This window comes from Rivihabitans pingtungensis (assembly GCF_003201855.1).
Taxonomy (GTDB): Bacteria; Pseudomonadota; Gammaproteobacteria; order Burkholderiales; family Aquaspirillaceae; genus Rivihabitans; species Rivihabitans pingtungensis.
In genome coordinates, this window is the sequence record NZ_QJKI01000016.1 from 1 (window position 1) to 57,447 (window position 57,447).

A 57,447-nucleotide genomic window follows, 5' to 3' on the forward strand; every position below is an offset into this window, starting at 1 on the left:
CGCTTCCGGCGTTTGGCCAGAGCTTACGAGAAGCTGCCGCAGACGCTGGCTGGATTACATTACGTGGCGTTTGCCATGTTGATGCTGCCGCACCTTCCTGATGTTGTTGGGATGGTTCAGAACATGCTCTAGCAAACAAATATTGATGGTGTCATTGCTCACCAGGACATGACAAGATCGTATAACTACTAAATGCTTTTGCTCGCGTGCACAAAAAAACCGCCATCCGAAAAATATCCGGATGGCGGTTTTGCGCTCAGTGCGCCAGCAGGGCATCAGGCCTGATTCAGCACTTGCAGCATCTGGTGCATGATTTTCGGGTTGGCGGCCAGGATGTCGCCGGATTCCAGCCAGTTTTCATTGCCGTCCAGGTCGGTAACGATGCCGCCGGCTTCTTGCACCAGCAGCGCGCCAGCGGCGATGTCCCACGGGTTGAGGTTCATTTCCCAGTAGCCATCGGTGCGGCCGCAGGCCACATAGGCCAAGTCCAGCGCGGCCGAGCCTTCGCGGCGCACGCCAACAGTGCGCTGAATCATGGCTTTCAGTTGCGCCATGTCCAGGTCGAGTTTTTCGGTGTTGACGTGCGGGTGGCCGGTGGCCACCAGGCAATCGGCCAGCATGGTGCGCTTGCCAACGCGGATGCGGCGGTCGTTCAGGAAAGCGCCAGAGCCACGGCAGGCGGTGAACAGGTCATTGCGGCAGGGATCGTAGATCACGCCCAGGGTGAGCGCGCCACGCACGGTCAGCGCAATGCTGACGCAGTACTGCGGATAGCCGTGCAGATAGTTGGTGGTGCCATCCAGCGGATCGATGATCCACTCATATTCAGACTTCCCCATCCGGGAGGCGCCGGACTCCTCTGCTAGAATGGCGTGATCCGGGTAGGCCTCACGCAGGGTGTCGATGATCGTTTGCTCGGACGCGCGGTCAACCTCGCTGACAAAATCGTTCGGGCGTTTTTGCTCGGGACGCAAGATGTCGAGATTGTTGGACGCGCGCTGGATGACGCTGGCGGCGCGACGGGCGGCTTTGACCGCGATGGTGAGCATCGGATGCATGGATGGCCTTTCGATAGTGCGCGCGCCGACGCTGGCGAGTGATGGCCGACCCATTTAAGGCCGGCGCGCGCTGGAAGTCTGTTAATGAACAAAAAAACCCGAAACACTTTTCGGGTTTGGTAATGCTCTGCATTTTAATGTGATTTTTCCAATGATGAAACCCGAAGCAGCCTCTGCGCTGCAAAATATTCGCGTGGTGCTGGCCCGGCCGTCGCATCCTGGCAATATCGGCTCCGCCGCGCGCGCCATGAAAACCATGGGGCTGACCCGGCTGACGCTGGTGGCGCCACGGGAATTCCCCAGCACAGAGGCGGTGACGCTGGCCTCTGGCGCGGCGGATGTGCTGGAGCAGGCCACGCTGTGCGCCAGCCTGCAAGAAGCCTTGGCCGATGTCAGCGTGGCGGCGGCGCTGACCAGCCGCCGACGCGAAATCGCCACGCCGCTGCTCACCCCGCGCCAAGCGTGCCCATCGCTGCTGGCGCGCGCCGCCGCCGGCGAGCAGGTGGCGCTGGTGTTTGGCAACGAAACCTTTGGCTTGTCGATTGAGGAAGTCGAGCTGTGCAATGTGCTGGTGACCATTCCCGGCAATCCGGCGTATTTCTCGCTGAACTTGGCCCAGGCGGTGCAGGTGCTGGCTTATGAGCTGTTCAGCCACACCGGGCAAGATCTGGACGCCCTGCGCCCGGAAGTGGAATCCGCCACGCAACAGCAGGTGGAAGGATTTTACCAGCACCTGGAGCACACGCTGACGCATATCGGCTTTTTTGAGCGTCGCCCATCCGAGCGGCTGATGCGCCGCTTGCGCACGCTGTTTAACCGCAGCCAGCTGCAACGCGAGGAAATCGACATCCTGCGCGGCATGCTCAAGCAAATCGAGCGGCACGCGCCCGACCGCGCACAATGACGGCATCCGCAGATTTTCAGCACGCCGTGGTGCGCGATCTGGCCGAATTGCTGCTTGGCGCGGCGCCTTGGCACACCGGCTGCGAAATCCCGCGCGAGCGGCTGTTGGGAGCGCATGGTCTGGCCTTGCTGCGCCAGCTGGACGCAGACCCTGCGCCCTTGCTGGCGGCGCTGGGTCAAGGCCCGGCCAGCCGTCGGCTGGGGCGCTATGTTGAGGCGCTGTTATTGGCCTGGTGCCAGTTGGCGCCGCATTGCAGCGAGGTGCGCGCCAATCTGCCAGTGCGCGATGGTGGACGCACGCTGGGCGAGTTTGACCTCTTGCTACGGCTGGATGGCGAGCCCTGGCATGTGGAAGTGGCATGCAAATATTATCTGGTGGTCGGCCGTCAGGCGGTAGGGGCTGATCTGCACGACGCCTGGTTGCGCAAGTTTGCCAAGCTGGAGCAGCAGTTACGCCTGAGCCGGCATCCGCTGGCACAGGCTGTATTGCCTGCTGGCTGGCAGAATTGTCGGGTGGGTTCGCTGCTGCGCGGGCGATTTTTTCACCGTGATGCCCCTCTCGCCCCGGCGCCCTTGAATCCTTTGGCGCCAGCGGGCTGGTGGCGACCACTGACAGAGCCCTGGCCGGGTGAGCAAGATGCCTCGGTGCGCTACATGCATTTGCCGCGCCTGCGCTGGCTGGGGTCTGCTTGTGGCGGGCAGACCGGAGGCGATAGTGCGGCGAGTTTGCGTGCACAGCTGGCTGATTATGACAGTCCGCAGCAAATCGCCGTCCTGCAACAGGACGGCGATGGCGTGTGGCAAGAAGCCGGGCGGGGTTTTATTGTGCCGGGCAGCTGGCTGGAATCCGACATGCTGACGCTGGCAGAGGCCTGAGCGGTGCCGCTGCAGGCTCAGGGCTCGGCCTTGGCCTTGATCAGGGTGAGCACCAGTTCCGTGCCATGTTGGTAAAGCATCTGGGTGGCAGCAATAAAGTACGGCATCATGAAGTACAGTACGACAAAGCCAATGGTGATGGTCAGCGGAAAACCAAACGAGAACACATTGAACTGTGGTGCTGCACGGGTCATGACACCCATCGCCACGTTGGCAATCAACAGTGCTGCCATCACTGGCATCGACAGTAGCAGGCCCAAGGAAAATACCTGGATACCCCATTCAGCAAGCAGGCGGTAACTGATCCACGGCAGGCCATCCGCTGTAATTGGAAAGACCTTGAAGCTGTCAATCAGGGTGGACAGCATCAAGTGATGGCCGTTCATCGCCAAAAAGAGCAGGAGCACCAACAGTGACAACAGTCGCGATAAAGTGGGGACTTGACCGGAATGCTGTGGGTCAAAAAACATGGCAAAACCCAGGCCCATCTGTGAGCTGATGAAAAAGCCCGCCATTTCCACGGCAGTGAGCATCAAGCGCATCACATAGCCCATGGCCAGCCCGATCAGGACTTGATGAAGCAGGACCAATAGGCCGGCGCCGGAAATCACCGGGATGACCGGCATCGGCGGCAGCAGGGGCGAGATCATGATGGTCAACATGATGCCCATGATCACTTTGGCACGGCGTGGGATGCTATGTGAACTAAACAGCGGCTCAGCCATAAAAAAGCCGAGAATGCGGAATAATGGCCACAGGTACTGACTTAGCAAGGCAGAGATCTGGGCATCAGACAGATGCAAGGCAGCCGGAAACACGGTGTGTCTTTAACCTACGGCATTGGGAATGCTGGTAAACAGGCGGATGGTGTAATCCATCAGGGTGTTGATCATCCACGGGCCTGCCACCACCAGCACAACAAACATGGCCAGCAGTTTGGGGATGAAAGTCAGTGTCATTTCATTGATCTGTGTGGCAGCTTGCAGCACGCTGACCAGCAAGCCAACCAACAGCGCCACCCCCATGATGGGGGCCGACACGACGATCAACATAAACAAGGCATTCTGCACCAGATTGATCACATATTCCGGAGTCATATCGTCCTCGCTAACTGACGTAGAAACTTTGTACCAGAGACCCAAGCAGCAAGGTCCAGCCATCTACCAGCACGAACAGCATCAATTTGAATGGCAAGGCAATGGTGACGGGCGACACCATCATCATGCCCATGGCCATCAGGATGGAGGCTACCACCAAGTCAATGATCAAAAAGGGAATAAAGATCATAAAACCGATTTGGAAGGCGGTTTTCATCTCGCTGATGATAAAGGCCGGCGCCAAGGTTTTCATGCTGATGTCTTCTGGGCCGCGTGGCTTGGCGCTTTGCGAAACTTCAATGAAAAACTCCAGATCTTTTTCGCGGGTCTGGCGCATCATGAACTGCTTCATCGGCACTGAGCCCTTATCCAGCGCCTGCAGAAAATTGATCTTGTCTTCCGAGAAGGGCACCCAGGCTTCTTTGTATACCTTATCCAGCACCGGTCCCATGATGAACAGGGTAAGGAACAGCGACAGGCCAACAATCACCTGGTTGGGTGGCGACTGCATGGTGCCCAGCGCCTGACGCAACAAGGACAGTACGATCACCACCCGAGTGAACGAGGTCATCATCAGCAGTGCCGTGGGAATGAAGCTGAGCGAAGTGAGGAACAGCAGCATTTGCAGCGACAAGGAGTAATTGTTGCCACCGCCAGGAGCCGGCGTGCTGTTCATCATCGGCAGGCCTTCGGCCATGGCAGGCTCCACCCACAACATGCCGCTGACCAGCATACCCACCGCGGATAGTGCTAACACCAGCCAGAGGCCAGGGCGGCGCAGCCGCGTGTGTAAGCCGGAAATAAATGAGTGCAACTTCATGATGGTTTCTTTGGCAGGCTGATGCCGCGAGATTCTAGAAGAGTGCGCAGCTTGTCGGCAAACGCCCCGCGTGCCACCGGCACATCAGCTGGGACATCCTCTGGCTTGTCCAGTGTACACAGTAAGTTGACCGACTGTGCGGCTACACCGAGCACCAGCCATTTACCTTGCACCTCGACCACCACCACCCGCTCACGTTGGCCTACCATCACGCCAGAGACCACGCGCAGGCTGGCAGGGTTGCCAGTGAGCGCCATGGGATTGACCCGGCGTGCGAGCCAAGCCAGTCCCAGAATGACACCCAGCACCACGGCCATGGCCAGTACGGTTTGCAGCAATGTAGAAACCGGCGACAGTTCGACGCTGGTGGCCGCAGGTGCTACGGCAGCGGCCAAGGCCAGCCCCGGAAAAGCAAGCGCTGCCCAACAGGGCAGCGCGAGGAAGAGGGTGCGACGCACGGAGATCACACGCGTTATTTTTGCAAGCGGCGCAAGCGCTCGGACGGGGTGATGATATCGGTCAGGCGGATACCAAACTTGTCGTTGACCACCACCACTTCGCCCTGGGCAATCAGGCAGCCGTTGACCAGCACGTCCATCGGCTCACCAGCCAAGCCATCCAGTTCCACCACCGAACCCTGTGCCAGTTGCAGCAGATTGCGAATGGCGATCTTGGTGCGTCCCAACTCCACGGTCATGTTGACTGGAATATCCAGAATCATGTCCAGATTCTGGGCTGCGGCGTCACCTCCGGCACTCATGTCCATCGGCGTGCCAGCAAAATCCTGAAACAGATTGATGGCCGGCTGCGGGGTGGAAGATGCTGCCGGAGCGGGGGCGCTGGCAGGCGCTGCGGCTTCGGTGGCCGAAGCCTGTTCGGCCATGGCAGCCGCCCAATCATCCATGCTGACAGAGTTTTCAGTCGTCATTATTATTGCCCACTCAGATTAGGTTTGTTGAGCCGGAAATCACGGGGAATGGCCAGCTCGCTCATTTCTTGCGTCCCGGCCAAGATTTTCTCGACCTTCAATGCATACTGATTGTTGATGGTGCCGTAATGGCACTCTGCCACCGGGATACCGGAGACGGAAGCGTTGATGGTTTCGGGAATCTCCACCGAAATGACATCACCCTTCTTCAGGTTGAGGATCTGCCCCAGGGTGATCTGGGCTTCGGCCAGTGTGGCGACCAGATCCACTTCGGCAACCTGAACCTGCTTGGACAGCAGATTCACCCAGCGGTTATCCACTTCGGTACGGTCTGCTGCCATGGTGGAGGCGAGCAAATCGCGCAGTGGTTCCACCATCGAATACGGCATGCACACGTGGAAATCACCGCCACCAGCACCCAGTTCGATGCGGAATGTCACGGCCACCACCACTTCGGTCGGCGTAGCAATATTGGCAAACTGGGTGTTCATTTCCGAGCGCATGAACACGAACTCAATGGGGTATACCGGCTCCCAGGCTTTCTGGTATTCGGTAAATACCACGTCCAGCATGCGGCGGATGATGCGCTGTTCGGTCGGGGTGAAGTCACGGCCTTCCACACGGACATGGTAGCGGCCATCACTGCCGAACATATTGTCCACGACCAGAAACACCAGATCCGGATCGAAAATCAGCAGGCCGGTACCGCGCAGTGGTTTGACATGCACCAGATTCAGGTTGGTCGGCACCACCAGATTGCGGATGAATTCGCTGTACTTCTGCACGCGCACCGGACCCACCGAGATTTCAGCGTTGCGGCGAATGAAGTTGAACAGGCCGATCCGCAGGTTCCGGGCAAAACGCTCGTTGATGATTTCCAGTGTTGGCATCCGGCCGCGAACGATACGTTCCTGGCGACCGATGTCATAGGGCCGGACGGGGGCGATATGCGCGTCGTCGGCCTCGGATGTACCCGAGACCCCGCGCAGTAGCGCATCAACCTCGTCCTGGGAAAGAATGTCGTCAGCCATGCCTAGCCCCTATTATTGCTGAACAATAAACGAGGTGAACACCACACCAACAACCAGCGGGCGATCCGGGCTGGCACCGATGGTTTCATTGATGATCTTGCGGATCTGATTGCGAAGCTTGGCCTTGCCTTCAGCCGTGGCCAGTTCCTGCGAAGTTTTCGACGACAGCAGCATGATGATGGCGCTGCGCACCTTCGGATTGTAAGCCTTGACGATCTCACGCGAAGATTCTGCAGCCAGTTCGGTCTCCATCTCTACCTGCAGCATGCCGCCTTGCTCGCCGCTGAGGTTGATCACGAACGGTTCCATCTTTTCGAAGACCGGCAGAGTGCCCGGAGCCCCCAGCGTCGGCTCATCGCCGTGTTCCTTGTTTTTGTTCAGGAACAGATAGCCGACTGCGCCAGCGAGCAGGAGCAACAGCGCGACCAAGAGCGCCACGCCAATCATCAGCATGCGCTTGTTGCCAGGGGTTTTCTGGTTGGGTGCCACCGGAGTTGCCTTGCTTTGTGCCATGGTTACGACCTTGATGTTGATGGTGCTGTGCAGACAGCGAATTATTCTTCCAGATTTTCCCGGATAGTGCTGATTAATTTTTCTGGCGCAACATTAACACAATGCCGTGACGAACGCATGTCCTGGCATTTGATTGCGCCATTATGCCCGGTGTCCTGATGACGGAAAATCAGCGTGCAAACAGCCGCTGATCTCCCGTCGCAATCTGCCTCATGCGTAAATGCTGACTTCGTTGTTGGACACGGACTGGCTGGTGATGGCGCTATCGGGCAAGTTCATCAGTACAGCCTGATCCTGGCTGCCTGGAACATGGCCACTTTGCTGGCCGTGGCCAGACTGACCACCACCTTGCTGACCTTGCTGGGCAAACTGGGTATTGTCACGGAAGGCCTGACCTTGACCGGACGAAACCTGGGCATCTGCCAGGCGGATGCCGTTATCGGCCAGCATGGCACTGAGGCGCGGCATGCCTTGTTCCAGCGCCTGACGGGTTTCGGCTACGCCTGCCACAAAAGACACCTGAGCAGCGCCGTCGCTACCGATCTTCAGTGAAATTTCCACCGGGCCCATATCTGGCGGCGTGACTTGCAACTGGGCGGTTTCCAGCTTGGCGTTCATCATCACCACCACCTGCTGGCCCACATCATCGGTCCATTGTGGCTGGCCAACCGGGGTGGGGATGCTGACCACATGCTGTGGCGCGCCACGCTGAGCGCTGGGCACTGCCACCTGAATCTGACGGCCATCTGCGGCAACTGGAGCGGGAGTATCTGCAGCGGCCTGGGCGGCGGCTTCGCGCAAGGTCTGGGTAAAATCTGCCGCTTCCGGACGGGTTTTCTGGCCGGTGGCGGCAACTTCTGCCGGGGCTGCCGTCTGGCTACTGGCCTGCACTTCAGCGGACTTTCCCTCGCCTTGCTTCTGGCCCAAGGCATTGGCCAGCGCTTGCATACCGGGTTGAGCCTGAGGCTTGCCATCGCTGGTGTTCCCCTGCTCTGCGCCGGCCTGTGCGTTCAGGCGGCCATGGGTGGCAATGGCTGCCAGCAAAGCGGGATCTACGCCTGGGGTGCCCGTGCCAGCGCGGCTTTCACCTTCCTGACCGGTAACTGTCTTCTGAGTATTCAGCTGCTGTGCCAAGGCTTGCTGGACTTGTGGCAGCAAGGCTGCGGCGCCCAGCATGGCATTCAGGTCTGACTGACTTTGCTGTGGCTGATCTCCGGCTTTGGCGGCTTTCAGTTTGCGCGCCAGTGGCGACAGCGCAGCATCATCACCTAACAAGCCGGTCTTGGGGTCTGTCAACAAGGTATCGCCCAGTCCAGCCAGCAAGCTGGCGAACAGGTCGGAGGTATCACCCTGTGCGCCGGGCTGGCGAAACAGGGAAGTAGCAGCGTTAGCTGCCGTGGACTGGGAAGTCACTTTTATCGTCATTGCAGGCGCCCCTCTGGACAAGGTTTTGGCGTGATCAAGCAATTTGCATTCCAGAAACCTTTACGCAATTTTACGCACCATGTCACGGTGTAGCGTCAGATGCGGCTTCTGGACTCCCGGAAAATCCGGGCGGCAAATTCGTCGGTTTGTTTCTGCTCTCGCTTGGCTTCGCGCAAGCGAGCGCGTAGTTCTTCCTGTTCTTGCAGTTTTTCCAGTGCCTTGAGCTTCTTGCGCGCCTCTTGCCAGGCTGCAGTGGCTTTGTCATAGGCAATCTGGCTACTGTCCACTTCGCGGCGTTGCAGGTCGATGGCTTCCTGCAGGCGTTCGATGAACTGCTGGTAATCCACCCACTGGCCACTGCTCATGCCCTGTTCGCCACGGGCGATGCGGCGATGAAGATAATCAGCAAGAAACTGGGCCAGTTGTTGCAGGCGCTGTCTGGCGGTTTCCATGCGCTGGCGAGCGGCATTCATGGCATGCGCGGCATCGTCGCATTTTTCCGCCGCCAGGCGGATCAACAATTCATACTTGCTGACGGGCATGCACACATCCTGTGGGGTGATGCAGATGATGGATGGCACAAAGCCCAGCAGACCTTGATGTCATCACATCGTTACGATACTAGCACACTGTCGAGCAGTTGCCGGGTGTCGTCCAGGTCAAAGGATTCGTCCATGGCTTGCATCAGGAAAGCCTCCATGGTGGGGTGCAGACGGATGGCTTCGTCCAGCATGCGGTCAGAGCCGGAAACATAAGCCCCCACATTGATCAGATCACGGTTGCGCTGATAGCGCGAATACAGTTGCTTGAAGTTGCGTGCGGTGGTCAATTGCTCTTTGCTGACCACATCCACCATCACCCGGCTGATTGATTGTTCAATGTCGATGGCGGGGTAGTGGCCGGCTTCCGCCAGATGGCGGGACAACACAAAGTGACCATCCAGAATGGCACGCGCCGAGTCGGCAATCGGGTCTTGCTGATCATCGCCCTCAGATAGTACGGTATAAAAACCCGTGATGGCACCGCCGTTGTCACCACAGCCGGCGCGTTCGATCAACTGCGGCAGTTTGGCAAACACCGATGGCGGATAGCCCTTGGTCACCGGAGGCTCGCCGATGGCCAAGGCAATCTCCCGCTGTGCCATGGCATAGCGAGTGACCGAATCCATCAGCAGCAGCACGGACAGACCCTGGTCGCGGAAATACTCGGCCAGTGCGGTCGCGTATGCCGCGCCGTGCAGACGCATCAGCGGCGGCGAGTCCGCAGGGGCAGCGACCACCACCGAGCGGGCCAAACCATCTTCGCCCAGAATATTTTCGATGAAATCCTTGACTTCTCGGCCCCGTTCGCCAATCAACCCGACCACCACCACATCTGCTTTGGTGAAGCGGGCCATCATACCCAAGAGCACACTCTTACCCACACCAGAGCCGGCAAACAGGCCCAGACGCTGGCCACGGCCAACCGTCAGCAAGCCATTGATGGCCTTGACGCCAACGTCCAGCACATCGCGCACAGGAGTACGGTCCAGCGGGTTGATTGGTTGGGCGTACAGCGGGTAATACGCGTCAGGATGAATCGGGCCCTGTCCATCCAGCGGTCGGCCCAGCGAGTCCAGAATACGGCCCAGCAAGCTGGCGCCTACCGGTACCTGACGGCCAAACGGACCATTGGCGTTCTGCGGTACGCCGTGGTGTTCGTATTGGGGCGGGTGATGCGATATCAGCGCAGACACCGGCGTGCCCGGTACCAGGCCATGGACATTGGTCACAGGCATCAGATACAGGCATTCACCGGAAAAACCGACTACTTCGGCTTCTACATGATGCTGTTCGTCGATTTCAATCACACAGGCGCTGCCCACCGGCAAACGCAGGCCAACAGCCTCCATGACCATGCCCGTGACGCGGGTCAGCCGGCCCTTGGGCTGCCAGAGCGCGGCCTCTTCAAGGGTGTGGCCGCATGCCTGGACATAAGCCAACCAGCGTTCAAGCGCTGACATCGCCATCGGCTCCCAAGGTGGCCATCAGGGCTTTCCAGCGGGTTTGCAGGGTCAGATCCAGACTGGCAGATGGCAATTCGATCAGGCAGCCACCGGACATCAGCGAGGCATCTTCCACAAATTGCCACTGAGTATCCGGGGTATTGGCAGGCAGGAAGGTCTTGAGTGCTTGCAGGTCGTTTGGATGGGCGCGCACGGTTGCGCGGGCCACTTCACCGGGAATGCTGTGCAGCGCCTGGCGAACCACGCTCAGCACGGCATCCGGCTTGCAGGCCAGATGATCATGCAGCAGTTTGCGCATGGCGTTGACGGCCAGATTAAGCAAGGCCGGCGCCATTTCGGCTTCCAGTTCGGTCAGATTGGCCTGAAAGGAGGCTTGCAAGTCGGCAAAAGCCTGAAGCTCTTGGGCAAACTGCTGGCTAGCGTGGGCAAATGCTTGCTGGTGACCGGCATCGGCGCCACGCGCCAAGCCTTCTGCATGACCGGCATCATAGCCGGCCTGATAGGCCTCCTGGTGAATGGCCTCCAGTTCGGCAGCGGTTGGCCATTGTGGTGCAGGCTCTGGTTCGGGTTCCGGCTCGCTGTCTTCCTGAAGGGCAATCTCCTCCCCCGTACCGGATTCGTCGAATCCTTCTACTGGCGCCAGCAGGGCAGAGGCCTCATCTGCATCCAGCTGCATTGAGGGTGGCAGGCTGTCATTGATGGCCTCGACGGGATCGGCAGCAAAACTGGAGTCGACAGCCTGGGCCGTGGGGTCGTCCACACCGGCAGCGGCCAGCAGTGCCCCCAGATCGACACTGGCGGGCAGCGTCACCTTGGGGGTCACGGCCGCAGCTACCCGCGCCAGGCGAGAATTGGGGGTGATCTGGCCAAACGAGGCGAATTGGAGGGTGGGCAGCGCCTGTCCCTGCAATTCACCGGCCGGAATGATCTTACTCGACAACGCCTTCTTCCCCGCTCTTGCCGGTTAGCACGATCTGACCATCGTCGGCGAGCTTGCGCACGATCTTGAGGATTTCCTTCTGTTCGGCTTCCACTTCGGACACCTTGACCGGGCCTTTGGCCTCGAAGTCGTCCTTGAGCATTTCTGCCGCCCGCGAAGACATGTTCTTGAAGATCTTGTCCTTGAGCTCCTGGCTGGTGCCCTTCAATGCAGTAATGAGCGATTCCGGCGAAATTTCGCGCAGGATGACCTGAATGGAACGGTTGTCCAGATCGCACAAATTTTCGAACACGAACATCTTGTCCTGAATGCGTTGCGCCAGCTCCGGGTCATATTCACGGATCGAGCCCAACGCCGAAGCCTCATAGGAACTGCCCATGAAGTTCAGGATTTCGGCAGTCATCTGCACACCACCGATGGCGCTCTTCTTGACACGGTCGGAACCGGACAACAGCTGAGTCAGCACGTCATTCAGTTCGCGGATGGCCTGCGGCTGCACGCCTTCCAGTGTGGCGATCCGCAGCAGCACGTCGTTACGCAGGCGCTCGGAGAAGTGCTGCATGATGGCGCTGGATTGATCCGGCTCCAGGTGCACCAGAATGGTAGAGATGATCTGCGGGTGTTCGTTGCGAATCAGGTCGGCAGCCGAAGAAGGATCCATCCACTTCAGGCTTTCGATGCCCGAGTTGTCATTGCCGGCAAAAATCTTGTCCAGCAAATTGGAGGCCTTGTCTTCGCCCAGTGCTTCCACCAGCACCTGACGCAGGTATTCATCTGCAGCACCAATCGACGCACGCATCTTGGCCTCGTCGCGGAACAGCTGAATCGACGTGGCGATCTCGTCAATGCTCAGATTGGTGATCTGAGTCATGTTGGTACTGATTTTTTGTACTTCTTTCGGGCCCAGGTATTTGAACACCTCGACCGCATCCTGCTGGCCAATGCTGAACAGCAGGACTGCGCTACGGCGCACGCCGGCATCACTCATCGCTGATCCATTCCTTGATAATCTGGGCAGCCATGCGCGGATCGTTGCGGATGATCTCGCGGGCGGCTTCCAGGTTGGCGGCGTATTCGCGACGCTGCATTTCTACTTCGTCCACGACTTCGTCGCCTTCTTCGCCTTCGCCCTCGCCACCTTCGATGGCCGGGCCGTCCGGATATTCTTCCTCCGGTACCGGCGGGTTGATCACTTCACGCACGATCGGGCGGATGATGCCGAAGATCAGGTACAGCAACACCAGCAGCAGCAGGCCCCACTTGGCGATGTCGAAAATATTTTCGGTGATAAAGTCGATGGCGCGCTGTTCCAGGGCCGGACGGGCGGTGTTATCAGCAAAAGCCGCATTGACCACATTCAGCGTATCACCACGGGCAGGGTTATAACCCATGGCCTCACGCACCAGATTATTGATCTGGCCAAGCTCTTGCTGCGTCAGCGGCACAAACTTGCTTTCGCCGTTGTTGTCCACTTTTTTCTTGTAGTTGACGACTACAGCAGCCGACACGCGCTTGATCATGCCGACAGGCATCTTGACGTGCTGAATGGTGCGGTCGACTTCATAGTTGACCGTAGAGTCCTTTTTGGTGCTCTTGTCAGGTGTGGCCTGGCCCGTGGTGCTTACACCAGCCTGGGTACCAGCCGGCAAGGTGATCGGTGCAGCGGCAGCATTAGGCGGCTGATTGGACAATGCGCCCGGTACACCGCCCGGCCCCAGCGGCTCGCGCTCGGTGCTCTCGTGCATCTGCTGGCTGCGAATGGCGGCAGCATTGGGTGGAGAATTGGGCGTGTAGTTTTCCGAGGTTTGCTCGCGTTGCGAGAAATCCAGTTCGGCGGTGACTTCAGCGCGGGCATTGCCCTTGCCAAAAATCGGTTCAAGAATGGTTTCGATGCGCTTGATATAGGTCTGCTCGATTTCCTTGACGTAATTGAGCTGACGCTGATCCAGGCCGTTCTGGTTTTGCTGGTTGAGTTCCCCCATCGTCGACAGCATATTGCCTTCTTGGTCGACGATGGTGATATTGCGCGGCGGCAAGCCGGGGACGGCGGACGCCACCAGATTCATGATGCCATGAATCTGCGTAGGGTCGATCAGCCGGCCGGAATTGAGGTTGAGCACCACCGAGGCGGTGGGTTTTTGCTGCTCGCGCAAGAATACGCTGTTCTTGGGAATGGCCAAATGCACGCGCGCCGACTCCACTGCACTCAGAGCCTGAATGGTGCGGGCAAGTTCGCCTTCGATTGAGCGCTGATAGTTGACCTGTTCGGCGAACTGGCTGATGCCGAACTTCTGGTTGTCCATCAGCTCAAAACCCACACCACTGGCTTTGGGCAGACCTTGCGTAGCCAGCTTGAGCCGGGTTTCGTAGACCTTTTCTGCAGGCACGGCGATGGTGCCCCCTGACGACAACTCGTAGGGAACGTTCATCTGCTGCAAGGCAGTGGTGATTTGCCCGCCGTCCTTGTCAGACACATTGCTGAACAGGACTTTCCAGGTGGGCTCACGCATCCACAGAGCGGTGCCGATGACCAGTGCCGCGACCGCCGCAATGCCAACATAGAGCAGGCTCTTCTTGTTGGTCGGAAGATCCCGGAAACGCTCCATGCTCTCGCGGACACGATTCTGTTTCAGGTTATTGCCTTGTTCTGCAATCTCTGCCATAAAAATCTACATGTAGTTGCCACCCGCAGTGGGTGGAAAAGCCACTGTGCGCTTGCACTGACTTGGAAACAGCCTGCCCATCCGGGCGGGCAGCCGGTGCTTACACTTGCGTGTTCATGATTTCCTGGTATGCAGTCACCAGCTTGTTACGTACCTGGACCATGGTCTGGAACGACAGGCTGGCTTTTTGCAAGGAAATCATCACATCGTGCAGATTCACGCTTTCGTCACCCAGCTCGAAGCGCTTTTGCAGATCCTGTGAGGTTTGCTGAACGGTGTTGACTTGCTCAATCGACGAGCGCAGCACTTCCGCAAAGTCCACGCTGGGCGGCGTGCTGACCACGGGTTCCGGCGCACGGCCACCAGCCAGGGCCGAGACGCCGCGCATTTCACCCAAAACCTGATCAATGCCTTGTACAGACATGCTGTTCTCCTGACATTTGATGAGTCGGCAGAACTTCTGCCGTATGTTGTTCTTGCGCTCCGGCCGGAGCGGTTTCTTCTTCGCGATAACGCTGCAACTTGTAGCGCAGGGTACGTTCGCTGATGCCCAGTTTTTCGGCAGCCAGCTTGCGTACCCCGTTGACGGCAGCGAGCGTATCCAGGATGTGCCGTTTTTCCAGCACATACATACTGGCGTCGTCGTCCGCTGCGGCATGGGCCGCATGGTCTTGCCGGGGCGGCGGTGTAATCACCGGCTCGGCAGGCTGGCTATCGGATGGCAGCATCAGATCCTGAGGCAGGATGCTGTCTCCGGACGACAGAATCAGCGCCCGCTGTATGACATTTTCCAGCTCACGGATGTTACCGTCCCACCGATAGGCCGTCAAATCCTCAATAGCCGCCGGGGATAAGCCTGGTGCGGATTGCCGCTTGTGCGTCGGGGCATATTTTTCCAGGAAATGACGTGCCAGCGGCACGATATCACCCTTGCGCTGACGTAAGGCAGGAATAGCCAGCGGAAATACATTCACCCGGAAGAATAAATCCTCGCGGAATGCGCCTTTTTTGACTTCTTCTGCCAAGTTGCGGTTGGTGGTGCAAATCACCCGTACGTCCAGTTTTACCGTACGCGAACCGCCTACCCGCTCCAGCTCGCGCTCCTGCAGCACACGCAGCAGTTTGGCTTGCAGGGTCAATGGCATTTCTGAAACTTCGTCCAGTAACAGCGTACCACCCTGCGCTTGTTCAAATTTGCCGGCAAATGCGCTGCTGGCCCCGGTGAATGCCCCTTTTTCGTGACCGAACAAGGTGGATTCCAGCAGGTTTTCCGGGATGGCTGCACAGTTCACCGCCACAAATGGCGCGTCGGCCCGCATCGAGTGACGATGCAGAAAACGTGCCACCACTTCTTTGCCGACTCCACTTTCGCCATTGAGCAGTACGGTGGCGTCGGTGACGGCGACCCGTGATGCCAGGCGCAGCACGTCCTGCATCGATGGGTCGTGAGCTATCAGCTCATGGCTATCGTTACAGCGCGGCTTGAGAATGTGTTTTTCCACTTCAGCAGTCAACACGTCCGGTTCGAACGGTTTGAGCAGATAGTGCGAGGCGCCATTGCGCAGTAATTCAATAGCGCGCTCAATCACACCATAGGCGGTCATCAGAATGAAGGGAATGCCTGGGTAGCGCTGGCGGATTTCTGCAAATAGCTGATAACCATCCATCGGCTGCATCTGCGCATCGGACAGCACCAGCCCGACCAGCTCCTGCTTCAGGCAGGCCAGGGCCGACTGGCCATCACGGGCTTCCAGTGTAGAAAAGCCGGCCAGATTAAGAGTGTCCACAATCGCTTCGCGCAGGTCGGCATCATCCTCGACCACCAGCACAGGAAGCGCGTTGTGCGCCAAATTGCGCATGCCAGAATTCTCCATCCGCGTCAGTTGGCTTTTCAGCCAGAAATTCACATAAGTTTACTTAATGTTGCCGCTCATGAATACGCTTTTCACATAGCGAGGTCAAGCGCGCCGCAATCTGGTTCAGCGGTAATACTTCGTGCGCACCACCCAAGGCAATAGCTTCTTTGGGCATGCCAAATACCACACAACTGGCTTCGTCCTGGGCCAAATTATAGGCGCCGCATTGTTTCATTTCGGCCATGCCACGCGCGCCATCGCGGCCCATACCGGTCAGGATCACCCCAATTGCTGAGCGGCCCAGCACATTGGCGGCCGAGCGGAACAGCACATCCACCGATGGCCGATGGCGGTTGACTTCAGGGGCATCAGACAGTCTCAGCGTCAGCGTATTGCCGGATGGGGACAGCAGCACATGAGAGTGCCCAGGGGCAATATAGGCACAGCCGGGCTTGAGTACATCGCCCTGCTCGGCTTCCTTGACGTGCAGGCGGGCCAGGCTGTCGAGCCGGTTGGCAAATGAACGAGTGAACATTTCCGGCATGTGCTGCACCACCACAATCGGCGGCATGTTGTCCGGCAACTGGCACAGCACTGTCTTGAGCGCCTCGGTGCCGCCAGTCGATGCGCCGATCACCACCACGGGCGAGCTACCAAAGCGGCGCTCGCCAGGCGTGAACGGCAGCACCACATCTGCCGTATGGCTGGGGGTCAGGGTAAAGCTGGCTGGCAGGCGCGGCGCGCTGGCGGTCATGACGACAACCCTCCTTGCCAGGAGCGCAGAAATTCCAGCAGGGCTTCGCTGTCCAGCGGCTTGCTGATCCAGTAGCCTTGCGCCTGATCGCATCCCTGTTCGCGCAGGAAATCCCATTGCTGCCGGGTTTCCACTCCTTCGGCCACCACATGCAGACGCAGGTTGTGGCCCAGATGAATGATGGCGGTGGTGATGGCCGCGTCATCCGGATTGGTGGTGATATCGCAGACAAAAGAGCGGTCGATCTTCAACCGGTCAATCGGAAAGCGTTTCAGATAAGACAGGCTGGAATAGCCGGTGCCAAAGTCGTCAATTGACAAGATCAACCCCATTTCTTTGAGTTCGCGCAGGCTGGCAATCACCTGGTCGGCAGCCCCCATCACCAGGCTTTCGGTGACTTCCAGCTCCAGCCGGTTGGCTGGCAGACCACTGTACGCCAGGGCCCGCGCCACACAATCCCGCACACCGGCACGGAACTGGTTGGCGGACAGATTTACCGCTACCGGCACATCCGCCAGCCCAAGTTCACGCCAGCGCTGGGCTTCCCGGCAGGCTTCCAGCATGACCCACTCACCAATCGCAACAATCATGCCGGTATCTTCTGCCACCGGGATGAATTTGCTGGGGGCGACCAGGCCCAACGAAGGGTGCTGCCAGCGCACCAAGGCTTCCATGCCCACCAGTTGACCAGTGCGCATGTCGATTTGCGGCTGGTAGTGCAGACGGAACTCGTGACGCCCCAGTGCTCGGCGCAGGCTATGTTCTAATTGTAGGAACTCCGCCGCACGAGCATTAAGCGATTCAGTAAAAAATTGCACATTGTCACGCCCTTCGGCCTTGGCGTGATGCAAGGCAGCGTCGGCGCGACGCAACAGTTCGTCGGCATTGTCACCATCTTGTGGAAACACGCTGATGCCGATCGAGGCCGTCAGCACCAGCTCGGTGCCATCCAGCCACATCGGTCGCGCCAGCGCCTCGCGCACCAGGCTGGCGCGGCGCGCCAGTTCAGTAGCGTGATCCACATTGGCCAGCACCAGCACGAATTCATCGCCGCCGTGGCGGCAAAGCAAATCTTCGCGGCCGATGCAGCCTTGCAGGCGGGTGGCCACCTGGCGCAGAATTTCATCGCTGGCCCGATGGCCAAAGGTATCGGCAATGTTCTTGAAGCGGTCCAGGTCGATGAACAGCACACCCAGAATCGAGTCTGCATAGCGATGGCCGGCCAGCATGTCAGGCAGGCGTTGTTGCAGCAGTGCGCGGCTGGGCAGGTCGGTCAGACTGTCAAAATTGACCAGTTGCTGCACGCGTGCCTCGGCGCTCTTGCGCGCACTGATATCAGCAAACATGCCGATGTAATGACTGATGGCGCCATCGTTTTCGCGCACGGCGGTCAGCGAAGCCCATTGCGGATAATCCTCACCCTCGGCATTCACGCCCCAGGCCTCGCCATGCCAGCCGCCTTCACGCGCCGCTGTGCGCCAGATGTCGCGATAAAACATGGCATCATGACGTGGGGAGCTTAAGCAACGCACGGATTGGCCCACGACCGCCACAGCGTCCAGGCCGGTCAGTGTGCAAAAGGCCGGATTGACCGTCAGCATGCGTCGCTCGGCATCGGTAATGAACACGGCTTCGCGGCTGGATTCAAACACTGAGGCGGCCAGACGCAACTGTGCCTGAGCCTGCCGGCGGGCGGTGACATCCTGTAGCGAGCCAAATACCCGAATGACTTCACCCCGGCTATTGCGCTCACCGCGCGCCTGCAAAGCCAGGGCTTGTGTGCGGCCATCCCGGCCGCCTACTTCAACCACCAGGGCAAATTCAGCCCGTACACCAGCGGTGACGTCAGCCAGGCCTGCCGACAGCTGGGCCCATTGCGCTGCCGGCATGCGTGATGACCACTGCTGGAAAGTTTGCGCGGGCAAATCGGCCGGCACCCCCAGCAGACAGAACATTTCCTCAGTCCAGAACACTTCCTGGCGCTGGCAGTCGATTTCCCAGCCGCCGATATGCGCCGCACGCTGGGTCTGAGCCAACAGCAATGCCTGGCGGGCGGAATCGGTCAGATCGCGCACTGTGACCACCACGCCATGCGCGGGAGAGCCGGCCTGGCCGCAAGGGTCGTAGTGAACATCAACAAAACGCCGGCCCAGCGCCGGATAATGCATCCAGCGCTGAAAATGCATGGCTTCACCGGCCAGCGCACGCGCCAGGTCGTGGCTGAGCTCATCAAAGACCACCAGCCCGAACACCGTGGCCATGGGGCGACCGACCACCTGTTCCGGGGTCAGGCCAAAGCGGGTGGTCATGGCCGGATTGGCCAGCACGATGCGACAGTCGGCATCGACAAAGTACATGGCGTCCGAACTGGTGGCGACAATATGCTCATAGCGGCGCAGCATGGCTTCGTCGGCCTTGCGGGCGCTGATGTCGCTGAGTACCCCGCGCACATGTCGTGGTGCGCCCAGACCATCACGCTCCAGCAATTGGCCGCGGATCAGCATCCAGCGCTCCTGGCCATCGCCGCCACGTACGCGGCATTCATGGCGCAGCCAACCATCTGCTGAATGCCAGCAGGCATTCAGTGCCAGTTGCAATGCCGACAGGTCATCGGGGTGAATACGCTGATTCAGCTCTGCCAGCGGGTCTGCGGGCATGCGCGACAGGCCAAGCAATGTGCACAGCTGGGTGGAGCATTCCAGCCGACGGGCCGCCACCCACCAGTCAAATACCACGTCGCCGACCGCTTGCTGCCAGTCAGGCAGGTCGGTGGCGTGTGCAAGCTCGCGTGGTGTCATGGCTTGCCTCCGGCTGCGGGGGGATACCAGGCATCCAGTGCGGCGGCCAGTGCGGTTTCCAGCATGGCAACCATCTCGGTAAACCCCTGGGCGCCGCCGTAGTAAGGATCAGGCACATCACCGCCCCCTGCCCAGTCACGCATCAGGCGCAATTTGTCCTGCCACTGGACAGGACAGCAGCGGCGCAGTTCGGCCAGGTTTTGTGCGTCAGCGGCCAGAATCCAGTCAAAGCGGGCAAAATCATCCGCCAATACCTGACGTGCACGCATGCCGTCCAAGGTATAGCCCGCAGCCTGTGCCGCCTGGCGTGCGCGTGCGTCGGGGGCTTCGCCCGTGTGATAAGCATGGGTGCCGGCAGAGTCAACCTGCACATCGTGTTCCAGCCCGCGGGCGCGCAGTTGCGCGCGCAAAATCGCTTCGGCGGTCGGTGAGCGGCAAATATTGCCCATGCACACCAGCAGAATGCCTTGATTCGCTGTGCTCATGTGTCCTCCTTTACAACGCATTGGCCGACCGCCTCAGCACAAATGCGTATTCATTGTAATATCATTGCCAGAATATAGCATAGTCATAATCCGCGCCCTGGCTTGACTGTCTTTATCTGCCTACCTGCCAGTAGGTGTCATCCGCCAGACAAGCAGCCACACTATGGCTGTCTGGCTGACGCCTGACGCTTTCCAGCAGCGGGCGCGCGGCCGGAAACGCCTGCGCCACCAGCGCCAGCCATTGCTTGAGCCGGGCCTGTGGGTAGGCGCCATCGGCGTATGCTTGCAACAGGCCCCAGAACTGTGTCACCACCAAGCGCATGCCCGGCCAGTCCAGCACTACCTCGGGGCGGCCGCTTGCCCAGCTGGCAATCTGTCCGGCCAGATCGGGGCGGGCCACCAGACCACGGCCCAGCATCAGGTCCTGGCTGCCACTGATCTCCAGGCAGCGCTGGGCATCCTGAAGTGTCCAGATTTCACCATTGGCCACTACATTCACCGTCACGGCCTCACGGATACGGGCAATCCAGTCCCAATGAGCGGGCGGGCGATAGCCTTCGGTTTTGGTGCGGGCGTGCACCACAATCTCGGCGGCACCCGCTGTGGCCAGGGCCTGGGCACAATCCAGTGCAAGGGCGGTGTCATCGTAGCCCAGCCGCATCTTGGCCGTCACCGGCACCTGGGCTGGCGTGGCAGCGCGCACTGCCCGCACAATGGCATGCAAGAGCTCTGGCTCGCGCAACAAGACGGCGCCGCCACGATGACGGTTGACGGTGGGCGCCGGGCAGCCAAAATTCAGATCTACCGCCGGGGCGCCCAGCTCTGCCGCCCGGGCCGCGTTGTCGGCCAGGCAAGCAGAGTCTGAGCCCAGCAATTGCACGCTGACCGGCACGCCGGACGGCGTGTATCCACCGTGATGCAGCTCCGGGCACAGGCGGTAAAAAGTACGGGCAGGCAACAAGGCGTGGGTGACGCGGACAAACTCGGTGACACAGGCATCCACGCCGCCCATGCTGGTCAGCAGGGCGCGCATGGGGGCATCAACCAGTCCCTGCATTGGAGCAAGCAAGATTCTCATGACACACATGCTGGCGCCGCCGTCGCAAGACGGACATGCGCACAAGAAAAGAAGCGGATTGTACTCGCCAGCCAGACAAAATACCGACCACCATCATGCAGATTTTTCATATTGACCAGTTTGTGCTGCCCTTGCCTGCCGGGCACCGTTTTCCGATGGAAAAGTACGCCATGTTGCGCCATGCCGTGGCGGCATTTGCGGGCGAGCTATTGTGCGTGCCAGATGCCGCGCATGCCGATGAACTGGTGCTGGCCCATGATCCCGACTATATTACTCAAGTATTCAGCGGCGAGTTGCCGGCAGCAGCCCAGCGCGAAATCGGTTTTCCCTGGTCACCTGGGCTGGTGGAGCGCAGCCGACGTTCGGTGGGCGCCACCATTGCAGCATGTCGCAGCGCGCTGTGGTCGGGCTGCGGCGTTAACCTGGCGGGCGGCACCCATCATGCAGCTTACGCGCGCGGCAGTGGGTTTTGCGTATTCAACGACATCGTGACTGCGGTGCGGGTCATGCAGCGTGAAGGCCGCATCCGTCGTGCTCTGGTGGTGGATCTGGACGTGCACCAGGGCAATGGCACGGCGGCACTGTGTGAGGGGGATGCCAGTATTTACACATTCTCCATGCATGGGGCTGGAAATTTTCCGTTTCGCAAACATCCGAGCGACTGGGATATCGAATTTCCCGATGGAACCGGCGACGAGCCTTATCTGGCCGCTTTGGCCTGTGCCCTGCCAGCATTATTTACCCGTGCCCGCCCGGATTTGCTGGTGTATCTGGCCGGGGCGGATCCATTAGCCAGCGATCGTCTGGGCAAGTTGAATCTTAGCCAGGCTGGTCTGGCTGCCCGTGACGCCATGGTGCTGGATGCGTGTGACGCGCAGGGCATGCCGGTGGCGTTATGCATGGGGGGCGGGTATGCCCAGCCAATTTCCGACACGGTGGCTGTACAAACAGAAACAGTGCGGGAAACTGTCCGCCGCTATGCTGGCGCAAGGTAATTGGAATTTTTTTAAAAAAAAGCTGGAAATTTTCCGCTAAACCCCATATACCGTACTCAGTAGCTGCACTAAGTATTTCTACGTACAGGATGTGATGATGACTGCACTCGAACAGACCCCACTGGCAACGGCCACCCTGGCGGGTGGGTGTTTCTGGTGTCTGGAAGCGGTATTTACCCGCTTGCGTGGGGTGCATGACGTTCGCTCGGGGTATACCGGTGGGTACACACCCAATCCGACTTATGCCGAGGTGTGCGAGGGCCATAGCGGACATGCTGAAGCCGTGCGCATTACGTTTGACGAAAATCTCATTGCATTCAGTACATTGCTGGAAGTGTTCTTTGCCGTGCATGATCCGACCACGTTAAATCGGCAAGGGCACGACATTGGCACGCAGTATCGCTCGGCGATTTTCTGCCATGACGCGCGGCAGCGCGCCCAAGCAGAAAGCCTCATGGCCGAGCTGGCACACGCCGGCCACTGGCCAGACCCGATCGTCACGCAAGTGGTGGATGCGGGGGTGTTTTATCCGGCAGAGATGGCGCACTACCGCTACTTTGACCAGCATCCGGGGCAGCCGTATTGCCGCGCGGTGGTTGGGCCAAAAGTTGCGAAATTACAACAGTATTTTATTCACCTGGTAAAGGAAACATCCGGCACATGATTGTGGCCCTTACTGGCCTGCGGTTCCGATACCGTGCGCAGGCTTGGTAACAGGCAATACACGCAGGCTTGCCTTGTGTGATGATATTGGGTAAGATGTGAAGTTCTATGGCGGGTCTCCCCGCATTGCAAGGTGGTGAACCTGGTCAGGTCCGGAAGGAAGCAGCCACAGCCGCTTATTGCAAGTGCCGGGGGTCAGGCTCGCCACCCCTTCCCCTCTGATTTACCCTCCCCTCTCATCATCACTGCGATGGCCCAGATTGGCGCGTTGTGGTTTTTACCCAACTTTATTTCGCCATTCCGTTGTCGTCCGCACAAGGCACGGTAAAATACTACGTGGAAGTACGTAGAACTTTTGCCTCAATGCATGGTCAATCACACACTATGTGTTTGGAATTTTTCCAGATTTGACTTATAACCTTAGTGCGGGGCGTACGCTGCCATTACGACGAGAGGAAACGTTATGAAACTGTTTGAAAAAATCCCTAACCCACGGGAAATCCGCCGCAAGCTCGGCCTGAACCAACAAGAATTCTGGAGCAAGATTGGCGTCACCCAATCCGGCGGCTCCCGCTATGAATCCGGTCGCAACATGCCCAAACCGGTGCGTGAATTGCTGCGTCTGGTGCATATCGAGCAAGTGGATCTGTCCAAGGTGAAGCGCGAAGATTTTGAAATCATCGAGTACCTCAAGGACACCCACCCGGATTTGTACAAGAGCCTGCGCAAAGCTGTCAAAGCCCAGGCTGAAATGCAAACCGACCCGGTTGCCCAGGCCTGAGCCTGAAAAATCCTCACTGCAAGCGGCACGCTTGCGCGCCACGCAGGGGCAAGCGGCATGATTCTCATGCCGAGCTGCGTCGCCGTGAACCACCGCTTGTTGCGACTGTCTTCACGGCGCTGGATGGTTTGTCATGGTTGGCCCCATGACAAACCATCCCGTTGCCCGACAGCTGCACCCATCACGCCATCCCCCGCCTGGCAGCGAACGGATGGCGTGATGCTTTTGGCGCCAGCCAAAAAAACACCCCCGTTGCGCATCGGCCAGCAGCCTGATGCGCAACGGGGGGGTTTATCTTCGCCCTTACATCACCGCCGGCGGCGCGTCTGCATCCGGCGTCTCATCCGAGCGCACCAGCAACACCGGCACATTGGCGCGGCGCATGATACCTTCGGCCACACTGCCCATCAGCAGGTGCATCAAGCCCGAAAAGCCATGGGTGCCCATCACGATCAGTTCGGCCTGTTCTTTTTCTGCTTCACCGACCAATACCTCGGCCATTTTGTCGCCCCAACTTTCCAGCAGCACGGCGCTGCATGGCAAGCCAGCGGCCTCAACGGCTTCGCGCGCCTGATTCAGCACCGCCTCGCCGGTAGCCTTGATATTCTTCTGCAACTCGGAAGCATCCAGAAACTCCGTGCCACCCCAGCCAAACTGGGCCAGATCAACCACATGGGCCAGCAGCAGCGTTGCCCCGGTGTGCTGGGCCAGCTTGATGGCCTCATCCAGCGCGCGGCGCGAAGTACTGCTATCGTCCACCGGGACAAAAATCCGTTGATACATGACATGCTCCTTGAAATTGGCAAATGCCGCGCGCCAGACCAAGCGATATTCCCGCCCGTCTGCGCCGGCCTGCGCCGCCAGCGGGCGCCAGAATCGGACCCAAAGCCGCACAGTTGAGTTCAGTCTAGCAAAGCCGGCCTGCGTGCTGTTGATTTAGCACAAGCCCACGCATACACTCGATGCTGTTTTGATTCTGTATATAGAAATGGAGCGCGCCTTGGCCCGCGTCAAACTGACCCTGCCGGACGCCTGGCAATTCGACACCACCGTCACCGTGCGTATCGGCGACATCAACTACGGCGGCCATCTTGGCAACGACGCCGTGTTGTCGCTGGTGCACGAAGCCCGTCTGCAATATTTCAAATCGCTGGGTTACAGCGAAATCGACATCGAAGGCATCGGCATTGTGCTGGCCGACGCCGTGGTGGTGTACCGCGCCGAGGCCTTTCATGGCGACGCCCTGCGCGTGCGCGTGGGCCTGGGCGACTTCAACGCCTACGGCTTTGACATGTTTTACCACCTGGAAAACCCCGCTGCCGACAAAGAAATCGCCCGCGTCAAAACCGGCATCGTGTTTTTTGATTATCAAACCCGCAAGATCGCCCCGATTCCGGCGGCGTTCATCCAACGCGCCGGGCTCGCCGAGCTTGTCGCCGCAGCTGCAAAGGAGTCCGCATGAAACGTTACGCCCCCAATAGCCCGCAGGCGATTGCCCGCATCCTGTGCATGTTCATGATGGGCGACGGTGTGATGGACCCGCGCGAGCTCGACAGCTTTGACCGCCTGGATCTGCTCTCCCTGCTGGGTCTGGAGCGCAAGGCCTTTCTGGCCCTGTTCCACGACTACTGCAACGACATCAGCGACGAAGCCGAGCCGGACGGCAGCATCCACCTGGTGGACCGCGCCCGCGCCGACCTGGTGCTGGATGAAGTCACCGACCACCAAAAGCGCCTGCTCACCTGCGCGATTGCGCTGGACCTGTGCAAGGCCGACGACACCATCAGCGAGCCGGAAATGGCCCTGCTGCAATACATGATGGCCAAATGGCACATCACGCTGGACACCCTGGAAGAACAGTTCATCCGCCAATGAGCCACACCCTGTTTGAAGGCAGCGACCACTACGTCGCCACCGCCGACCTGATGATGGCGGTGAACGCCGCCATCACCCTGCAACGCCCGCTACTGGTCAAGGGCGAGCCTGGCACCGGCAAAACCATGCTGGCCGAGGAAATCGCCCGTGCGCTTGGCCGTGAGCTGATTGTCTGGCCGATCAAGTCCACCACCAAGGCGCAGCAAGGCCTGTATGAGTACGACGCCGTCTCGCGGCTGCGCGACGCCCAACTGGGCGAGGCGCGCAGCCAGGAGGTAGGCCACTACATCATCAAGGGCAAGCTGTGGGAGGCGTTTGACGCCGAACAGGCGCCGGTGCTGCTGATCGACGAAATCGACAAGGCGGACATTGAGTTTCCCAACGACCTGTTGCGCGAACTCGACCAGATGGAATTTTACGTCTACGAAACCCGCCAGCAGGTGCGCGCCCGTCAGCGGCCGATCATCCTGATCACCAGCAACAACGAAAAAGAACTGCCCGACGCGTTTTTGCGCCGCTGTTTCTTTCATTACATCCGCTTTCCCGACGCCGACACCCTGCGCCAGATCGTGCAGGTGCACTACCCCGACCTGCGCGAGCAGCTGATTGGCGAGGCGCTGGAGGTGTTTCTGGCCGTGCGCGAGCTGCCCGGCCTGAAGAAAAAACCTTCCACCTCCGAGCTGCTGGACTGGCTGCGCCTGCTGGCCGACGAACGGCTGACGCCAGGCGAAGCGCCGCTGGCCGCCAGTCTGAGGGGCGCCAGCGCGCCGCCGCATGCCGGCGCGCTGCTGAAAAACGAGCAAGACCAGCATTTGCTGGAGCGCTTGATTGGCCTGGTGAAAAACCGCCGCTGATCGGTTGGCTCAATTTCGCCAGCAAAATGGCCCACCAGACAGCCGTCGGTGGGCCATTTTGCTGGCCGGCGACCCCACGAGAGCCTGCTACACTATTGCCTGCCGAATATCAGGAGAGCCGCCATGATCATCCGTTCCGCCTTGCTTGCCGTCTGCTGTTTGCCGCTGCTGGCGCACGCCGCCGCGCCGGCAGATGGCGTGTATGTCACCGAACGCGGCTGGGGCGTACTCAGCGTCAAGGCCGGCGCGTTCAAACTGGATACGATGGGCAGCAATGCACATACCTGCCAGGTGGAAGGCAAGCTGAACGCCCAGGGCGTGTCACGGCCAGATACGGCCGGCAGTGACGAGCGCTGCGAGCTGCGCCTGAGCCGTGAGGGCGCAGGGGTGAACGTGGCCAGCACGCCTGGCTGCCGCTATTTTTGCGGCATGCGCGCCGGACTGGATGGGCTGTACCTGAAGCCGGCCGCTGGCTGCGAGCCGGCACAGCTGCGCCGCCAGCGCGCGCTGTTCAAGCAGCAATACGACCGCAAGGACTACACCGGCGCAGTGGCCACCCTGGCCCCGCTGCTCAGCCAATGCCAGCGCACGCTGGACTGGCTGGGTGAGCCCTGGCTGCGCAATGATCTGGCGCTGGCGCAGCTGCGCGCAGGCGACGCCGCCGCCTGCCGCGCCACCCTGGCGCCGCTGGCCGCCGACGCCGCGCGCAGCGATGAGGCCATCCGCAACGACTACCCGCCCAGCGACGCCGACGCCTACTTAAGCGTGCTGAAAGCCACGCGCACCAACCTCAAGCTGTGCCGTTGAGTCCTGCGCCGTCTGCTAGAGCCGTGCACAAAACCCCGCACAACGCGTGGCTGCGCGGGATTTTGTGAGCAACGCTCAGCTCAGCACATACTTGAGCACAAACACCGAGGCAATCAGCGCCACCGGCCAGCCAATCTGCTGGCGACGGCCAGCGGCCAGGTTGAGGGTGACAAAGGCAATGGCGCCAAAGGCGATGCCGTCGGCAATCGAGAAAGTAAACGCCATGGTCAGCGCGCACAGCAGCGCGGGCGCGGCTTCGGTGATGTCGTCCCAATTGAGCAAGGCAAAGCCCTTGAGCATCAACATGGCCACATACACCAAGGCCGGCGCGGTGGCCCACGGCGGCACGGCGGCGGCCAGCGGGGCAAAAAACAGACTGGCCAGAAACAAACCAGCCACGGTCACCGCTGTCAGCCCGGTGCGCCCGCCCGCGGCGATGCCGGCGCTGCTTTCCAGATAAGAAGTGGTGCTGGACGTGCCCAGCAAGGCGCCCACGCTGATGGCAGCGCTGTCCGCCAGCAAGGCGCGATTCAGGCGCGGCAGCTTGCCCTCGGCGTCCAGAAACGGCCCGCGCTGGGCCACAGCGATCAAGGTGCCCGAGGTTTCGGTGAGGCTCATCAAAAAGAAGCCCAGCACCACGCTCAACACCCCCGGCGCCAGCGCGCCGGCCACGTCCAGTTGTAGCCAGGTGGGCGCCAGCGACGGCGGCGCGGCAAACACACCGTTGAATTCACTCAGCCCCAGCGCCGCCGACAGCGCGGTGATGGCCAAAATCCCCAGCAAAATCGCCCCCGGCACACGCCAGCGCTCCAAGGTGACAATCAGGGCAAAGCCGGCCAGCGCCAGCAGCGCTTGCGGCTTGTGCAAATCCCCCAGGCCCACCAGCGTATCCGGGTTGGCCACCACCACCCCCGCCTGTTGCAGGGCAATCAGGGCGATAAACAGCCCCACCCCGGCCGAGATGGCCTGTTTCAGCGACAGCGGAATGCCGTTGACAAAGCCTTCGCGCAGCCGGGTGATGCTGACCAGCATAAACAACACGCCCGACACAAACACCGCGCCCAGCGCCGTTTGCCACGGCAGCCCCAGCCCCTTGACCAGCCCAAAGGTAAAAAACGCATTGATGCCCATGCCTGGCGCCTGGGCAATCGGATAATTGGCCAGCAGGCCCATCACCGCCGAGCCGATGGCGGCGGCCAGGCAGGTGGCGACAAACACCGCGCCATGATCCATGCCGGCTTGGGCCAGAATGTCCGGGTTGACGAACAGAATCGACGCCATGGTCAGAAAAGTGGTGAGACCAGCCAGCACTTCACCGCGCGCGCTCACCCCGGCTGCGCGCAGCTTGAACAAGGATTCAACCATACAAATCAGTCATATCTTTCAAAATGCCGGGCGATGCCCCGGCCAACCAGCAGGCCGGTAAACAGCCGGCCGCCACGGCAAGCCCGGCGCAACTAAGCTCCACTCACAAAACCTTCCTGGCGTTGTTGCCCGACCTTGCCGTACTACCCGTACTGTCTGCGGTCGTGCGCCTAGCCAGGATCGCTGCGCTGGGTTTTGTGAGCGACGCTGTAAGAGCGCGCAGGCAAGCGCGGCGATTATCGCGGCGCGCGGGCGTGGGGTCAACGCCAACGGCATTGCTTTCAGGATGGTTGGCGCTGAGTGGCGCCAGGCGGGCAATTGGCACGGCAATCGAGAGGGTGTGATGCTGATGGCAGGCCGCGTGAATGGGAATACTCTAAGAGCGGCTAACAAAACCCTCCTGGCGTCGTTGCCCGACCTTGCCGTACTGCTTGTACTGTCTGCGGTCGTGCGCCTAGCCAGGATCGCTGCGCTGGGTTTTGTTAGCCACTCTAAATTGGTGTGTTTCTTGCTTGATTTTTCCGCCCCTGTGTAGGGCATCAGACAGCATTTGTGGAGCCAGCCCATGCTACAAGACCGTTTTGGCCGACGCATCGACTATGTGCGCCTGTCGGTGACCGACCGTTGCGATCTGCGTTGCAATTATTGCATCCCCAAAGGATTCAAAGGCTTCGAAGAGCCCAGCCACTGGCTGACCTTCGACGAAATCGAGCGGGTGATCGGCGCTTTTGCCCGGCTGGGGACACGACGTGTGCGTCTGACTGGCGGCGAGCCCTTGCTGCGTCGGGGCGTCACCGAGCTGGCGGCGCGACTTTCTGCCCTGCCCGGCCTGGACGATTTGTCCCTGTCCACCAACGCCACCCAGCTGGCGCGCCACGCCCAGGCGCTGAAAGCCGCAGGGGTGAGCCGGCTAAATGTCAGCCTGGATTCGCTGCGCCGCGACTGCATGACCGAAGTCACCGGCCGCGACAGCCTGCCGCAGATTCTGGATGGGCTGATGGCGGCCAAAGCGGCGGGGCTGGCGCCCATCAAGATCAATATGGTGGCCATGCAAGGCGTCAATGAGCACGATATTGAAGCCATGGTGGGCTTTTGCATTGAGCACGGCTTCATCCTGCGGCTGATTGAGGCGATGCCGATGGGCGACACTGGCCGCAACGCCCAGTATCTGGATGTGCAGCCAGTGCTGGCGCGCCTGCGCGACACCTTTGGCCTGACGCCACAAACCGCCACCCTGGGCGGCGGGCCGGCGCGCTATTGGGCCACGGCGGATGGCCGCTTTACCCTGGGGGTGATTTCGCCGATTTCCCAGCACTTTTGCGCCACCTGCAACCGCGTGCGCCTGTCGGTGGATGGCACCTTGTATATGTGTTTGGGTCAAGAAGAAAGCGTGGCGCTGCGCCCGCTCTTGCGCGCCGGCATCAGCGACACCGAGCTGGAAAACGTGATTCGCGACGCCATCGAACTCAAACCCGAGCGCCATGAGTTTCGCGAGCAACCCGGCAAGGTGGTGCGCATCATGGCCAAGACGGGGGGCTAACCCGAATGAGAGCGGCTAACAACCCCCTCCTGGCGTTGTTGCCCGACCTTACCGTACTGATTCGTGCGCTTGGCCAGGAACATTGTGCTGAGTGTAGCGAACAACACTTAGCCACGAAAAAGCCGCCCGGCTCGGGCGGCTTTGTTCTGGGTGGACAATACGGCCAGCCATACGTTAGCGTCCTGGTTCTGGCCAGGTAGGCGAGCGCAGACAGTGCAAAAAGTGGCAAGATCGGGCTACTACGCCAGAAGGGTTTTGTGAGTGACTTTTAGACACACGTCACCGTGAGACGCTTACCCGCTCAATACATGCCTGCCGCCACATTCCGCGCAAGGCCGAGGTAAAATCCAGGCAAAAACGCGCCTCATCCATCAGCGGGCTCGCCTCCACCTGAGTACGCAGCCCCAAGCGCAAAGCATTAAGGCTATGCAGATCGCGGGCCAACTCCACGACGATCTTGACATATTCGTCCTCGGAAGTGGCCACCCATTCAGGGTGACCCACAGCATGCAGCAGGCTGCAGCCCATGCGGGAAGCAAACCGCTGGCCGGCAAGGGTAACCAATGGCACACCCATCCATAATGTGTCACAGCTGGACGCCCCACCATTGGCAGGAAAAGGATCCAATGCAATATCAATATCGTGATAAGTCAGATATTGACGGGTACTGTCACGTGGCAAGAGACATACCCGATCCGGGTTTACACCATGACTGGAAAATGCATTCAAGAGCGCATGGCACAAGAGCTCATGTTGAGCACCAGCCAGCTCCAGTAACAGACGGCTGCCTGGAATAGCCAATAGCACACGGGCCCACACACGAATGACTCCGGGCGTCAGTTTGGTTAAATTATTACAGCAGCCCAATGTAATTTGGCCTGTTGTTAATGCCGGGGTCTGGCGTACTGCATACTCTGCAGCCAGCCGCTGCGCGGGGTGGCGTAACATCGGGCGGTAGCAGCAAAAGACATCTGGCAAATACCACAAGCGCTCGCTGTATTTGGCCTGTGCTCCTTCTGGGTCTCCTCGTGCATCGGTGATTCGCCAATGCATATTGTGCAAGCCCGTGGTATCAGGATATCCCAGCCATGTTACTTGCACAGGCGCCGCACCACGCGCAAATGTCAGTAAACGATTACGGGCAGTATGACCAGAAAGATCAATCAGGATATCAATCTGATCCGTGCCGATCTGGGTGGCCAGCGCATGGTCGCTCCAGCCTGCGACATCACGCCACACTGTACAAGCATGCTGGTGGCGGACTTGAATGGGATCATGATCATGGCTGTTGTAGTACACATACTGCTCAAATTTGCCGACCAACCCCTCAATGACAGGCAGCGAGAAATAGGCCACAGAATGATTGCGCAAATCAGCAGACACCCACCCCAAGCGCAAAGGCCTTTCCGGATCATTCAACTGTGGCCAAGCCTCCCAAGATTTCACCTCCGGCTCATACTGCCGTGCAAACGCCCGACTCAGAGAAATCCGTTCGGCATCACTGATATGCTCGACATACTGGGCAAGCACTAACAGATTATGCAGCGCGGTCGGCCGCGAGACATCGACTTGCCAAGCCTGCCAGAAAGCCTCACTCGCTGTTTCTGTACGCCCCAGCTCTTTGAGTAAATCGCCTAAATTGTTCAGCGCCTCATAATCTGAGGGGGCCAACTGCAGGGCATGGCTGAGTGCCTGTTCAGCCTCGGTAAAACGTTGCAATGACTTGAGAGTACATGCCAGGTTGTTATATGCCATGACATTATCTGGATCCAGAGAGAGACAGCGCTGAAATGCCTGCAAGGCAGCCTCATGACGTCCCTGCTCATCCAACACACATCCCAGATGATTCCAGGCTGGGGCATAGTCCGGATCATGTTCCAGCACATCACGCAAACAGGATTCTGCCTCGTCCAGCCGCCCCTGTTCTTCCAATACAATACCCAGGTTATTCCCAGCCTCAATCTGGCAAGCAGGCGTACGCATGGCTTGGCGATAATAGCGCTCAGCTTCTTCCAAGCACGCCATTCCTCGCAAGGCATTACCTAGATTGACCAAGGCCTGTGGGTAATCAGCCTGCAGGGCAAGCGCACGTCTCCCTGCCACCTCCGCCTCTTCATGACGCCCCAGACTGTTGAGCACATTGGTCAAGCTATTAAATACAGAGGCATCATCTGGCAACCTGCGTTGCGCCATATCCAGTGCTTGCATCGCCTCGGAGAACTGCCCCAAACGAATCAGCGCCACACCCAGAGCTTTCCAGGCAAAACCGTGTCCAGGGCACTGTGCCAGGACGGCACGGGCACATTCGGCCAATTGCAGATCATCTCCTTGTTGAAAGCAGGCAACAATCGCCGCATCATGTCGTGGTAAGTCACGGGCAAAATCCAGCGCCTGAGCCAACTGCTCCACCACCTCCCCCGCCAACCCTTGCGCCCGGCCGCGCGCCAGCAATTCGCTCGCTTCGGGATAGCGCTCATCATGCAACAAGGCTTCCAGGCAACTCACCCAGAACAAGCCATCTTCTGGCACAAGCTCCAGCGCCCGGCGCAGATACGACAGCGCACGGGCAGGTTCACCACGTCCCAGCCATAACTGCCCGAGGTTGTGCAACGCATGTGGATGGGTTGGTGATTCAGCCAGCACGGCCAGATACAAAGGTTCAGCATCGTTGCCACGACCAGCTTCATGATGAGCCAGTGCTTGGGCAAACAGAGAGTCAGTCTGTGTCATGATATGCCTGCGTCCGCCAGCTTGCCGACAACAGCCCCGACCGACGCGTGTGATATGTGAGGAAAAAACAGCAAGGAAAACACATATGCCATCAAACCGATGGCGTGCTGCCAGACTGAATATGACCACAAGCGCATCAAGACGTCCATGGTGGCAAGGCCAATGCTACGGCCGCAGCTTGCGCAAGGCCCGCAAACACCCCGGCGACGCCGCCAGATCCAGCGCAGTCCAGTCGTCAAAATTCTTCAGCGTCGGGTCCGCGCCCAGTTCCAGCAACACCTCCACCAGCTCGGCCTTGCCATTGGACGACACATACATCAAACAGCTGGCGCCGTTGCCGTTTTGCTGGTCAATCGGCGCGCCCACCGCCACCAGCTTGCGCACCAGCGCCGGGTCGCCGTGGTAGCAGGCCAGCCACAGCGCATTGCAGCCATCCTGATTGAGCACCTCCACCCGCGCGCCATGCGCCAGCAAGGGGTCGATCAGCTCGATGCGCCCCAGCTTGGCGGCGCGCATCAGCGGCGTCAGGCCATTGGCGCCGGGGGCGTCCGGGTCGTCCAGCGGAAAACCATGCTCCAATAAAAACTCACGCAATTCGGGGGTCATCACGGCCTTTCGGTAAGGTCAGCGTCCGGGTAGGGCGGCGTGGTTTCCACTCGCGCATCCACCACCGGCAGGCCGACGGTAAAGTGATACAAGGTTTGCAGACGCGCGTCGTTCAGGCCCAGCGCGCCGTGCAAGGTGTTGTCAAAAAAACAGCCAATGCCGGTGCCGCGCAGGCCGGCGGCTTCGGCCTCCAGATAGAGCGCCTGGCCAATCTGCCCGGCTTCGCGCAGCAGCAGCCGGTAGCCGTGGCCGCCGTGTGCGTCCAGGGTGGCGTCGAATTCGCCGAGCATGGCCACGGTGAATGCGCCGGTCGAGGCGATGTCCTGATGACAGCACAGCGCGCGCATAAAGCGCTGCGCCTCGGGCAACTCCAGCGTGCGCAGCCGCAGCAGGCCCAGGCCGCGCGGGCAATCCGGGTGCAGCGCGCTGACCGGCGCACGCTCAGGAAAATGCAGCGCCAGCTCTGGCCACTGCGTCACCCGGCCGGGCTGGCGCGGCAGCAAATACAAACCCGGGCTGAGCCCGTCCACCCGCAGCACGCACAGCAGCAAATGCACCGCTGGCGCCATGGCCGGCACATGCCAGGGCGCGCCCTCGTGGGGCAGCAGCGCCTGCAACAGCCGGTAAAAATCCGCCGCCGGCATGGCGTGGCGCGGCTGATAACGCTGGCCGCTGCGCCGCTGCTGGATCAGCGTCTGCGCGCTGGCCGGGCTGGCGTGCGGCGACGGGGTGGGCGACAGCTGGCCCGGCGTGGGCGTCCAGCCTGCTGGCGGCGCCTCATGGACGCGGGTGGCCACCGCCACGCGGTCGATCACTGGCCAGCGGTAGCCGGGCTGGGGATCGATCACGCTGGGCTGGCCCTGCCAAACCGCCGCGCTCAGCCAATCCGCCAGCGCGGAGGCGCCCGGTGGCGGCGTCACCCCCGGCGCGCCCAGCCACAGCAGGACTTCCGGTTCTTCGTCTTCGGTGTAGGCGTAGCGGCCGCTGGGGTAGTCGCTTTCCCGATCCAGCCCCAGCAGCGCCGCCAGCTCGCCGCTGGCCAAGGGCTGCGCCGCCACCGTCCAACCCAGGCTGGCGGCGGCGTAGCCAAACGCCGCCATGGCGTGGCCAATATCCAGCTGACAATACCGAAACGCCCGCTCGCCGTATTTCCACGCCTCGCGCCACATCACCGAACTCAGCCCCACCGCCAGCCAGCACGGCGCGGCGCTGGGCGCGATCAGCGCGCGGCCTTCCAGCGCGTGCGCCAGCGGGTCGTAATGGTGCACGCCATCGGCCAGGCCGGGCACGCCGCGCGCCAACAGATAACCTTCCACCGGGTGCAGATTGCCGGACGAAGGATTGTTGCGCAGCGCCCAGCGGCTGCCCTGCCAGCTTTTCCAGGCCGACAAGCCCAGGCTCAGCTGCAAGAGCGCGGCGACATTGGCCAGCGTCACCGGCAGCGGCGCCGGGTGCGGCTGCGCCAGCTCGGCAAACGGGCGGTCTTGGTCCGCTGCGCAAAACGGCAGCTTGAGGGTGGGCGCGCCGGCAAACTGGCGAAACGGCGCCGGCTGGGCGTCCCAGTCCAGCTGGCCGGGGCCTTCGGCGTAGCGCTGCATATGGTGTTTGCTGCGCAGGTGGTAGTTGCGCGCTTCGGCGGCGGACAAATTCACGTCAGTGCTGCTCATGGCGGGCTCCAGACCAGATGAAAAACAGGGAAACAAGCCGCGATCGGCTTAGCCGGCCGACTCGGGCAGCGGCTCCGGCGAGGCCAAGGCCTCAGCCAACCACTGGGCAATATGCCGGGGCGCGCGGCCACAGCCTTCTTCGATCTGATGACGGCAGGAAAAGCCATTGGCCAGCACTGGCGCGTCGGGCGCGGCGCGCAGCGCCGGCAGCAAATCCAGCTCGGCCATGGCGCGCGAAATATCGGCGTGCTCGGCGTCCAGGCCAAAGCTGCCGGCCATGCCGCAACAGCTGGCGTCGATAAATTCAAACTGGCAGCCCGGAATCAAACGCAGCACCTTACGCAGGGATTTCATCGCCCCCACGGCTTTCTGGTGGCAATGGCCATGCACCAGCATCGGCGGCTGCGTCCAGGGTTTGAGCTGCCAGCGCAACCGCTTGCGGTCGTGCTCGCGGGCGATGAATTCTTCAAACAGAAACACCTGGCGCGCCACCTGACGGGCGTCCTCGCCCAGGCCCAGCTTGAGGTGATCATCGCGCAAAGACAGGATGCACGACGGCTCCAGCCCGACAATCGGCGCGCCGCTGGCCAGCGCTGGCGCCAGCGCGGCGTGCAGCCGGCGGGCTTCTTCGCGCGCGGCATCCACCTGGCCCAAGGACAGATAGGTGCGGCCACAGCACAGCGGCCGCGCCGGCTCGGCGTCGTCGGCCAGCGGGCGCAGCACATGCACCTGATAGCCGGCGGCGTGCAGCACCGCCTGCGCCGCCATGGCGATGTGCGGCTGAAACAGCCCGGCAAAGGTGTCCACCAACAAAAACACGCTGCGCTCGCCCAGGACCGGCGCAATCGCTGGCGGCAAATACGGCCGCGCCGCAGGCTGCGGCAGCTGGCGCGAGGCGGCCACCCCCAGCCAGCGCTCGCCCAGCTGCGCCAGCAGCGGGCTGCGGTTGCGCCAGCCAATCAGTGCGCCCAGCCACGGCCGCCGATGCAAGAGGCGGGGCAGGCCGGCAAACAGCTGGTCGCGGCGGCTGACGCCCAGGGCGGCGTTGCGCTGCGCCTGCCATTCGATTTTGATCGCCGCCATGTCCACCTGATTGGCGCATTCGCGCTTGCAGCCCTTGCAACCCACGCACAGCTCCATGGCCTCGGCCAGCCGCGCGTCGGCAAACGGCGCGGCGCCCAGCTCGCCATTCAGCGCCGCCTTCAGCGCCAGCACCCGCGCCCCCGGCGAGTGGGCGATCTCGCCGCTGACGCGAAAGCTGGGGCACATCACCCCCTTGGGCGTGCGCTGGCACAGCCGGTCGCCAATGCACACCGCCACGGCGCGGGCAAAATCGCCGCCAGTGGCGGGGATGCCGGCGTAGGCGTCGCCCTGGCCGGCGGTTTCGTAGCTGGACCAATCCAGATGGTGTTTCATCACGGCCTCTTGTTTACACAGCGTCGCGCTTTACCGTGTCTGCAAGCAAGGACAAGGCCATGAAAAATTCATCACAAAATCAAAATATTGAGAATTTTTGTTCATCCGCCCCGCGCAACATTGTCCGACACGCGCCCAGCTTGGCGACGCGCCGCCAGATCGCCCTGCCCCAGGCTGCTGCACGGCGCTGCGCACGGCCCACCGTTTGCCGCGCCCACCCGATGCACCAATAAAACACATGCATAAACAAGAATGGTGCACGCCCACGGCGCACCCTGCGGCTCCAGACGGCCAAGCCGCGCCAAAACAGCGCCCAGGATGGTGCATGGCGCGCAAAAGCCGTGCATTCACCCCGCCCAGCGCCATTTTGCCGGGGACGTGCGAGCTGGTTCACATCTTGCTAAATCAATAAGCACTCACCTTCCGTTCCCAAGATTCCAGCATAAACAAGGAGCCGATGAATGCCCGTACTCTTCGATGAAATGTTCACGGCCGATCAGCAAGTGCGCGCGCACTACCAGCCGTTTCACGACTGGCTCAAGCAGCAGCCGGACAATTTCATGGCCAGCAAGCGCGAGGAAGCCGACCTGATCTTCCGCCGGGTGGGCATCACCTTTGCGGTGTACGGCGACGACGCCGGCACCGAGCGGCTGATTCCGTTTGACCAAATCCCGCGCATCATCCCCGCTCACGAGTGGAAAACCCTGCAAGCCGGGCTCAAGCAGCGCGTGCGCGCGCTGAATATGTTCATCCACGACGTCTACCACGAGCAGGCCATCATCAAGGCCGGCGTGGTGCCGCCGGAATATATTCTGGGCAATAGCCAGTACCGGCCGGAAATGCGCGGGCTGAACGTGCCCAACGATGTTTACGCCCACGTGGCCGGGGTGGACGTGGTGCGCGCCGGCAAAGCAGACGGCAGCGGCGACTACTATGTGCTGGAAGACAATCTGCGCGTGCCCTCCGGCGTCAGCTACATGCTGGAAAACCGCAAGATGATGATGCGCTTGTTCCCTGATCTGTTCGTCAATAACCGTATCGCCCCGATCGCCCACTACCCGGATGTGCTGCTGGATTCGCTGCGCGCGGTGGCCCCGGTGGGGGTGGACGACCCCACCGTGGTGGTGCTCACCCCTGGTATTTACAACTCGGCCTATTTCGAGCACGCCTTCCTCGCCCAGCAAATGGGCGTCGAGCTGGTCGAGGGCAAGGATTTGTTTGTTGACGACCACACCGTCTACATGAAAACCACTCAGGGCCCGCGCCGGGTGGATGTGATTTACCGCCGGCTGGACGATGATTTTCTCGACCCGCTGGCCTTCCGCCCGGATTCGGCGCTGGGCGTGCCGGGGCTGATGTCGGTGTACCGCGAAGGCCGGGTGACGCTGACCAACGCCATCGGCACCGGCGTGGCCGACGACAAGGCCATCTACACCTTTGTGCCGGACATGGTGCGCTTCTACCTGAGCGAAGAACCGATTCTGAATAATGTGCCCACCTGGCAGTGCCGCAAACCGGAAGACCTGTCTTATGTGCTGGCCAATCTGCCCGACTTGGTGGTCAAGGAAGTCCACGGCGCGGGCGGCTACGGCATGCTGGTGGGCCCGGCCGCCACGCAGGCCGAAATCGAGCACTTCCGCCAACTGCTGAAAGCCTCGCCGGGCAATTACATCGCCCAGCCGACGCTGGCGCTGTCGGCCTGCCCGACCTTTGTCGAATCCGGCATTGCCCCGCGCCATATCGACCTGCGCCCGTTTGTGCTGTCTGGCAAGGGCATCTCGGTGGTGCCGGGCGGGCTGACCCGCGTGGCGCTGAAAGAAGGCTCGCTGGTGGTGAATTCCTCACAAGGCGGCGGCACCAAGGACACCTGGGTGCTGGAGGGCTAAGCCCCGCGCCGCGTGTTTCATCACACTGAATTGATCACCCCGCCGCCCTGATAAGGCGCGGCGAACAAAACCCAGCGCAGCGCGCGGCAAGGGCCGCGCCACCCGCCAGGACGGTTTTGTTCGACGCGCGAAACAGGGGCGGCGACCCCCAAGGGAAAACACACCATGTTGAGCAGCACTGCTGACCACCTGTTCTGGATGGCCCGTTACGTGGAGCGGGCCGAAAACACCGCGCGGATGCTGGACGCCAATCTGCAAAGCTCGCTGCTGCCGCAAGCCGGCTCGACGCCGGGCGAAGTCTGGCACACCATGCTGAGCCTGTCTGAGCTGAAAGACGCCTACCTGGCCCGCCATGACCAGGTCAGCTCCGACCGCATGCTGGATTTTATGGTCAGCGACACCAGTAATCTGTCCAGCATTTATTGCAGTTTTCGCGCCGCCCGCGAAAACGCCCGCGCCGTGCGCGGCGCACTGACCACCGAGCTGTGGGAAACCTTTAACACCACCTGGCTGGAAATGAACCAGCAGCTGAAAAACGGCGTGCACCAAAAAACCCCCGGCGAGTTTTTTGAGTGGGTGAAGTTTCGCTCGCACCTGTCGCGCGGCGTGCTGATTGGCACCATGCTCAACGACGAGGCGTTCCACTTTGCCCGGCTGGGCACTTTTCTGGAGCGCGCCGACAACACCGCGCGCATTCTGGACGTCAACTTCCGCCGCCAGGCCGAGCAGGACGCGCTGCAAGTGGACGGCGACGAGCAAAACGACAGCCTGCAACGCGATTACTATCACTGGGCTTCGCTGCTGCGTTCGCTGTCGGCGTTTGAGAACTACCGCAAGGTGTACCGCCACGCCATCACCCCGGCGCGGGTGGCGGAATTGCTGATTTTGCGCGGCGACATGCCGCGCTCGCTGCTGGCCTGCCTGGCCGAAGTGGAGCGCAACCTCAAGGCGGTGGCCAATAAGCAATCCGGCGAAACCGAGCGCCGCGCCGGCATGATGCACGCCGAGCTGCGCTACGGCCGCATCGACGACATCCTGCACACCGGCATGCATGCTTACCTGACAGATTTTCTGGAGCGCATCAACGACCTGGGCGCGCGCATCAGCCAGGATTTTCTGGTGGGCTGAACGCCCGCGCCGCCACACCCTGAGTGACCATCCCGTCCCCCGCCGCCGGCGGGGGCGCTAGCCCTGCGGAGAGCCCCATGTCCATTCACGTCGCCCTGCGTCACGTGACCCACTATCGCTATGACCGGCTGGTCAATCTGTCGCCGCATGTGGTGCGCCTGCGGCCCGCGCCGCACTGCCGCACGCCGATTTTGTCCTATTCGCTGAACATCGAACCGGCCGGCCACTTCATCAACTGGCAGCAAGACCCGTTCTCCAATTATCTGGCCCGGCTGGTGTTCCCGGAAAAAACCAGCGAATTCAAGATCACCGTCGATCTGGTGGCCGAGATGTCGGTGTTCAACCCCTTTGATTTTTTTCTGGAGCCCAGCGCCGAGCAGTTTCCGTTTGCCTACTCGCCCGAGCTTAGCCACGAGCTGCAACCCTATCTGGCCAAGGGCGAGCTGACCCCGGCGCTGAAAGCCTTTATCGACGGGCTGGACCTCACCCCGGTGGGCACGGTGAACTTTCTGGTGGCGCTCAACCAGAAAATCCACCACGCCATCCGCTACCTGATCCGCCTGGAGCCGGGCGTGCAAACCCCGGAAGAAACCCTCACCCTGGCCAGCGGCTCCTGCCGCGATTCTGGCTGGCTGCTGGCGCAGGTGCTGCGCCACCTGGGCCTGGCCACCCGCTTTGTGTCCGGCTATCTGATCCAGCTCAAGCCCGACGTCAAATCGCTGGACGGCCCCAGCGGCGCCGAAGCCGACTTCACCGACCTGCACGCCTGGTGCGAGGTCTACCTGCCCGGCGCCGGCTGGATTGGCCTGGACCCGACCTCGGGTCTGTTTGCCGGCGAGGGCCATATTCCGCTGGCCTGCTCGCCCGAACCGGGCAGCGCCGCGCCAGTGAGCGGCGCGGTGGACAAGTGCGAAGTGGCGTTCGAGCACCAGATGGAAGTCAGCCGCGTGCTGGAATCCCCGCGCGTCACCCTGCCGTATAGCGAGGCGCAATGGGCGGCCATCGACGCCCTGGGCCGCCAGGTGGACGCCGACCTGGTGGCGCACGATGTGCGGCTGACCATGGGCGGCGAGCCCACGTTTGTCGCCGACCACGACCGCGACGCCGAAGAATGGAACACCAGCGCGCAAGGCCCGACCAAGCGCGGCTACGCCACCGAGCTGGTGCAAAAGCTGTGCGCCCGCTACGGCGCTGGCGGCTTTTTGCACTTTGGCCAGGGCAAATGGTATCCGGGCGAGCAATTGCCGCGCTGGGCGCTGTCGGTGTACTGGCGCAAGGACGGCCAGCCGTGCTGGCGCAACCCGGCCTTGTTTGCCGACGAACGCCTGCCCTCGCACTACACCCCGGAAGACGCCAGCCGCTTTATCGACACGCTGACCCGCGTGCTGGGCCTGGACACCGATTGCATCCTGCCCGGCTACGAAGACGTGTGGTATTACCTGTGGCGCGAGCGCCAGTTGCCGGTGAACGTTGATCCCTTCGACTCGCGGCTGGACGACGAACTCGAGCGCGAGCGCCTGCGCCGGGTGTTCAAGCACGGCCTGGACAACGCCGTGGGCTACACCCTGCCGATTGCCCGCGATGGCGCGCGCTGGCGCACTGGCCGCTGGTTCCTGCGCGACGAGCGGCTGTACCTGCTGCCCGGCGACTCGCCGATGGGCTTTCGCCTGCCGATGGATTCGCTGCCGTGGGTGGACAAGGCCGACTACCCGTATCTGATCGAAACCGACCCGTTCGCCGAGCGCCACGCGCTGCCTGGCGCCGCCGAGCTGCGCGGGCAGTTTCCGTTTGCCCTGCACGGCGCCAGCGGCGCCGCCGCCCACGGCCAGGGCGTGGCGGCCAGCAGCGCCGGCCATCTGGGCGACGCGCCGCAGGGCAGCGCCGCCTACAACACCAGCGAAGCGCCCGCGCGCTTTGCCTCCGCCCACGAGGTGGTGCGCACCGCGCTGTGCGTGGAAGCGCGGCTGGGCGTGCTGTATGTGTTCATGCCGCCGCTGGCCCAGGTGGAAGATTACCTGGCGCTGCTGGCGGCGGTGGAAACCACCGCCGAATCGCTGAAGGTCAAACTGGTGCTGGAAGGCTACCCGCCGCCGCGCGACCCACGGCTGACCTTGCTGCAAGTCACCCCCGACCCCGGCGTGATCGAGGTCAACATCCACCCGGCCAGCCACTGGGAAGAACTGGTCGAGCGCACCGAATATTTGTATCAGGCCGCGCACGAAACCCGGCTGTCCACCGAGAAATTCATGCTCGACGGCCGCCACACCGGCACCGGCGGCGGCAACCACTTTGTGCTGGGCGGCGCCACCCCGGCCGACAGCCCCTTCCTGCGCCGCCCGGATGTGCTGGCCAGCCTGATTGCCTACTGGCACAACCACCCCTCGCTGAGCTATCTGTTCTCTGGCCTGTTTATCGGCCCGACCAGCCAGGCGCCGCGACTGGACGAGGCGCGCAATGATCAGGTGTACGAGATGGACATCGCCTTGCAGGAAATCCGCAAGGCGGTGGCTCGCCAGGGCGCCGACGTGCCGCCGTGGCTGATTGACCGCATCTTGCGCAATCTGCTGGTGGACGTCACCGGCAACACCCACCGCGCCGAATTCTGCATCGACAAGCTGTATTCGCCGGATTCCACCACTGGCCGGCTGGGCCTGCTGGAGCTGCGCGCCTTTGAAATGCCGCCGCACGCGCGCATGAGCCTGGCGCAACAGCTGCTGATCCGCGCGCTGGTGGCGCGCTTCTGGCGCACGCCGTATCAAGCCGGGCTGACCCGCTGGGGCACCGGCCTGCACGACCGCTTTATGTTGTCCACCTTTGTGCAGATGGACTTCGAAGACGTGCTGGACGAGCTGAATCAAGCCGGCTACGCCTTTGAGCTGGCCTGGTTTGCCCCGCACTTTGCCTTCCGCTTCCCGCGCATGGGCGAACTGAATGTGCGCGGCATCCATCTGGAGCTGCGCCACGCGCTGGAGCCCTGGCATGTGATGGGCGAGGAAGGCATGGCCGGCACCACGGTGCGCTATGTGGATTCGTCGCTGGAGCGCGTCGAGGTCAAGGTCAGCGGGCTGAATGACAACCGCTATGTCATCACCGTCAACGGCCAGCCGCTGCCGCTGCAACCCACCGGCCGGGTGGGCGAATACGTGGCCGGCGTGCGCTACCGGGCGTGGAACCCACCCTCGGCGCTGCACCCGACCGTCGGCGTACACGCGCCGCTGGTGTTTGACGTGATCGACACCTGGAGCGAACGCTCGCTGGGCGGCTGCCAATACCATGTCGCCCATCCGGGCGGGCGCAACTACGCCAGCTTCCCGGTGAACGCCTACGAGGCGGAAAGCCGCCGCCTGGCGCGCTTTTTCACCACTGGCCACACCGCCGGCTCGGTGACGGTCAGCGCGCGCGCGCCCAGCCGCGAGCATCCCTTCACCCTCGATTTACGCCGCCAGCCGGGGTAGACTTTCGCCCTGACCTATCCTGACCGAACCACGCCCGGCTGACCGCCGGGCGTTTTTTCCCTAGACAATATGGCATGAACAGCGATTACGCCGCAGACGCCGCCCGCGCCTGCGACCACTTCGACGAATGGCAGGATGCCCACGGCGTGCGCATGCACTGGCGGCGATTCTTTGAGCTGGAGTCCGCCGTCGAGCTGGCCGGCAAGCAAGGCGATGCCGACCGGCAAATCCGCGACAACGGCATCACCTACAATGTCTACGCCGACACCCGGCTAGGCCCGGCGCGGCCGTGGTCGCTGGACATCCTGCCCTTTATCCTCGACGACGCCGACTGGCGGCACATCGCCAGCGGGGTCAGCCAGCGCGCGCGCCTGCTCAACCAGATGCTGGCCGACCTGTACGGTGAACAAACCCTGCTGCAACAAGGCGTGCTGCCCACCGCGCTGGTGCTGGGCCACCCGGGCTATGTGCGCGCGCTCAAGGGCCATCGCCCGGCCGGCGGGGTGTTTTTGCATATTGTGGCGTTTGATCTGGCCCGCCATCCGAATGGCCGCTGGTGCGTGGTGTCGCAGCGCACCCAAGCGCCGTCCGGGCTGGGCTATGCGCTGGAAAACCGGCTGATTGTCTCGCGGCTGTTTCCCGAGGCGTTTCGCCAGCTGCGCGTGCAGCATCTGGCCAGCAGCTACCGGCAATTGCTGGCCACCCTGTCGCAGCTGAGCCCGCCCACCCCGCGCCAGAGCGCGCCGCGCATGGTGCTGCTCACCCCCGGCCCGTATAACGAAACCTATTTTGAGCACGCTTATCTGGCGCGCTATCTGGGCATCCCGCTGGTGGAAGGCAGCGACCTCACCGTGCGCGGCGACGAGCTGTTCCTGAAAACCCTCACCGGCCTGACTCCGGTGCAAGTGGTGCTGCGCCGGCTGGACGACAATTATTGCGACCCGCTGGAACTGCGCAGCGACTCCACCCTGGGCGTGCCCGGCCTGTTGCAGGCGGTGCGCGCCGGCAAGGTGCTGGTGGCCAATGCGCTGGGCAGCAGCTTTCTGGAAAGCCCCGGCCTGCACGCCTTTTTGCCCGGCGTCAGCCAGGCGCTGCTGGGCGAGCCCTTGCAACTGCCCTCGCTATTGTCCTGGTGGTGCGGCGAAGACGCCGCGCTGGTCGAGGCGCTGGAATGCCTGCCGCAACGGGTGATCAAGCCCACCTACCCTGCCGCCTCGCCGCGCGAGCATATGGAGCCGGTGCTGGCCAGCCAGCTGGACGCCGCCAGCCTGCACGCCTGGCGCGAGCGCATCCTGCGCCAGCCGGGGGATTTCACCCTGCAAGAAAACGTGCCGCTGTCGCAAGCGCCGATCTGGCGGCACGGCCACATCGCCGCCCACCCGGCCATGCTGCGGGTGTTCGCCATCGCCGATGGCCAGGGCGGCTGGCAGGTGATGCCCGGCGGCCTCACCCGCGTGGCCGACGAGCCCGACCAGCCGGTGGTGTCGATGCAGCGCGGCGGCAGCAGCCTGGACACCTGGGTGCTAACGCAAGGCGAGGTGGACACGTTTTCTTTATTGCCCGGCCAGCTGCGCCCCACCGACCTGGCGCACAAGCGCCGGCTGGTGACCAGCCGCGCCGCCGAAAACCTGTTCTGGATGGGCCGCTACGCCGAACGCGCCGAGCAGCGCGTGCGGCTGGTGTACTGGGCGCTGGAATGGCTGGCGGTGCGCCAGACCGACAGCGCCGGCAACGACGCCTGCCTGCCGCTGCTGGAAAACCTATGCCGCTATATGGGGCTGTTGCCGGTGGGCACGCCGGCCGGCATCGGGCCGGAAGCGCTGGCCCGCGCGCTGCGCATTGGCCTGGTGGACGGCCAGGCGGCCTGGAGCGTCGCCCACACCCTGAGCGCGCTGGCCGGCGCCGCCGCGCCAGTGCGCGACCGGCTGTCGTCCACGTATTCACGACTGGTGCTGGCCACCAGCCGGCGGTTTTCTGGCCAGCAGGCGCAGCGCGCCCACCAGGGCGACTACAGCAATGCCGAGGCGCTGGCCGACCTGGAGCAACTGGCGGTCGAGCTGGTGGCGATTGCCGGCGAACAAGCCGACCACATGACCCGCGACGACGGCTGGCGCTTTTTGGCGATTGGCCGCCATCTGGAGCGGCTGAACCTGCTGGCCGCCCAGCTGGGCCTGGGCATTGCCGGCTGCACGCCGCCGCAGGGGCCGGCGTTTGAGCTGCTGTTGGCGCTGTTCGACAGCACGCTGACCTACCGCAGCTATTACCAATGCCGCCAGGAACTGCCGGCGCTGCTGGACTTGCTGGTGTGCGACGCCAACAACCCGCGCGCCATCCGCAGCGTGCAGGCGGCGCTGCGCAACGAGCTGGAAGCGCTGCCCAAGCTGCCCGGCGCGCCGGCGCTGGCCGAATGGCTGCCCAGCTCGGCGCCGGGGCTGGACGCGCTATGCCAGCGCGCGCCCAATCAGCAACTGGAAACCCTGCGCTGTTTTCTGCAACACCTGGACAACGCCAGCGCGCGGCTGTCCGACGAAATCGGCCTGCATTACTTCAACCACAACCCGTCCTGGCATCCTGACAACCCGCCGGCAAGGAGCAGCCCATGCTGAACACCGCCGACACCGTGCTGCATATTTCCCACGTCACCCACTACGACTACGCCAGCCGCGTCGATCTGGCCATGCACCTGTTGCACCTGCAACCGCTCAGCCGCGCCGACCAGCAGCTGGAGGACTTCCGGCTGGACATCGACCCGCCAGCCACCCGCAACCAAGCCTCGCTGGATTATTTTGGCAACCCGCAGCACCACCTGACGCTGACCACCCCGCACCACGCGCTGACCGTGCGTGCAGAAAGCCGCGTGCGCCGGCTGGCCGCTGCCACGCCCAAGCCCAGCGCCAGCCCGGCCTGGGAAAGCGTGCGCGCCGCCATGCGCTACCGCGCCGGCCAACCCTGGCTGCCGGCGGCGGAGTTCTGTTTTCCGTCGGCCTTTGTGCCGCTGCACCCGGCGTTTCAGGCGTACGCCCAACTGGAATTCACCCCCGGCCGGCCGCTGCTGGAAGCCGCCATCGGCCTGATGGCGCGCATCCACCACGAATTCACCTACGCCACCGCCAGCACCGACCTCACCACCCCGGCGCTGGAAGCCTTCAGCCGCCGCCAGGGCGTCTGCCAGGACTTCGCCCACATCATGATCGCCTGCCTGCGCAGCCTGGGCCTGCCCGCCCGCTACGTCAGCGGCTACCTGCTCACCCAACCGCCCCCCGGCCAACCGCGCCTATTGGGCGTGGACGCCAGCCACGCCTGGCTGGCGGTGTGGTGCCCACAACACGACTGGGTGGAGCTCGACCCCACCAATAACCTGATCGCCGCGCAAAGCCACGCCGTCATCGCCTGCGGCCGCGACTACGCCGACGTCGCCCCGCTGCGCGGGGTGATACAAGGCGGCGGCAGCCATACCTTGTCGGTGGCGGTGAGTGTGGTGCCGGAAGGGGAGGCCGTTTTTACCCCCTCAGTGGCAGATCAGGACTGAAGCAGCCCAGCGGTAATGGTGTCGCAGACGGCGACGGCAAGGTGGGCCACGCCACCGGCGCCAGCTGCGCGTGTGGCTGTGGCCGGCCGAAGAAATAGCCTTGCAGTTCATCCACGCCCAGTTGTGCCAGTTGGCTGGCGCTGGCGGCAGATTCCACCCCTTCGGCAATCACCCGCAGGCCAAAGCGATGGGCAATATGCACGGCGCCCTCGATCACCGCCTGGACGCGGGGGTCGGTGGACAGCACAAAATGCTTGTCGATCTTGATGGCATGCAGGGGGAGTTCGCACAACCTGGACAAAGAGGAATAGCCGGTGCCAAAGTCATCCAGATGAATTTCCACGCCCAGTGGATGCAGTGTAGCCAGCGTGTCGCGGATGCGATGCAGATTATTGTCGTCAAACACGGTTTCAGTCACTTCCAGCACCAGCCGTGCCGGCGGAAGGCCACTGTCGGCCAGGGCGGCGGCCACGCTGTCGGCAAAATCGGCACGCACCAGTTGGCGGATGGAGGTATTTACTGCCACACGCGGCGCCTGGCCGGAGCTGTCGGCCGGCCAGTTGACGGCGGTCAGGCAGGCCTGGCGCAAGGCCCAGTCGCCAAGGCGCAGGATATGGTCGGATTCTTCCGCCAACGGGATAAATTCATCCGGCGACACCGGGCCAAAACCGGATGACTGCCAGCGCAGTAATGCCTCGAAAGCAGCCGGCTGGCCATCGCTTGCGCGCACCACCGGCTGAAAATTCAGGCGCAGCGAATCATCACGGTGAGCGGTATTCAGCGCCACCCCCAGCGCCAGCTTGCGCTGTTGTTGGTCATACAATTGCGGCTGATAGACCACCACCCGGCCACGCCCCAACCGCTTGGCTTCGGAAGCCGCCAGATCGGCACGACTGATGGCGGCCGGCAGCGACAAATCAGCGTCGATGCGGGTGAGATCCACCCCCAGGCTGGCGCCCAGGCGCAGGGTACGGCCACGGATCACGCAAGGGGCCGTCAGCCGGGCATGCAAGGCGTGTGCGGCCCTCTGGGCATCCTCCGGTGTGGCCGATGGCCAGACCTGGCACAGCACAAACTCATCGCCCCCCCAGCGGCTGACCAGCGTCGGACAGGAGAGTGCTTGTTCGGGCAGCAATGGCGTGGTCAGGCGCTGGCCGACTTCACACAAGACCCAGTCTCCCCAGTCGTGGCCCAGGCCGTCGTTGATTTGCTTGAAGTGATCCAGGTCAATGAACACCATCAGCAGCCAGGCACCGCTGTGGATGCGCAGAGTGGGCTCGGCCGCCAGCATGCCACGCCGGTTGAGCAGGTCGGTCAGGGCATCATGACGGGCCAGATGTTCCAGCTCGCGAGTGCGCGCGGCCACCCGACCTTCCAGCTCGCTGTTGATTTTCAGCACTTGCTCGGTTTTGGCCGATAGCGCATCGGCCAATTCGGCCTTGTCGCGCGCCAGGGTAATGGTGCGGATCAGCAACGTGTGATTGGTCTGGTGACTGCTGATCATCACCCAGGCAAACATGACGCCCATCAGCGACAGCAGCATGTGGGTGTCATTACCGAGCGCCAGGATACGCACACAGGCCGGCACCACCAGCAACAGCACATACAGCTTGCCAGACACGCGCAAGGCAGCCAGCGTGCCGGTGGCCCCGCCAGCCAGCGAGGACAGCATCACCAGAATGGCAAACTGCTGGGCGCCAGAAAACGCCGGCATGCCCCACCAGCCCAGCGCGCCCCACAAGCTGCCGGCACACAGCACCAGCGCAGCGTGAGCAATCACCAAACCACGGGCCGGCGCCTGCATAGGCGCGCGGCGCAGGGCCTGCTTGCACAGCAGATACAACAGCACGCGCAGAACAGTCACCCCCAGAGACAACGCCACCCAGCCGGTAAACCAGGCCGGCGCATTGGCGCGCAGGATCAACGCGGCCCCGGAAATGGCCACGACATTGACCACCAGCCCTTTCAGGTGATGGTGCAGGGCTTCCCGCCAGAGCTCGACACTGCATGACAACATGGGATGGCACGCCTTATTCAGCCAGACACACACCGTCTACCCAGCTGCCACGGCCTGACAGGAGGCGGCAGGGCACTAAGAGTGGCTAACACAACCCTCCTGGCGTTGTGACACGACCTTGCCGTACTACCCGTACTGTCTGCGGTCGTGCGCCTAGCCAGGAACGCTGCGCTGAGTTTTGTTAGCCACTCTAAAGCGCCGCTCACAAAACCCCCTGGCGTTGTGATGTGACCTTGCCGTACTTGTTGCACTGTCTGCGGTCACACGCCTAGCCAGGATCGCTTCGCTGAATTTTATGAGCGACTCTAAGTAGATTTACGGATTCACAGCAAAAATTATAGCCGAGCCAATGCGCGCTGGATGAGTAGGCTATTGATTTGCGACAAATCTGCAGCAAGCCAGGTATGACGGGCAAAAAATGGCGAAAAGCTCAGGAAAATAGCGGATCAGGCAAGCGTCATCCGGCCATGCGCCTGAGCGCATATCCGCTCAGGCAATGTGCACGCGGTTTTTACCGGCCAGTTTGGCGCGATACATCGCCTGGTCGGCGCGTTCGATGGTGTCCACTTCGTCTTCGCCCAGCTTCCACACGGTGACGCCAGCGCTGAAGGTGATGACTAATCGGTCCTGGTCGGCCATGAAATAGGCGCGGGTGAGCTGGCGTTGCAGGCGCTCGGTCAGTTGGGCAGCGGCTTCGGCGGCGGTGGCCGGCAGCAAGAGCACAAACTCTTCACCGCCCAGACGGGCGACGATGTCGTTGGGGCGCAAGTTGGCGCTGATGGTGTCCACCAGATGCTTGAGCACCTGATCACCAGTCAGGTGGCCATAGTGGTCGTTGAGCTGCTTGAAGTTGTCCACGTCCAGCAGCACCATGGACAAAGGCTGGCCGCTTTGCGCCGAGCGGTCTTTCTCTCGGGCAAACATTTCGTCCAGACCACGGCGGTTGTAGGCGCCTGTGAGCTGGTCTTCCTTGACCTGCATGCTGGCTTCATCCAGCGCGGCTTCCAGCTCGCGGATGCGCTGGGTGGCAGCGTCCACTTCGACGCGGGCGGCTTCCAGCTCGCCCCGACTGTTGGCCAGGCTGGTTTGCACCGACTTGGTGTCGGCCATCAGCGTGTCGATCACTTCCGACAGGGCAATGACATTGTCGGCCGCCTGGATTTTCTGCGCGTAATCACCGATTTTCTGCTGGAACTGGCTGGTATCGTCGGTCATCACCGACAGGCGCGCGACAAAGGTGTTGACCATCTCGCGCATGGCCTGGGTGGCAGCATCCAAGCTGTGCTTGATCACGCCTTGCTTGTAGATCACGTCCTTGAGGCTGGCTTCCACGGCGTAGATGTCGCGCACATTCAAGGGTTGCTGGGCCAACACGGTTTCGATGGCGCTGATCTGGCCGATCAGCGATTGATCCTGACCAGAAAGCTCACGCAGATTGTGCAGCAGCAGGCTGAGCAGCGAAGCCAGGCCATTGACGATGCGGCCGTCGTGCTGCAATTGCAGATCGGTCTTGATCCAGACTTTTTTCAGCTGGCGCGAGAACACCTCCAGCGCCTGCTCGTTGTCGATGCCCGGCAAGGCCAGCAAGGGTTCTTCAATGCTTTCACGCAGTTCCGGATAAGGGGTCAGCCAAGGCACCACACCGTAGCGCAGCGCTTCGTCCAGCACCACTTTCCAGGCGCGGCTGAGCGGCTCGTCCATCTTGCTGACCGGCTGGCCGTGGATCTGATTGATCTGGGTCATCTGCGGTGCAGCAGAGGCAGACGCCGCAGTGCCCGGCGCTGCCGGCGGCGGCAGCGCTTCGTCAAACTGAAAACCGGCCAGGCTCAGCGCCGACGGCGGTGATGCCTGGCTGGCGGCCAGCGGCAAGGCCCAGTTGGTCAGCAGATTGCTGAGCTTTTCGTAAAACAGGGTGGGCTGGTAGCCATAATTGGCCACCACGCGCTCCAGCGCTTCTTTTTTCATGGCGCTGGACAAGCCCGGTTGGCGCAAATCCCATTGCTTGATCAGGTTGAGCACCAGTTCGCCCCAACGTTGGCCAACGGTTTGTTGCTCCACCTGCAGGGTGAGGTGTTGTTGCAGCATGGCCGGAATGCCCGACCAATCCTGTTCGAAGATAGCCTGTTTGAGGCGGTTGATGCGAATCTGCCCGGCCGCATCGCTGCCAGGCTGCAATTCATCCAGAAACTGCCCCAATGCCGCCACCAGCGGGTGCACTGGCCGGCTGGATGCGGGCAACAGCTGTCCGGCTACTTCAGCGTAAGCACGCTCGTAGTTCTCCGGAGTCGGCAGCTGCCTGCGCGCGGTTAACCGCTTGAGCGCCTGGCGAGCAATTTCAATGGAAGGATCAGGCGACGACATCGCGCGCTCGAGAGTCACACATGCGGGCAGTGTAATCCTGTCCGCCAGTCTTGTTAAGGCACCATACACCGACGCGCTGGCACATCATGGCGTTTTCACGGTGCGGAAGGCTTGGCCGCAGCCGGGGCGGCGGCGGGGCGAGGCTCCAGCAACTGGAAAAACACCTCGCCGCGCTTGATCATGCCCAGTTCGCTGCGCGCGCGCTCCTCGATGGCCGAGGAGCCCTGCTTGAGGTCGCTGACTTCCGCCGCCAGCGCCAGATTGCGGTCAACCAGCTTTTCATTGCTGGTGCGCAGAGTGGTGAGCTGGCTGTCCAGCTGCCACACGCGCAACCAGCTGCCCTTGCCCAGCCACAATGACCATTGCAGCAGCAAGAGCAGCACCAGCAGAAAAAGCGTCAACGCGCGCATGCGACCCGGATTACTTCAGGTGGTAAAACGCAGCGCGGCCGGGGTACACGGCAGCTTCGCCGAGTTCTTCCTCGATGCGCAGCAGCTGGTTGTACTTGGCCATGCGGTCAGAACGCGACAGCGAGCCGGTCTTGATCTGCATGCAGTTGGTGGCCACCGCCAGGTCGGCGATGGTGCTGTCTTCGGTTTCGCCCGAGCGGTGGCTCATCACGCTGGTGTAGCCCGAGCGCTTGGCCAGTTCCACGGCTTGCAGGGTTTCGGTCAGCGAGCCGATCTGGTTGATTTTCACCAAGAGGCTGTTGCAGATGCCGGCCTTGATGCCTTCGGACAGGATTTTCGGGTTGGTGACGAACACATCGTCGCCCACCAGCTGCACGCGGTCGCCCAGCTTGTCGGTCAGGATCTTCCAGCCGGCCCAGTCGTGCTCGCTCATGCCGTCTTCGATCGAGATGATCGGGTAGTTGTCGCACAGGGTGGCCAGGTAGTTGGCGAATTCTTCGCTGGACAGCGCCAGGCCTTCGCCCTTCAGGTGGTACTTGCCGTCTTTGTAGAATTCGCTGGAGGCGCAGTCCAGGGCGATCAGCACATCGTCGCCAGCCACATAGCCGGCCTTGTCGATGGCTTGCAGAATCAGCTTGATGGCGTCTTCGTTCTTGGCCAGGTTCGGGGCAAAGCCGCCTTCGTCGCCCACGGCGGTGGAGTGGCCTTGCTCGGCGCAGATTTTTTTCAGGGTGTGGAAGATTTCCGCCCCGCAGCGCAGCGCTTCGCGGAAGGTTTTGGCGCCCACAGGGATGATCATGAATTCCTGGATGTCCAGGCTGTTGTTGGCGTGCGCGCCGCCGTTGATCACGTTCATCATCGGCACCGGCATCGACATCTGGCCAGCGCCGCCCAGGTAGCGGTACAGCGGCAGGCCGGCGTCTTCGGCGGCGGCGCGGGCCACGGCCATGGACACGGCCAGGATGGCGTTGGCGCCCAGGCGGCTCTTGCTGTCGGTGCCGTCCAGTTGCAGCAGGGTCTTGTCGATGAAGGTCTGATCGGTGGCGTCCAGGCCGATGATCGCTTCGCAGATTTCGGTGTTGATGTTTTCAACGGCCTTGAGCACGCCCTTGCCCAGGTAGCGGCCCTTGTCGCCATCGCGCAGTTCCAGGGCTTCTTTTTCGCCGGTGGAGGCGCCGGACGGCACGGCGGCGCGGCCCATCACGCCGGATTCCAGCAGCACGTCGGCTTCCACCGTCGGGTTGCCACGCGAATCCAGAATCTCGCGCGCGACGACATCAATAATCGAACTCATGGTTTTCCCCAATGCAGCAATGCAAGTACGTGATCAAAAACAATGCCCGGGCGCAGCGTCAGGCCGGCCCGCAGGCAAACGGATAGCGCCGCGCCCGCAAGTGGACGCGGCGGATTATAACGATTGTTCCGCCAAAGGCGAGGATTTTACCAAGTCGTCCAGCGACTTGAGCGTGGCCAAGAGCTCGCGCATGCGCGGCAGCGGCCAGGCGTTGGGGCCGTCAGACAGCGCCTGGGCCGGGTCTGGATGGGTTTCCATAAACAGCCCGGCCACGCCTGCGGCCACGGCCGCACGCGCCAGCACCGGCACAAACTCGCGCTGACCGCCCGAAGCCGTGCCCTGGCCGCCAGGCAGTTGCACCGAGTGGGTGGCGTCAAACACCACCGGGCAGCCGGTGTCGCGCATGATGGCCAGGCTGCGCATGTCCGACACCAGGTTGTTGTAGCCAAACGAAACGCCGCGCTCGCACACCATGATGTGCTGGCCATCGCTGCCGGCTTCAATCGCCGCTTCGCGCGCCTTGTCCACCACGTTTTTCATGTCGCCGGGGGCCAGAAACTGGCCCTTTTTGATGTTCACCGGGATGCCAGCGGTGGCCACGGCGCGGATGAAATCGGTTTGCCGACACAAGAACGCTGGCGTTTGCAGCACGTCCACCACGCTGGCGACGGTGGGGATTTCTTCCGTGGTGTGCACGTCGGTGAGCACCGGCACGCCAATCTGGCGCTTGACCTCGGCCAGAATGCGCAGGCCTTCGTCCATGCCCAGGCCACGGAAGGACTTGCCGGAACTGCGGTTGGCCTTGTCATAGCTGGATTTGTAGATAAACGGCATGCCCACGGCCTGGGCAATTTCTTTGAGCTGGCCGGCGGTGTCCAGCGCCATTTGCTCGCTTTCGATGACACAGGGGCCGGCAATCAGAAACAGCGGGCGATGCAGCCCGACTTCAAACCCGCACAGATGCATGAACGGCTTCTCCAGAAAACAGCCGACGGGGCATATGCCCCGTCGTCAGGTCGAACAGCTTAGCCGCGGGCGGCTTGATGGGCGATGGCGGCCTCGATATAGGCCTTGAACAGCGGATGGCCATCACGCGGGGTGGAGGTGAATTCCGGGTGGAACTGGCAGGCGAAGAACCACGGATGGTTCGGCAGCTCGATGGTTTCCACCAGCTGCTCATGGCCGCTGGAGCGGCCGCTGATCTTCAGCCCGGCGGCTTCCAGACGCGGTACGTAGTAGTTGTTGACTTCGTAACGGTGACGATGACGCTCGACGATCTGGGTGGCGCCGTACACGCGCGCCGCCAGCGAACCCGGCTCCAGGTCGCACTGCTGGCCGCCCAGGCGCATGGTGCCGCCCAGGTTGGAGTTTTCGTCGCGCTTTTCGATCTTGCCGTCGTGGTTCACCCATTCGTCGATCAGCGCCACCACCGGGAAGTCGGTTTCCAGGTCGAATTCGGTGGAGTTGGCGCCTGCCATGCCGGCCACGTCGCGGGCGTATTCGATCAGCGCGATCTGCATGCCCAGGCAAATGCCCATGTAGGGGATGTTGCGCTCGCGGGCAAATTTCACCGCCAGAATCTTGCCTTCCACGCCGCGTTTGCCAAAGCCGCCCGGCACCAGGATGGCGTCCATGCCAGCCAGCGAGGCGGCGCCGTCGCGCTCGATCTCTTCCGAGTCGATGTAGTGGATATTGACCTTGCTGCGGGTGTGGATGCCGGCGTGGTTCAGCGCTTCGGACAAGGATTTGTACGATTCGGTGAGGTCCACATACTTGCCGACCATGGCGATGTTCACTTCGCGCTGCGGATGCTCGATGGCGTCGACAATGCCGTCCCACACCGACAGATCAGCCGGCGGCAGGGTGAGGTGCAGGTGTTCGGCGATGATGTCGTCGATGCCTTGCTCGTGCAGCTGGGCCGGAATCTTGTAGATGCTGCTGGCGTCGTAACAGCCGATCACGGCGTTTTCTTCGACATTGCAGAACAGGGCAATCTTGCGGCGCTCGTCGTCCGGCAGCGGGCGATCCATGCGGCACAGCAGAATGTCCGGCTGGATGCCGATTTCGCGCAGTTCCTTCACCGAGTGCTGGGTCGGCTTGGTCTTGATTTCGCCAGCGGTGTGGATGAACGGCACGTAGGACAGATGCACGTACAGGGTGTTCTTGCGGCCCAGGTTGGAGCGCACCTGGCGGATGGCTTCCAGGAAGGGCAGCGATTCGATGTCGCCCACCGTGCCGCCGATTTCGACAATCGCCACGTCAGCATCACCCGCGCCGGCATACAGCTTGGCCTTGATTTCGTCGGTGATGTGCGGAATCACCTGCACGGTGCCGCCCAGGTAGTCGCCACGGCGCTCTTTGGTGATCACCGATTCGTATACCTGGCCGGTGGTGAAGTTGTTGCTTTTCTTCATCTTGGCCTTGATGAAGCGCTCATAGTGGCCAAGGTCGAGGTCGGTTTCGGCGCCGTCTTCGGTGACGAACACCTCGCCATGCTGGAACGGGCTCATGGTGCCCGGATCGACGTTGATGTACGGATCGAGCTTGAGCATGGTCACGGTAAGACCGCGAGATTCCAGAATTGCTGCGATGGATGCAGCAGCAATGCCTTTACCCAGCGAGGACACAACCCCGCCGGTCACGAAAATGTATTGAGTCATGGGAATGCTGGCCTGAACGAATCCGGAATTTTATCGTGAAATCCCTCGCGCGCCAAATGCTTGGCGGTATCGAGCCCTCGGCGACCCCATCAGATGACCTCTGGCGGCCACACGCACGCAACACTTGAGCAGCCGCCTGATTTTATGATATAAAGCGTGTTTTTACTGGTTTCTGGGAGTAACTCAAATGGCGCGAGTTTGCAAAGTCACCGGCAAGCGTCCGATGACCGGGAACAATGTTTCCCACGCCAACAACAAGACCAAACGTCGTTTCTTGCCGAATCTGCAATATCGCCGTTTCTGGGTCGAAAGTGAAAACCGCTGGGTGCGCCTGCGCGTGTCCAACGCTGCCCTGCGCACCATTGACAAGGTTGGCATCGACGTTGTGCTCGCCGATCTGCGTGCACGCGGCGAACTGTAATCTGTCCACCGCGACCGTCACTGAATTAAAGGCTAATCACCATGCGCGACAAGATCAAACTGGAATCGACCGCCGGCACCGGTCACTTCTACACCACCACCAAGAACAAGCGGACCATGCCCGGCAAGATGGAAATCAAAAAGTTCGACCCGGTTGCCCGCAAGCACGTGATCTACAAGGAAACCAAGCTGAAGTAATTCAGCCCCGGTTGCCCGTGCTGCTAAAAAGCCCTGATGCATTGCGTCAGGGCTTTTGTTTTTTGCCGCCAGCATTTGCCTGCGGCGGCGCAATGCCGCTACAATGCCGCCACTCACTGGGGGAGTAGCCGGCCTGTCGCCAGACAGGCGCCCGCGTCAACACACTTGCCGAACCCGGCATGGCGCGCGACATCCACGGATGCGGCAAGACCCATGACCTGCGCTCGCTGCCTTAAGGGGGCCGCGGCGACACAGGTCATGGCGCGTCTGGCCCCCTGGATATTTTCATCATGGAAGCTTTCCTGTTCTCCACCGGCTTTGTCGCCCTGGCCGAAATCGGCGACAAGACCCAACTGCTTGCCCTCTTGCTCGCCGCCCGCTTCAAACGCCCGATCCCCATCATTGCCGGCATTTTTGTCGCCACCGTGCTCAACCACGCCCTCGCGGGCAGCCTGGGCAGCTGGCTGACCGCGCTCGTGCCGGCAGACATCATGCGCTGGGTGCTGGGCGGCTCGTTTCTTGCCATGGCGGTGTGGTTGCTGATCCCGGATTCCATCGACGACGAAGACACCCGACTGCAAGACAAATTGGGCGTGTTCGCCGCCACGACCATTGCCTTCTTTTTGGCAGAAATGGGCGACAAGACGCAAATCGCCACCGTGGCGCTGGCCGCACGCTTTGACAGCCTCGTTGGCGTGGTGATGGGCACCACAGCAGGCATGATGCTGGCCAATGTGCCGGCCGTGCTGCTGGGCGAAGCCGCTGCCAAACGCATTCCGGTGAAATGGGTGCACGGCTGTGCGGCCCTGCTGTTTGCCGTGTTGGGCGTGGTCGTGCTGAGCGGGGTGCAACTGGGTTTTATGGGCTAAGAAGCACTCACACAATGTGCCTGGCGTTGTGGCATGACCTTGCCGCACGACTTGTACCGTCTGCGGTCACACGCCAGGCCAGGATGACTTCGCTGCATTTTGTGGGCGACGCGGGGTCAGGCGCCCGCGCGCATCAAGCCAGCCGGGCACCAGACTGCAGCGCCCGGATCAATTCAGGCAGCCTTGACCAAGGGATCCTGCCCATCTGGCAGGGCCGCGCACACCTGGTTACGACCATGCTGCTTGGCGTAATACATACGGTGATCGGCCAGCTCAACCAGCATGCGCCAGTCGTCCAGCGCATCACCCAAACGCTCGGCAACACCAATGCTGGCAGTCACCGGAGCGCCTTCCGGCCGCGCACCCAGCCCATGTTCGCGCAGCCGCGCCAGTGCTTGCACGGCTTGCTCCAGATCGGTATTGGGCATGATCAGCAAAAATTCTTCGCCCCCCCAACGGGTAAGCATATCGCCACGGCGCAAACACGCCTGAATATTGCGGGTCATGGCAATCAGCACCTTGTCCCCAGCCTCATGGCCATAGTGGTCGTTGATGCTCTTGAAGTGGTCCAGATCGACAAACGCCACCGCCAGCGGCGCACCACTGCGGCTGGCCAGAATGAATTGCAGCTCCAGCATTTCTTCACCGCTGCTACGTGAAAACACCCCGGTCAGCGGGTCGCGGGTGGCCT

Annotated in this window: 51 protein-coding genes, 1 other RNA gene and 1 riboswitch (1 of these 53 only partly in view); of the genes, 19 read left to right on the top strand and 33 right to left on the bottom strand. The window is 61.7% G+C overall.

The annotated features are described in order from the left end of the window. Positions 1 to 275 precede the first annotated feature (275 nt). Positions 276 to 1,058: an inositol monophosphatase family protein gene (locus DFR34_RS11450; RefSeq protein WP_110391298.1), complete on the bottom strand. Its 783-nt coding sequence runs from the start codon at positions 1,056 to 1,058 to the stop codon at positions 276 to 278. A gap of 151 nt (positions 1,059 to 1,209) precedes the next feature. Between DFR34_RS11450 and DFR34_RS11455 the strand changes: the two genes are divergently transcribed. Next, positions 1,210 to 1,962 carry an RNA methyltransferase gene (locus tag DFR34_RS11455; RefSeq protein WP_110391299.1) on the top strand — a complete coding sequence of 251 codons (753 nt, stop codon included), beginning with the start codon at positions 1,210 to 1,212 and terminating at the stop codon, positions 1,960 to 1,962. Further along, on the top strand, positions 1,959 to 2,837 hold the full coding sequence (locus DFR34_RS11460) for a DUF1853 family protein (RefSeq protein ID WP_110391300.1): 879 nt from the start codon (positions 1,959 to 1,961) through the stop codon (positions 2,835 to 2,837). The genes DFR34_RS11455 and DFR34_RS11460 overlap by 4 nt, the downstream gene beginning before the upstream one ends. 17 nt (positions 2,838 to 2,854) lie before the next feature. Here the strand turns inward: DFR34_RS11460 and fliR are convergent, their stop codons facing one another. The 19 genes from fliR to DFR34_RS11555 all read right to left on the bottom strand — a co-directional run bounded on the left by fliR (position 2,855) and on the right by DFR34_RS11555 (position 21,239). After that, complete coding sequence (gene fliR / locus DFR34_RS11465) at positions 2,855 to 3,655, bottom strand: flagellar biosynthetic protein FliR (RefSeq protein WP_245906879.1); 801 nt, start codon at positions 3,653 to 3,655, stop codon at positions 2,855 to 2,857. A 9-nt stretch (positions 3,656 to 3,664) separates the two neighbouring features. Next, positions 3,665 to 3,934 (bottom strand): flagellar biosynthesis protein FliQ, encoded by a 270-nt coding sequence (gene fliQ, locus DFR34_RS11470; protein WP_110391302.1) that lies wholly within the window; start codon positions 3,932 to 3,934, stop codon positions 3,665 to 3,667. A gap of 10 nt (positions 3,935 to 3,944) precedes the next feature. Then, a complete protein-coding gene (gene fliP / locus DFR34_RS11475) occupies positions 3,945 to 4,631 on the bottom strand; it encodes a flagellar type III secretion system pore protein FliP (protein WP_276329691.1) in 687 nt (228 codons plus the stop codon). A 119-nt stretch (positions 4,632 to 4,750) separates the two neighbouring features. Next, positions 4,751 to 5,212: a flagellar biosynthetic protein FliO gene (gene fliO / locus DFR34_RS11480; protein ID WP_211309385.1), complete on the bottom strand. Its 462-nt coding sequence runs from the start codon at positions 5,210 to 5,212 to the stop codon at positions 4,751 to 4,753. A 14-nt stretch (positions 5,213 to 5,226) separates the two neighbouring features. Next, a complete protein-coding gene (fliN, locus tag DFR34_RS11485) occupies positions 5,227 to 5,658 on the bottom strand; it encodes a flagellar motor switch protein FliN (RefSeq protein WP_245906880.1) in 432 nt (143 codons plus the stop codon). A 26-nt stretch (positions 5,659 to 5,684) separates the two neighbouring features. Next, positions 5,685 to 6,713, bottom strand: a complete 1,029-nt coding sequence (gene fliM, locus DFR34_RS11490; protein WP_110391305.1) for a flagellar motor switch protein FliM — start codon at positions 6,711 to 6,713, stop codon at positions 5,685 to 5,687. Between the two features lie 12 nt (positions 6,714 to 6,725). Continuing rightward, positions 6,726 to 7,226, bottom strand: coding sequence for a flagellar basal body-associated FliL family protein (locus DFR34_RS11495; protein WP_110391306.1), 501 nt, complete (start codon positions 7,224 to 7,226; stop codon positions 6,726 to 6,728). Positions 7,227 to 7,436: 210 nt separating this feature from the next. After that, entirely contained in the window at positions 7,437 to 8,651 is a 1,215-nt protein-coding gene (locus DFR34_RS11500; RefSeq protein WP_110391307.1) for a flagellar hook-length control protein FliK, read from the bottom strand. Between the two features lie 95 nt (positions 8,652 to 8,746). Continuing rightward, a complete protein-coding gene (fliJ, locus tag DFR34_RS11505; protein WP_110391308.1) occupies positions 8,747 to 9,193 on the bottom strand; it encodes a flagellar export protein FliJ in 447 nt (148 codons plus the stop codon). A 71-nt stretch (positions 9,194 to 9,264) separates the two neighbouring features. Continuing rightward, positions 9,265 to 10,659, bottom strand: coding sequence for a flagellar protein export ATPase FliI (gene fliI / locus DFR34_RS11510; protein WP_110391309.1), 1,395 nt, complete (start codon positions 10,657 to 10,659; stop codon positions 9,265 to 9,267). Beyond that, positions 10,640 to 11,596, bottom strand: coding sequence for a FliH/SctL family protein (locus DFR34_RS11515; protein WP_146215132.1), 957 nt, complete (start codon positions 11,594 to 11,596; stop codon positions 10,640 to 10,642). Before DFR34_RS11515 ends, fliI begins: the two co-directional genes overlap by 20 nt. Next, the gene (fliG, locus tag DFR34_RS11520; protein WP_110391311.1) at positions 11,586 to 12,584 is read right to left on the bottom strand and encodes a flagellar motor switch protein FliG; all 999 of its coding nucleotides are present in this window, start codon (positions 12,582 to 12,584) and stop codon (positions 11,586 to 11,588) included. Before fliG ends, DFR34_RS11515 begins: the two co-directional genes overlap by 11 nt. After that, complete coding sequence (fliF, locus tag DFR34_RS11525; RefSeq protein WP_110391312.1) at positions 12,577 to 14,259, bottom strand: flagellar basal-body MS-ring/collar protein FliF; 1,683 nt, start codon at positions 14,257 to 14,259, stop codon at positions 12,577 to 12,579. The genes fliG and fliF overlap by 8 nt, the downstream gene beginning before the upstream one ends. A 100-nt stretch (positions 14,260 to 14,359) precedes the next feature. Further along, positions 14,360 to 14,683, bottom strand: coding sequence for a flagellar hook-basal body complex protein FliE (gene fliE / locus DFR34_RS11530; RefSeq protein WP_110391313.1), 324 nt, complete (start codon positions 14,681 to 14,683; stop codon positions 14,360 to 14,362). Further along, positions 14,664 to 16,118 carry a sigma-54-dependent transcriptional regulator gene (locus DFR34_RS11535; RefSeq protein WP_110391357.1) on the bottom strand — a complete coding sequence of 485 codons (1,455 nt, stop codon included), beginning with the start codon at positions 16,116 to 16,118 and terminating at the stop codon, positions 14,664 to 14,666. The genes fliE and DFR34_RS11535 overlap by 20 nt, the downstream gene beginning before the upstream one ends. Positions 16,119 to 16,176: 58 nt before the next feature. Further along, a complete protein-coding gene (locus DFR34_RS11540; protein ID WP_110391314.1) occupies positions 16,177 to 16,869 on the bottom strand; it encodes a chemotaxis protein CheB in 693 nt (230 codons plus the stop codon). After that, positions 16,866 to 19,667, bottom strand: coding sequence for a sensor domain-containing protein (locus DFR34_RS11545; protein ID WP_110391315.1), 2,802 nt, complete (start codon positions 19,665 to 19,667; stop codon positions 16,866 to 16,868). Before DFR34_RS11545 ends, DFR34_RS11540 begins: the two co-directional genes overlap by 4 nt. Next, positions 19,664 to 20,152 carry a low molecular weight protein-tyrosine-phosphatase gene (locus tag DFR34_RS11550; protein ID WP_110391316.1) on the bottom strand — a complete coding sequence of 163 codons (489 nt, stop codon included), beginning with the start codon at positions 20,150 to 20,152 and terminating at the stop codon, positions 19,664 to 19,666. Before DFR34_RS11550 ends, DFR34_RS11545 begins: the two co-directional genes overlap by 4 nt. 112 nt (positions 20,153 to 20,264) lie before the next feature. Then, complete coding sequence (locus DFR34_RS11555) at positions 20,265 to 21,239, bottom strand: tRNA dihydrouridine synthase (protein ID WP_308418012.1); 975 nt, start codon at positions 21,237 to 21,239, stop codon at positions 20,265 to 20,267. 86 nt (positions 21,240 to 21,325) lie between these two features. Here DFR34_RS11555 and DFR34_RS11560 point away from each other — a divergent pair, with 86 nt between their 5' ends. The 4 genes from DFR34_RS11560 (at position 21,326) to DFR34_RS11575 (ending at position 23,669) form a co-directional block, all read left to right on the top strand. Beyond that, positions 21,326 to 22,225 carry a histone deacetylase family protein gene (locus DFR34_RS11560; protein WP_110391318.1) on the top strand — a complete coding sequence of 300 codons (900 nt, stop codon included), beginning with the start codon at positions 21,326 to 21,328 and terminating at the stop codon, positions 22,223 to 22,225. Between the two features lie 97 nt (positions 22,226 to 22,322). Next, positions 22,323 to 22,889, top strand: a complete 567-nt coding sequence (gene msrA / locus DFR34_RS11565) for a peptide-methionine (S)-S-oxide reductase MsrA (protein ID WP_110391358.1) — start codon at positions 22,323 to 22,325, stop codon at positions 22,887 to 22,889. A 109-nt stretch (positions 22,890 to 22,998) separates the two neighbouring features. Then, an RNA gene (gene ffs / locus DFR34_RS11570) (signal recognition particle sRNA small type) lies at positions 22,999 to 23,097 on the top strand. A gap of 254 nt (positions 23,098 to 23,351) precedes the next feature. Next, positions 23,352 to 23,669 carry a helix-turn-helix domain-containing protein gene (locus DFR34_RS11575; protein ID WP_110391319.1) on the top strand — a complete coding sequence of 106 codons (318 nt, stop codon included), beginning with the start codon at positions 23,352 to 23,354 and terminating at the stop codon, positions 23,667 to 23,669. 303 nt (positions 23,670 to 23,972) lie between these two features. Here the strand turns inward: DFR34_RS11575 and DFR34_RS11580 are convergent, their stop codons facing one another. Next, positions 23,973 to 24,452, bottom strand: coding sequence for a universal stress protein (locus DFR34_RS11580; RefSeq protein WP_110391359.1), 480 nt, complete (start codon positions 24,450 to 24,452; stop codon positions 23,973 to 23,975). A 217-nt stretch (positions 24,453 to 24,669) separates the two neighbouring features. On the opposite strand from DFR34_RS11580, the gene DFR34_RS11585 reads away from it, so the two are divergent. The 4 genes from DFR34_RS11585 to DFR34_RS11600 all read left to right on the top strand — a co-directional run bounded on the left by DFR34_RS11585 (position 24,670) and on the right by DFR34_RS11600 (position 27,205). Continuing rightward, the gene (locus tag DFR34_RS11585) at positions 24,670 to 25,131 is read left to right on the top strand and encodes an acyl-CoA thioesterase (protein WP_110391360.1); all 462 of its coding nucleotides are present in this window, start codon (positions 24,670 to 24,672) and stop codon (positions 25,129 to 25,131) included. Further along, a complete protein-coding gene (locus tag DFR34_RS11590) occupies positions 25,128 to 25,544 on the top strand; it encodes a hypothetical protein (protein WP_110391320.1) in 417 nt (138 codons plus the stop codon). The genes DFR34_RS11585 and DFR34_RS11590 overlap by 4 nt, the downstream gene beginning before the upstream one ends. Further along, complete coding sequence (locus DFR34_RS11595; RefSeq protein WP_110391321.1) at positions 25,541 to 26,398, top strand: AAA family ATPase; 858 nt, start codon at positions 25,541 to 25,543, stop codon at positions 26,396 to 26,398. The genes DFR34_RS11590 and DFR34_RS11595 overlap by 4 nt, the downstream gene beginning before the upstream one ends. Before the next feature lie 123 nt (positions 26,399 to 26,521). Next, entirely contained in the window at positions 26,522 to 27,205 is a 684-nt protein-coding gene (locus tag DFR34_RS11600) for a hypothetical protein (RefSeq protein WP_110391322.1), read from the top strand. Positions 27,206 to 27,280: 75 nt separating this feature from the next. On the opposite strand, the gene DFR34_RS11605 is transcribed toward DFR34_RS11600, so the two are convergent. Then, positions 27,281 to 28,570, bottom strand: coding sequence for an NCS2 family permease (locus DFR34_RS11605; RefSeq protein WP_110391323.1), 1,290 nt, complete (start codon positions 28,568 to 28,570; stop codon positions 27,281 to 27,283). 565 nt (positions 28,571 to 29,135) lie between these two features. Here DFR34_RS11605 and moaA point away from each other — a divergent pair. Then, the gene (gene moaA, locus DFR34_RS11615; RefSeq protein ID WP_110391325.1) at positions 29,136 to 30,110 is read left to right on the top strand and encodes a GTP 3',8-cyclase MoaA; all 975 of its coding nucleotides are present in this window, start codon (positions 29,136 to 29,138) and stop codon (positions 30,108 to 30,110) included. A 279-nt stretch (positions 30,111 to 30,389) separates the two neighbouring features. On the opposite strand, the gene DFR34_RS11620 is transcribed toward moaA, so the two are convergent. From DFR34_RS11620 to DFR34_RS11635, 4 genes are all read right to left on the bottom strand, one after another. Further along, complete coding sequence (locus DFR34_RS11620) at positions 30,390 to 32,840, bottom strand: tetratricopeptide repeat protein (protein WP_110391326.1); 2,451 nt, start codon at positions 32,838 to 32,840, stop codon at positions 30,390 to 30,392. Positions 32,841 to 33,005: 165 nt separating this feature from the next. Continuing rightward, positions 33,006 to 33,446 (bottom strand): ankyrin repeat domain-containing protein, encoded by a 441-nt coding sequence (locus DFR34_RS11625; protein WP_110391327.1) that lies wholly within the window; start codon positions 33,444 to 33,446, stop codon positions 33,006 to 33,008. Then, on the bottom strand, positions 33,446 to 35,113 hold the full coding sequence (locus DFR34_RS11630) for a nitroreductase family protein (protein ID WP_110391328.1): 1,668 nt from the start codon (positions 35,111 to 35,113) through the stop codon (positions 33,446 to 33,448). The genes DFR34_RS11625 and DFR34_RS11630 overlap by 1 nt, the downstream gene beginning before the upstream one ends. A 48-nt stretch (positions 35,114 to 35,161) precedes the next feature. Further along, positions 35,162 to 36,529, bottom strand: coding sequence for a (Fe-S)-binding protein (locus DFR34_RS11635; RefSeq protein WP_110391329.1), 1,368 nt, complete (start codon positions 36,527 to 36,529; stop codon positions 35,162 to 35,164). A 461-nt stretch (positions 36,530 to 36,990) separates the two neighbouring features. Between DFR34_RS11635 and DFR34_RS11640 the strand changes: the two genes are divergently transcribed. From DFR34_RS11640 to DFR34_RS11660, 5 genes are all read left to right on the top strand, one after another. Then, positions 36,991 to 38,415: a circularly permuted type 2 ATP-grasp protein gene (locus DFR34_RS11640; RefSeq protein WP_110391330.1), complete on the top strand. Its 1,425-nt coding sequence runs from the start codon at positions 36,991 to 36,993 to the stop codon at positions 38,413 to 38,415. 165 nt (positions 38,416 to 38,580) lie between these two features. After that, positions 38,581 to 39,543: an alpha-E domain-containing protein gene (locus DFR34_RS11645; RefSeq protein WP_110391331.1), complete on the top strand. Its 963-nt coding sequence runs from the start codon at positions 38,581 to 38,583 to the stop codon at positions 39,541 to 39,543. 77 nt (positions 39,544 to 39,620) lie between these two features. Continuing rightward, complete coding sequence (locus tag DFR34_RS11650) at positions 39,621 to 42,998, top strand: transglutaminase family protein (protein WP_110391332.1); 3,378 nt, start codon at positions 39,621 to 39,623, stop codon at positions 42,996 to 42,998. A gap of 74 nt (positions 42,999 to 43,072) precedes the next feature. Further along, on the top strand, positions 43,073 to 45,604 hold the full coding sequence (locus DFR34_RS11655; protein WP_110391333.1) for a circularly permuted type 2 ATP-grasp protein: 2,532 nt from the start codon (positions 43,073 to 43,075) through the stop codon (positions 45,602 to 45,604). After that, positions 45,598 to 46,527, top strand: coding sequence for a transglutaminase family protein (locus DFR34_RS11660; RefSeq protein ID WP_110391334.1), 930 nt, complete (start codon positions 45,598 to 45,600; stop codon positions 46,525 to 46,527). The genes DFR34_RS11655 and DFR34_RS11660 overlap by 7 nt, the downstream gene beginning before the upstream one ends. Here the strand turns inward: DFR34_RS11660 and DFR34_RS11665 are convergent. From DFR34_RS11665 to pyrG, 6 genes are all read right to left on the bottom strand, one after another. Continuing rightward, positions 46,499 to 48,544, bottom strand: coding sequence for a putative bifunctional diguanylate cyclase/phosphodiesterase (locus DFR34_RS11665; RefSeq protein WP_110391335.1), 2,046 nt, complete (start codon positions 48,542 to 48,544; stop codon positions 46,499 to 46,501). The genes DFR34_RS11660 and DFR34_RS11665 overlap by 29 nt on opposite strands. Before the next feature lie 489 nt (positions 48,545 to 49,033). Next, positions 49,034 to 50,905, bottom strand: a complete 1,872-nt coding sequence (locus DFR34_RS11670; RefSeq protein ID WP_110391336.1) for a GGDEF domain-containing protein — start codon at positions 50,903 to 50,905, stop codon at positions 49,034 to 49,036. 95 nt (positions 50,906 to 51,000) lie between these two features. Further along, positions 51,001 to 51,315, bottom strand: a complete 315-nt coding sequence (gene ftsB, locus DFR34_RS11675; protein ID WP_110391337.1) for a cell division protein FtsB — start codon at positions 51,313 to 51,315, stop codon at positions 51,001 to 51,003. 10 nt (positions 51,316 to 51,325) lie between these two features. Then, positions 51,326 to 52,609, bottom strand: a complete 1,284-nt coding sequence (gene eno, locus DFR34_RS11680; protein ID WP_110391338.1) for a phosphopyruvate hydratase — start codon at positions 52,607 to 52,609, stop codon at positions 51,326 to 51,328. Positions 52,610 to 52,723: 114 nt separating this feature from the next. Beyond that, positions 52,724 to 53,575 (bottom strand): 3-deoxy-8-phosphooctulonate synthase, encoded by an 852-nt coding sequence (kdsA, locus tag DFR34_RS11685; protein ID WP_110391339.1) that lies wholly within the window; start codon positions 53,573 to 53,575, stop codon positions 52,724 to 52,726. Between the two features lie 59 nt (positions 53,576 to 53,634). Continuing rightward, positions 53,635 to 55,269 carry a CTP synthase gene (pyrG, locus tag DFR34_RS11690; protein ID WP_110391340.1) on the bottom strand — a complete coding sequence of 545 codons (1,635 nt, stop codon included), beginning with the start codon at positions 55,267 to 55,269 and terminating at the stop codon, positions 53,635 to 53,637. 187 nt (positions 55,270 to 55,456) lie between these two features. Between pyrG and rpmB the strand changes: the two genes are divergently transcribed. The 3 genes from rpmB (at position 55,457) to DFR34_RS11705 (ending at position 56,756) form a co-directional block, all read left to right on the top strand. Then, the gene (gene rpmB, locus DFR34_RS11695; RefSeq protein ID WP_110391341.1) at positions 55,457 to 55,690 is read left to right on the top strand and encodes a 50S ribosomal protein L28; all 234 of its coding nucleotides are present in this window, start codon (positions 55,457 to 55,459) and stop codon (positions 55,688 to 55,690) included. Between the two features lie 41 nt (positions 55,691 to 55,731). Next, on the top strand, positions 55,732 to 55,887 hold the full coding sequence (rpmG, locus tag DFR34_RS11700; protein ID WP_097115224.1) for a 50S ribosomal protein L33: 156 nt from the start codon (positions 55,732 to 55,734) through the stop codon (positions 55,885 to 55,887). A 106-nt stretch (positions 55,888 to 55,993) separates the two neighbouring features. Next, positions 55,994 to 56,172: riboswitch (yybP-ykoY riboswitch) on the top strand. 5 nt (positions 56,173 to 56,177) lie between these two features. Further along, on the top strand, positions 56,178 to 56,756 hold the full coding sequence (locus DFR34_RS11705) for a TMEM165/GDT1 family protein (RefSeq protein WP_110391342.1): 579 nt from the start codon (positions 56,178 to 56,180) through the stop codon (positions 56,754 to 56,756). Positions 56,757 to 56,929: 173 nt separating this feature from the next. Here DFR34_RS11705 and DFR34_RS11710 read toward each other — a convergent pair whose 3' ends face one another. Further along, on the bottom strand, positions 56,930 to 57,447 hold the final stretch of the coding sequence (locus DFR34_RS11710) for a GGDEF domain-containing protein (protein WP_211309386.1). 670 nt of this gene lie beyond the right edge of the window; only the last 518 of its 1,188 coding nucleotides appear in the window; the start codon falls outside the window, past its right edge; the stop codon is at positions 56,930 to 56,932.

Bases quoted from the DNA above. Each gene is read 5' to 3' on its own strand.
- DFR34_RS11450 (WP_110391298.1), bottom strand. From the start codon at position 1,058: ATGCATCCGATGCTCACCATCGCGGTCAAAGCCGCCCGTCGCGCCGCC.
- DFR34_RS11455 (WP_110391299.1), top strand. From the start codon at position 1,210: ATGATGAAACCCGAAGCAGCCTCTGCGCTGCAAAATATTCGCGTGGTG.
- DFR34_RS11460 (WP_110391300.1), top strand. From the start codon at position 1,959: ATGACGGCATCCGCAGATTTTCAGCACGCCGTGGTGCGCGATCTGGCC.
- fliQ (WP_110391302.1), bottom strand. From the start codon at position 3,934: ATGACTCCGGAATATGTGATCAATCTGGTGCAGAATGCCTTGTTTATG.
- fliP (WP_276329691.1), bottom strand. From the start codon at position 4,631: ATGGCCGAAGGCCTGCCGATGATGAACAGCACGCCGGCTCCTGGCGGT.
- fliN (WP_245906880.1), bottom strand. From the start codon at position 5,658: ATGGATGATTGGGCGGCTGCCATGGCCGAACAGGCTTCGGCCACCGAA.
- fliM (WP_110391305.1), bottom strand. From the start codon at position 6,713: ATGGCTGACGACATTCTTTCCCAGGACGAGGTTGATGCGCTACTGCGC.
- DFR34_RS11495 (WP_110391306.1), bottom strand. From the start codon at position 7,226: ATGGCACAAAGCAAGGCAACTCCGGTGGCACCCAACCAGAAAACCCCT.
- DFR34_RS11500 (WP_110391307.1), bottom strand. From the start codon at position 8,651: ATGACGATAAAAGTGACTTCCCAGTCCACGGCAGCTAACGCTGCTACT.
- fliJ (WP_110391308.1), bottom strand. From the start codon at position 9,193: ATGCCCGTCAGCAAGTATGAATTGTTGATCCGCCTGGCGGCGGAAAAA.
- fliI (WP_110391309.1), bottom strand. From the start codon at position 10,659: ATGGCGATGTCAGCGCTTGAACGCTGGTTGGCTTATGTCCAGGCATGC.
- fliG (WP_110391311.1), bottom strand. From the start codon at position 12,584: ATGAGTGATGCCGGCGTGCGCCGTAGCGCAGTCCTGCTGTTCAGCATT.
- fliF (WP_110391312.1), bottom strand. From the start codon at position 14,259: ATGGCAGAGATTGCAGAACAAGGCAATAACCTGAAACAGAATCGTGTC.
- fliE (WP_110391313.1), bottom strand. From the start codon at position 14,683: ATGTCTGTACAAGGCATTGATCAGGTTTTGGGTGAAATGCGCGGCGTC.
- DFR34_RS11535 (WP_110391357.1), bottom strand. From the start codon at position 16,118: ATGCGCAATTTGGCGCACAACGCGCTTCCTGTGCTGGTGGTCGAGGAT.
- DFR34_RS11540 (WP_110391314.1), bottom strand. From the start codon at position 16,869: ATGACCGCCAGCGCGCCGCGCCTGCCAGCCAGCTTTACCCTGACCCCC.
- DFR34_RS11545 (WP_110391315.1), bottom strand. From the start codon at position 19,667: ATGACACCACGCGAGCTTGCACACGCCACCGACCTGCCTGACTGGCAG.
- DFR34_RS11550 (WP_110391316.1), bottom strand. From the start codon at position 20,152: ATGAGCACAGCGAATCAAGGCATTCTGCTGGTGTGCATGGGCAATATT.
- DFR34_RS11555 (WP_308418012.1), bottom strand. From the start codon at position 21,239: ATGTGTGTCATGAGAATCTTGCTTGCTCCAATGCAGGGACTGGTTGAT.
- DFR34_RS11560 (WP_110391318.1), top strand. From the start codon at position 21,326: ATGCAGATTTTTCATATTGACCAGTTTGTGCTGCCCTTGCCTGCCGGG.
- msrA (WP_110391358.1), top strand. From the start codon at position 22,323: ATGACTGCACTCGAACAGACCCCACTGGCAACGGCCACCCTGGCGGGT.
- DFR34_RS11575 (WP_110391319.1), top strand. From the start codon at position 23,352: ATGAAACTGTTTGAAAAAATCCCTAACCCACGGGAAATCCGCCGCAAG.
- DFR34_RS11580 (WP_110391359.1), bottom strand. From the start codon at position 24,452: ATGTATCAACGGATTTTTGTCCCGGTGGACGATAGCAGTACTTCGCGC.
- DFR34_RS11590 (WP_110391320.1), top strand. From the start codon at position 25,128: ATGAAACGTTACGCCCCCAATAGCCCGCAGGCGATTGCCCGCATCCTG.
- DFR34_RS11595 (WP_110391321.1), top strand. From the start codon at position 25,541: ATGAGCCACACCCTGTTTGAAGGCAGCGACCACTACGTCGCCACCGCC.
- DFR34_RS11600 (WP_110391322.1), top strand. From the start codon at position 26,522: ATGATCATCCGTTCCGCCTTGCTTGCCGTCTGCTGTTTGCCGCTGCTG.
- DFR34_RS11605 (WP_110391323.1), bottom strand. From the start codon at position 28,570: ATGGTTGAATCCTTGTTCAAGCTGCGCGCAGCCGGGGTGAGCGCGCGC.
- moaA (WP_110391325.1), top strand. From the start codon at position 29,136: ATGCTACAAGACCGTTTTGGCCGACGCATCGACTATGTGCGCCTGTCG.
- DFR34_RS11620 (WP_110391326.1), bottom strand. From the start codon at position 32,840: ATGACACAGACTGACTCTCTGTTTGCCCAAGCACTGGCTCATCATGAA.
- DFR34_RS11625 (WP_110391327.1), bottom strand. From the start codon at position 33,446: ATGACCCCCGAATTGCGTGAGTTTTTATTGGAGCATGGTTTTCCGCTG.
- DFR34_RS11630 (WP_110391328.1), bottom strand. From the start codon at position 35,113: ATGAGCAGCACTGACGTGAATTTGTCCGCCGCCGAAGCGCGCAACTAC.
- DFR34_RS11635 (WP_110391329.1), bottom strand. From the start codon at position 36,529: ATGAAACACCATCTGGATTGGTCCAGCTACGAAACCGCCGGCCAGGGC.
- DFR34_RS11640 (WP_110391330.1), top strand. From the start codon at position 36,991: ATGCCCGTACTCTTCGATGAAATGTTCACGGCCGATCAGCAAGTGCGC.
- DFR34_RS11645 (WP_110391331.1), top strand. From the start codon at position 38,581: ATGTTGAGCAGCACTGCTGACCACCTGTTCTGGATGGCCCGTTACGTG.
- DFR34_RS11650 (WP_110391332.1), top strand. From the start codon at position 39,621: ATGTCCATTCACGTCGCCCTGCGTCACGTGACCCACTATCGCTATGAC.
- DFR34_RS11655 (WP_110391333.1), top strand. From the start codon at position 43,073: ATGAACAGCGATTACGCCGCAGACGCCGCCCGCGCCTGCGACCACTTC.
- DFR34_RS11660 (WP_110391334.1), top strand. From the start codon at position 45,598: ATGCTGAACACCGCCGACACCGTGCTGCATATTTCCCACGTCACCCAC.
- DFR34_RS11665 (WP_110391335.1), bottom strand. From the start codon at position 48,544: ATGTTGTCATGCAGTGTCGAGCTCTGGCGGGAAGCCCTGCACCATCAC.
- DFR34_RS11670 (WP_110391336.1), bottom strand. From the start codon at position 50,905: ATGTCGTCGCCTGATCCTTCCATTGAAATTGCTCGCCAGGCGCTCAAG.
- ftsB (WP_110391337.1), bottom strand. From the start codon at position 51,315: ATGCGCGCGTTGACGCTTTTTCTGCTGGTGCTGCTCTTGCTGCTGCAA.
- eno (WP_110391338.1), bottom strand. From the start codon at position 52,609: ATGAGTTCGATTATTGATGTCGTCGCGCGCGAGATTCTGGATTCGCGT.
- kdsA (WP_110391339.1), bottom strand. From the start codon at position 53,575: ATGCATCTGTGCGGGTTTGAAGTCGGGCTGCATCGCCCGCTGTTTCTG.
- pyrG (WP_110391340.1), bottom strand. From the start codon at position 55,269: ATGACTCAATACATTTTCGTGACCGGCGGGGTTGTGTCCTCGCTGGGT.
- rpmB (WP_110391341.1), top strand. From the start codon at position 55,457: ATGGCGCGAGTTTGCAAAGTCACCGGCAAGCGTCCGATGACCGGGAAC.
- rpmG (WP_097115224.1), top strand. From the start codon at position 55,732: ATGCGCGACAAGATCAAACTGGAATCGACCGCCGGCACCGGTCACTTC.
- DFR34_RS11705 (WP_110391342.1), top strand. From the start codon at position 56,178: ATGGAAGCTTTCCTGTTCTCCACCGGCTTTGTCGCCCTGGCCGAAATC.